The sequence below is a fragment of the Fictibacillus iocasae genome, assembly GCF_042665465.1.
Classification (GTDB): Bacteria; Bacillota; Bacilli; order Bacillales; family Fictibacillaceae; genus Fictibacillus; species Fictibacillus iocasae.
The window spans coordinates 57,672-113,001 of sequence record NZ_JBHTCP010000052.1 but is presented as its reverse complement, the minus strand read 5'-3'; the positions used below and the strand labels follow the sequence as shown (position 1 = coordinate 113,001).

The 55,330-nt window shown below is 44.9% G+C and carries 64 protein-coding genes and 1 other annotated feature (2 of these 65 only partly in view); of the genes, 17 read left to right on the top strand and 47 right to left on the bottom strand.

Annotation, left to right across the window (positions count from 1 at the left end):
* From ACFQPF_RS17910 to ACFQPF_RS17860, 11 genes are all read right to left on the bottom strand, one after another.
* Window positions 1-146 carry the 5' end (the start) of a DUF6792 domain-containing protein gene (locus ACFQPF_RS17910; protein WP_379751540.1) on the bottom strand. It extends 1,732 nt beyond the left edge of the window, so 146 of the gene's 1,878 nt are visible here — the first part of the coding sequence; its start codon is at window positions 144-146; its stop codon lies off the left edge, out of view.
* Window positions 147-163: 17 nt separating this feature from the next.
* On the bottom strand, window positions 164-820 hold the full coding sequence (locus ACFQPF_RS17905; RefSeq protein ID WP_379751538.1) for a hypothetical protein: 657 nt from the start codon (window positions 818-820) through the stop codon (window positions 164-166).
* Window positions 821-1,343: 523 nt separating this feature from the next.
* Window positions 1,344-1,901, bottom strand: coding sequence for a hypothetical protein (locus ACFQPF_RS17900; protein ID WP_379751536.1), 558 nt, complete (start codon window positions 1,899-1,901; stop codon window positions 1,344-1,346).
* 206 nt (window positions 1,902-2,107) lie between these two features.
* Window positions 2,108-2,710, bottom strand: coding sequence for a hypothetical protein (locus tag ACFQPF_RS17895; RefSeq protein ID WP_379751534.1), 603 nt, complete (start codon window positions 2,708-2,710; stop codon window positions 2,108-2,110).
* A gap of 431 nt (window positions 2,711-3,141) precedes the next feature.
* Window positions 3,142-3,813: a hypothetical protein gene (locus ACFQPF_RS17890; protein ID WP_379751532.1), complete on the bottom strand. Its 672-nt coding sequence runs from the start codon at window positions 3,811-3,813 to the stop codon at window positions 3,142-3,144.
* A gap of 103 nt (window positions 3,814-3,916) precedes the next feature.
* Window positions 3,917-4,339, bottom strand: a complete 423-nt coding sequence (locus tag ACFQPF_RS17885; protein ID WP_379751530.1) for a DUF6526 family protein — start codon at window positions 4,337-4,339, stop codon at window positions 3,917-3,919.
* Between the two features lie 20 nt (window positions 4,340-4,359).
* The gene (locus tag ACFQPF_RS17880) at window positions 4,360-5,454 is read right to left on the bottom strand and encodes an ABC transporter permease (RefSeq protein ID WP_379751528.1); all 1,095 of its coding nucleotides are present in this window, start codon (window positions 5,452-5,454) and stop codon (window positions 4,360-4,362) included.
* A complete protein-coding gene (locus tag ACFQPF_RS17875; RefSeq protein ID WP_379751526.1) occupies window positions 5,451-6,377 on the bottom strand; it encodes an ABC transporter ATP-binding protein in 927 nt (308 codons plus the stop codon). Before ACFQPF_RS17875 ends, ACFQPF_RS17880 begins: the two co-directional genes overlap by 4 nt.
* Window positions 6,367-6,675 (bottom strand): ArsR/SmtB family transcription factor, encoded by a 309-nt coding sequence (locus ACFQPF_RS17870; RefSeq protein WP_379751524.1) that lies wholly within the window; start codon window positions 6,673-6,675, stop codon window positions 6,367-6,369. Before ACFQPF_RS17870 ends, ACFQPF_RS17875 begins: the two co-directional genes overlap by 11 nt.
* Window positions 6,676-7,169: 494 nt before the next feature.
* Window positions 7,170-7,973 carry an alpha/beta fold hydrolase gene (locus ACFQPF_RS17865; protein ID WP_379751522.1) on the bottom strand — a complete coding sequence of 268 codons (804 nt, stop codon included), beginning with the start codon at window positions 7,971-7,973 and terminating at the stop codon, window positions 7,170-7,172.
* A gap of 50 nt (window positions 7,974-8,023) precedes the next feature.
* Window positions 8,024-9,130, bottom strand: a complete 1,107-nt coding sequence (locus ACFQPF_RS17860; RefSeq protein WP_379751520.1) for a GGDEF domain-containing protein — start codon at window positions 9,128-9,130, stop codon at window positions 8,024-8,026.
* 205 nt (window positions 9,131-9,335) lie between these two features.
* Here ACFQPF_RS17860 and ACFQPF_RS17855 point away from each other — a divergent pair, with 205 nt between their 5' ends.
* A complete protein-coding gene (locus tag ACFQPF_RS17855; protein WP_379751518.1) occupies window positions 9,336-11,003 on the top strand; it encodes a glutamine--tRNA ligase/YqeY domain fusion protein in 1,668 nt (555 codons plus the stop codon).
* Window positions 11,004-11,051: 48 nt separating this feature from the next.
* On the opposite strand, the gene ACFQPF_RS17850 is transcribed toward ACFQPF_RS17855, so the two are convergent.
* Window positions 11,052-11,894, bottom strand: a complete 843-nt coding sequence (locus ACFQPF_RS17850; RefSeq protein WP_379751516.1) for a VOC family protein — start codon at window positions 11,892-11,894, stop codon at window positions 11,052-11,054.
* Between the two features lie 160 nt (window positions 11,895-12,054).
* Between ACFQPF_RS17850 and ACFQPF_RS17845 the strand changes: the two genes are divergently transcribed.
* On the top strand, window positions 12,055-12,969 hold the full coding sequence (locus ACFQPF_RS17845; RefSeq protein WP_379751514.1) for a DUF2268 domain-containing putative Zn-dependent protease: 915 nt from the start codon (window positions 12,055-12,057) through the stop codon (window positions 12,967-12,969).
* Window positions 12,970-13,059: 90 nt separating this feature from the next.
* Window positions 13,060-13,662, top strand: a complete 603-nt coding sequence (locus ACFQPF_RS17840) for a DUF2628 domain-containing protein (protein ID WP_379751512.1) — start codon at window positions 13,060-13,062, stop codon at window positions 13,660-13,662.
* A 454-nt stretch (window positions 13,663-14,116) separates the two neighbouring features.
* Here ACFQPF_RS17840 and ACFQPF_RS17835 read toward each other — a convergent pair whose 3' ends face one another.
* A complete protein-coding gene (locus tag ACFQPF_RS17835; protein ID WP_379751510.1) occupies window positions 14,117-14,386 on the bottom strand; it encodes a YwqI/YxiC family protein in 270 nt (89 codons plus the stop codon).
* On the bottom strand, window positions 14,386-14,814 hold the full coding sequence (locus ACFQPF_RS17830) for a YwqH-like family protein (protein WP_379751508.1): 429 nt from the start codon (window positions 14,812-14,814) through the stop codon (window positions 14,386-14,388). The genes ACFQPF_RS17835 and ACFQPF_RS17830 overlap by 1 nt, the downstream gene beginning before the upstream one ends.
* Window positions 14,815-15,019: 205 nt before the next feature.
* Between ACFQPF_RS17830 and ACFQPF_RS17825 the strand changes: the two genes are divergently transcribed.
* The gene (locus tag ACFQPF_RS17825; protein WP_379751506.1) at window positions 15,020-15,637 is read left to right on the top strand and encodes a DUF4440 domain-containing protein; all 618 of its coding nucleotides are present in this window, start codon (window positions 15,020-15,022) and stop codon (window positions 15,635-15,637) included.
* Window positions 15,638-15,694: 57 nt separating this feature from the next.
* Here ACFQPF_RS17825 and ACFQPF_RS17820 read toward each other — a convergent pair whose 3' ends face one another.
* From ACFQPF_RS17820 to ACFQPF_RS17800, 5 genes are all read right to left on the bottom strand, one after another.
* Entirely contained in the window at window positions 15,695-16,759 is a 1,065-nt protein-coding gene (locus tag ACFQPF_RS17820) for a hypothetical protein (protein WP_379751504.1), read from the bottom strand.
* A 214-nt stretch (window positions 16,760-16,973) separates the two neighbouring features.
* Window positions 16,974-17,111 carry a hypothetical protein gene (locus ACFQPF_RS17815; protein ID WP_379751502.1) on the bottom strand — a complete coding sequence of 46 codons (138 nt, stop codon included), beginning with the start codon at window positions 17,109-17,111 and terminating at the stop codon, window positions 16,974-16,976.
* 156 nt (window positions 17,112-17,267) lie between these two features.
* Window positions 17,268-17,834, bottom strand: a complete 567-nt coding sequence (locus ACFQPF_RS17810; RefSeq protein ID WP_379751500.1) for a M15 family metallopeptidase — start codon at window positions 17,832-17,834, stop codon at window positions 17,268-17,270.
* A gap of 67 nt (window positions 17,835-17,901) precedes the next feature.
* Window positions 17,902-19,248 (bottom strand): FAD-binding oxidoreductase, encoded by a 1,347-nt coding sequence (locus ACFQPF_RS17805; RefSeq protein ID WP_379751498.1) that lies wholly within the window; start codon window positions 19,246-19,248, stop codon window positions 17,902-17,904.
* Between the two features lie 102 nt (window positions 19,249-19,350).
* Window positions 19,351-20,451, bottom strand: coding sequence for a plasmid pRiA4b ORF-3 family protein (locus ACFQPF_RS17800; protein WP_379751496.1), 1,101 nt, complete (start codon window positions 20,449-20,451; stop codon window positions 19,351-19,353).
* A gap of 124 nt (window positions 20,452-20,575) precedes the next feature.
* Between ACFQPF_RS17800 and ACFQPF_RS17795 the strand changes: the two genes are divergently transcribed.
* Window positions 20,576-21,220: an SDR family oxidoreductase gene (locus tag ACFQPF_RS17795; RefSeq protein ID WP_379751494.1), complete on the top strand. Its 645-nt coding sequence runs from the start codon at window positions 20,576-20,578 to the stop codon at window positions 21,218-21,220.
* A gap of 53 nt (window positions 21,221-21,273) precedes the next feature.
* Here the strand turns inward: ACFQPF_RS17795 and ACFQPF_RS17790 are convergent, their stop codons facing one another.
* From ACFQPF_RS17790 to ACFQPF_RS17765, 6 genes are all read right to left on the bottom strand, one after another.
* On the bottom strand, window positions 21,274-21,660 hold the full coding sequence (locus ACFQPF_RS17790) for a PepSY domain-containing protein (protein WP_379751492.1): 387 nt from the start codon (window positions 21,658-21,660) through the stop codon (window positions 21,274-21,276).
* A gap of 242 nt (window positions 21,661-21,902) precedes the next feature.
* Window positions 21,903-22,133: an excisionase family DNA-binding protein gene (locus ACFQPF_RS17785; RefSeq protein ID WP_379751763.1), complete on the bottom strand. Its 231-nt coding sequence runs from the start codon at window positions 22,131-22,133 to the stop codon at window positions 21,903-21,905.
* Between the two features lie 50 nt (window positions 22,134-22,183).
* Window positions 22,184-23,125: a PDR/VanB family oxidoreductase gene (locus ACFQPF_RS17780; protein ID WP_379751490.1), complete on the bottom strand. Its 942-nt coding sequence runs from the start codon at window positions 23,123-23,125 to the stop codon at window positions 22,184-22,186.
* Window positions 23,109-23,642, bottom strand: coding sequence for a histidine phosphatase family protein (locus ACFQPF_RS17775; protein WP_379751488.1), 534 nt, complete (start codon window positions 23,640-23,642; stop codon window positions 23,109-23,111). The genes ACFQPF_RS17780 and ACFQPF_RS17775 overlap by 17 nt, the downstream gene beginning before the upstream one ends.
* 12 nt (window positions 23,643-23,654) lie before the next feature.
* The gene (locus tag ACFQPF_RS17770) at window positions 23,655-24,038 is read right to left on the bottom strand and encodes a hypothetical protein (protein WP_379751486.1); all 384 of its coding nucleotides are present in this window, start codon (window positions 24,036-24,038) and stop codon (window positions 23,655-23,657) included.
* Window positions 24,038-24,973, bottom strand: a complete 936-nt coding sequence (locus ACFQPF_RS17765; RefSeq protein ID WP_379751484.1) for a heme-dependent oxidative N-demethylase family protein — start codon at window positions 24,971-24,973, stop codon at window positions 24,038-24,040. Before ACFQPF_RS17765 ends, ACFQPF_RS17770 begins: the two co-directional genes overlap by 1 nt.
* A gap of 119 nt (window positions 24,974-25,092) precedes the next feature.
* Between ACFQPF_RS17765 and ACFQPF_RS17760 the strand changes: the two genes are divergently transcribed.
* Window positions 25,093-25,905: a DUF2785 domain-containing protein gene (locus ACFQPF_RS17760; protein WP_379751482.1), complete on the top strand. Its 813-nt coding sequence runs from the start codon at window positions 25,093-25,095 to the stop codon at window positions 25,903-25,905.
* On the top strand, window positions 25,905-26,735 hold the full coding sequence (locus tag ACFQPF_RS17755) for an alpha/beta fold hydrolase (protein WP_379751480.1): 831 nt from the start codon (window positions 25,905-25,907) through the stop codon (window positions 26,733-26,735). Before ACFQPF_RS17760 ends, ACFQPF_RS17755 begins: the two co-directional genes overlap by 1 nt.
* 325 nt (window positions 26,736-27,060) lie before the next feature.
* On the opposite strand, the gene ACFQPF_RS17750 is transcribed toward ACFQPF_RS17755, so the two are convergent.
* The 10 genes from ACFQPF_RS17750 to ACFQPF_RS17705 form a co-directional block, all read right to left on the bottom strand.
* Window positions 27,061-27,474 (bottom strand): VOC family protein, encoded by a 414-nt coding sequence (locus tag ACFQPF_RS17750; protein ID WP_379751478.1) that lies wholly within the window; start codon window positions 27,472-27,474, stop codon window positions 27,061-27,063.
* 123 nt (window positions 27,475-27,597) lie between these two features.
* Complete coding sequence (locus ACFQPF_RS17745; protein ID WP_379751475.1) at window positions 27,598-27,867, bottom strand: YiaA/YiaB family inner membrane protein; 270 nt, start codon at window positions 27,865-27,867, stop codon at window positions 27,598-27,600.
* Between the two features lie 248 nt (window positions 27,868-28,115).
* On the bottom strand, window positions 28,116-28,598 hold the full coding sequence (locus ACFQPF_RS17740; RefSeq protein WP_379751473.1) for an NUDIX domain-containing protein: 483 nt from the start codon (window positions 28,596-28,598) through the stop codon (window positions 28,116-28,118).
* Window positions 28,599-28,626: 28 nt separating this feature from the next.
* Entirely contained in the window at window positions 28,627-29,187 is a 561-nt protein-coding gene (locus ACFQPF_RS17735) for a hypothetical protein (protein WP_379751471.1), read from the bottom strand.
* 247 nt (window positions 29,188-29,434) lie between these two features.
* Window positions 29,435-30,334: an AraC family transcriptional regulator gene (locus tag ACFQPF_RS17730; RefSeq protein WP_379751469.1), complete on the bottom strand. Its 900-nt coding sequence runs from the start codon at window positions 30,332-30,334 to the stop codon at window positions 29,435-29,437.
* Window positions 30,335-30,398: 64 nt separating this feature from the next.
* Entirely contained in the window at window positions 30,399-30,965 is a 567-nt protein-coding gene (locus tag ACFQPF_RS17725; RefSeq protein WP_379751467.1) for a GNAT family N-acetyltransferase, read from the bottom strand.
* Between the two features lie 12 nt (window positions 30,966-30,977).
* On the bottom strand, window positions 30,978-31,598 hold the full coding sequence (locus ACFQPF_RS17720) for a pyridoxamine 5'-phosphate oxidase family protein (protein WP_379751465.1): 621 nt from the start codon (window positions 31,596-31,598) through the stop codon (window positions 30,978-30,980).
* 47 nt (window positions 31,599-31,645) lie between these two features.
* Window positions 31,646-31,901, bottom strand: a binding site (T-box leader).
* A gap of 310 nt (window positions 31,902-32,211) precedes the next feature.
* Window positions 32,212-33,111 (bottom strand): DUF6843 domain-containing protein, encoded by a 900-nt coding sequence (locus ACFQPF_RS17715; RefSeq protein ID WP_379751463.1) that lies wholly within the window; start codon window positions 33,109-33,111, stop codon window positions 32,212-32,214.
* Between the two features lie 120 nt (window positions 33,112-33,231).
* Entirely contained in the window at window positions 33,232-33,774 is a 543-nt protein-coding gene (locus tag ACFQPF_RS17710; protein ID WP_379751461.1) for a GNAT family N-acetyltransferase, read from the bottom strand.
* Between the two features lie 12 nt (window positions 33,775-33,786).
* A complete protein-coding gene (locus ACFQPF_RS17705; RefSeq protein WP_379751459.1) occupies window positions 33,787-34,239 on the bottom strand; it encodes a hypothetical protein in 453 nt (150 codons plus the stop codon).
* A gap of 402 nt (window positions 34,240-34,641) precedes the next feature.
* On the opposite strand from ACFQPF_RS17705, the gene ACFQPF_RS17700 reads away from it, so the two are divergent.
* Window positions 34,642-35,088: an SRPBCC family protein gene (locus tag ACFQPF_RS17700; protein WP_379751458.1), complete on the top strand. Its 447-nt coding sequence runs from the start codon at window positions 34,642-34,644 to the stop codon at window positions 35,086-35,088.
* A 23-nt stretch (window positions 35,089-35,111) separates the two neighbouring features.
* Here the strand turns inward: ACFQPF_RS17700 and ACFQPF_RS17695 are convergent, their stop codons facing one another.
* Entirely contained in the window at window positions 35,112-35,774 is a 663-nt protein-coding gene (locus tag ACFQPF_RS17695) for a hypothetical protein (RefSeq protein ID WP_379751456.1), read from the bottom strand.
* A 78-nt stretch (window positions 35,775-35,852) separates the two neighbouring features.
* Between ACFQPF_RS17695 and ACFQPF_RS17690 the strand changes: the two genes are divergently transcribed.
* A complete protein-coding gene (locus tag ACFQPF_RS17690; RefSeq protein WP_379751454.1) occupies window positions 35,853-36,251 on the top strand; it encodes a (deoxy)nucleoside triphosphate pyrophosphohydrolase in 399 nt (132 codons plus the stop codon).
* An 18-nt stretch (window positions 36,252-36,269) separates the two neighbouring features.
* Here ACFQPF_RS17690 and ACFQPF_RS17685 read toward each other — a convergent pair whose 3' ends face one another.
* The 4 genes from ACFQPF_RS17685 to ACFQPF_RS17670 form a co-directional block, all read right to left on the bottom strand.
* Window positions 36,270-39,125 (bottom strand): DEAD/DEAH box helicase, encoded by a 2,856-nt coding sequence (locus ACFQPF_RS17685; protein ID WP_379751452.1) that lies wholly within the window; start codon window positions 39,123-39,125, stop codon window positions 36,270-36,272.
* 150 nt (window positions 39,126-39,275) lie between these two features.
* The gene (locus ACFQPF_RS17680; RefSeq protein WP_379751450.1) at window positions 39,276-40,025 is read right to left on the bottom strand and encodes a L,D-transpeptidase family protein; all 750 of its coding nucleotides are present in this window, start codon (window positions 40,023-40,025) and stop codon (window positions 39,276-39,278) included.
* 208 nt (window positions 40,026-40,233) lie between these two features.
* Window positions 40,234-41,010, bottom strand: a complete 777-nt coding sequence (locus ACFQPF_RS17675; RefSeq protein ID WP_379751448.1) for a serine hydrolase — start codon at window positions 41,008-41,010, stop codon at window positions 40,234-40,236.
* On the bottom strand, window positions 41,007-41,405 hold the full coding sequence (locus ACFQPF_RS17670; protein ID WP_379751446.1) for a hypothetical protein: 399 nt from the start codon (window positions 41,403-41,405) through the stop codon (window positions 41,007-41,009). Before ACFQPF_RS17670 ends, ACFQPF_RS17675 begins: the two co-directional genes overlap by 4 nt.
* Window positions 41,406-41,712: 307 nt before the next feature.
* Between ACFQPF_RS17670 and abc-f the strand changes: the two genes are divergently transcribed.
* The 3 genes from abc-f (at window position 41,713) to ACFQPF_RS17655 (ending at window position 44,891) form a co-directional block, all read left to right on the top strand.
* Complete coding sequence (abc-f, locus tag ACFQPF_RS17665; protein ID WP_379751444.1) at window positions 41,713-43,449, top strand: ribosomal protection-like ABC-F family protein; 1,737 nt, start codon at window positions 41,713-41,715, stop codon at window positions 43,447-43,449.
* Between the two features lie 63 nt (window positions 43,450-43,512).
* A complete protein-coding gene (locus ACFQPF_RS17660; RefSeq protein WP_379751442.1) occupies window positions 43,513-43,956 on the top strand; it encodes a PH domain-containing protein in 444 nt (147 codons plus the stop codon).
* Between the two features lie 14 nt (window positions 43,957-43,970).
* The gene (locus ACFQPF_RS17655) at window positions 43,971-44,891 is read left to right on the top strand and encodes a GNAT family N-acetyltransferase (RefSeq protein WP_379751440.1); all 921 of its coding nucleotides are present in this window, start codon (window positions 43,971-43,973) and stop codon (window positions 44,889-44,891) included.
* Between the two features lie 54 nt (window positions 44,892-44,945).
* Here ACFQPF_RS17655 and ACFQPF_RS17650 read toward each other — a convergent pair whose 3' ends face one another.
* From ACFQPF_RS17650 to ACFQPF_RS17640, 3 genes are all read right to left on the bottom strand, one after another.
* On the bottom strand, window positions 44,946-45,149 hold the full coding sequence (locus tag ACFQPF_RS17650; RefSeq protein ID WP_379751438.1) for a hypothetical protein: 204 nt from the start codon (window positions 45,147-45,149) through the stop codon (window positions 44,946-44,948).
* 182 nt (window positions 45,150-45,331) lie between these two features.
* A complete protein-coding gene (locus ACFQPF_RS17645) occupies window positions 45,332-46,495 on the bottom strand; it encodes a toxic anion resistance protein (protein WP_379751436.1) in 1,164 nt (387 codons plus the stop codon).
* Window positions 46,495-47,148, bottom strand: coding sequence for a 5-bromo-4-chloroindolyl phosphate hydrolysis family protein (locus ACFQPF_RS17640; RefSeq protein ID WP_379751434.1), 654 nt, complete (start codon window positions 47,146-47,148; stop codon window positions 46,495-46,497). The genes ACFQPF_RS17645 and ACFQPF_RS17640 overlap by 1 nt, the downstream gene beginning before the upstream one ends.
* Window positions 47,149-47,444: 296 nt before the next feature.
* Between ACFQPF_RS17640 and ACFQPF_RS17635 the strand changes: the two genes are divergently transcribed.
* Window positions 47,445-47,693, top strand: a complete 249-nt coding sequence (locus ACFQPF_RS17635; protein WP_379751432.1) for a hypothetical protein — start codon at window positions 47,445-47,447, stop codon at window positions 47,691-47,693.
* Between the two features lie 82 nt (window positions 47,694-47,775).
* On the opposite strand, the gene ACFQPF_RS17630 is transcribed toward ACFQPF_RS17635, so the two are convergent.
* Window positions 47,776-48,558, bottom strand: a complete 783-nt coding sequence (locus ACFQPF_RS17630) for a class I SAM-dependent methyltransferase (protein WP_379751430.1) — start codon at window positions 48,556-48,558, stop codon at window positions 47,776-47,778.
* A gap of 184 nt (window positions 48,559-48,742) precedes the next feature.
* Window positions 48,743-50,668, bottom strand: a complete 1,926-nt coding sequence (locus tag ACFQPF_RS17625; RefSeq protein ID WP_379751428.1) for an acyltransferase family protein — start codon at window positions 50,666-50,668, stop codon at window positions 48,743-48,745.
* A gap of 192 nt (window positions 50,669-50,860) precedes the next feature.
* Between ACFQPF_RS17625 and ACFQPF_RS17620 the strand changes: the two genes are divergently transcribed.
* Window positions 50,861-51,298 (top strand): hotdog fold thioesterase, encoded by a 438-nt coding sequence (locus tag ACFQPF_RS17620; protein WP_379751426.1) that lies wholly within the window; start codon window positions 50,861-50,863, stop codon window positions 51,296-51,298.
* A 46-nt stretch (window positions 51,299-51,344) separates the two neighbouring features.
* Here ACFQPF_RS17620 and ACFQPF_RS17615 read toward each other — a convergent pair whose 3' ends face one another.
* The gene (locus tag ACFQPF_RS17615) at window positions 51,345-51,989 is read right to left on the bottom strand and encodes a C40 family peptidase (protein ID WP_379751424.1); all 645 of its coding nucleotides are present in this window, start codon (window positions 51,987-51,989) and stop codon (window positions 51,345-51,347) included.
* A gap of 229 nt (window positions 51,990-52,218) precedes the next feature.
* Here ACFQPF_RS17615 and ACFQPF_RS17610 point away from each other — a divergent pair, with 229 nt between their 5' ends.
* Window positions 52,219-53,322, top strand: coding sequence for an MBL fold metallo-hydrolase (locus ACFQPF_RS17610; RefSeq protein WP_379751422.1), 1,104 nt, complete (start codon window positions 52,219-52,221; stop codon window positions 53,320-53,322).
* A gap of 77 nt (window positions 53,323-53,399) precedes the next feature.
* Here the strand turns inward: ACFQPF_RS17610 and ACFQPF_RS17605 are convergent, their stop codons facing one another.
* A complete protein-coding gene (locus ACFQPF_RS17605; RefSeq protein ID WP_379751420.1) occupies window positions 53,400-54,536 on the bottom strand; it encodes an acyl-CoA dehydrogenase family protein in 1,137 nt (378 codons plus the stop codon).
* Window positions 54,537-54,627: 91 nt separating this feature from the next.
* Here ACFQPF_RS17605 and ACFQPF_RS17600 point away from each other — a divergent pair, with 91 nt between their 5' ends.
* Window positions 54,628-55,134, top strand: coding sequence for a GNAT family N-acetyltransferase (locus ACFQPF_RS17600; RefSeq protein ID WP_379751418.1), 507 nt, complete (start codon window positions 54,628-54,630; stop codon window positions 55,132-55,134).
* Window positions 55,131-55,330, top strand: partial view of a YnfA family protein gene (locus ACFQPF_RS17595; protein ID WP_379751415.1) — the 5' portion only. 124 nt of this gene lie beyond the right edge of the window; 200 of the gene's 324 nt are visible here — the first part of the coding sequence; it begins with the start codon at window positions 55,131-55,133; its stop codon lies beyond the right edge, outside the window. Before ACFQPF_RS17600 ends, ACFQPF_RS17595 begins: the two co-directional genes overlap by 4 nt.

The window sequence follows — 55,330 nt, the reverse complement described above, 5'->3', positions numbered from 1 at the left end:
GATTTATAAACTGTAATTTTTCCGGGAGGTGCCTTTCCTGTTTCTTCAATATATATTTTACGGATTTGATCCACGGTAATATTCTTATATTCTAATTCGGCTATTCTTGTTCTTATCACATTTGTGTTTAATATATTGGAGTTCACTTAAAAGCACCTCCCTGTCACTTAGTAAATTCAATAGATTTCATAAGTTTTATTGCTTTATTTTCCTCTTTTACTTGGTCAATCTCACATTTCTGCTTCTCATTAGGGCATGATGCGACATAAACCATACTTATACCTTTTTCTTTGTTTTTTTCAGAGTGTATAAACCCAAAAGTTATATACGCATTATCTTTTTCTGAGGCCTTTAAAATTCTTGTTGCATATTTAATCAATGTGTCTTTACCCCTAGTTTCCTTATAGGTTCCCTTATATTTTTGTTCATCAGAAAGTACCGATAAATTCAATTCCAGATCAGTCATAGAAGGTTTATTTTCGTAAAACAACCTGACGAAATATGTGAAATTATCTTCAGTGTTTTCCCCAAAGTTTATTCTTTCAAATGATTCTTTTACTCTTTCATAAAACATTTCATCGAGATTTGCGTTAACTGGAAATAACATAGAATATCCACCTGTTTTAGACTCGTATGTATAAAAGCCTTCTTCCGTTTCTTTGGTGGATTTCATAAAATATCTTGTGTATTCATCTTGAAATGCTTTCGTAACAGGCATTTTAGATTTTTCATCTGTACTATTTGCTCCCTGCTCATTTGCCATACCGCATCCCCCTAGTATAAGTCCGAATACAACTGCTAAAGTCATTATGATCTTCATTGGACTTGACCTCTTCTCTTGCTTTCTAAATTTGTAGAGCCATTAAATGTTATTTTAATATTAAAGGGTGATGTATTGCCCCTTCAATTACTACCACAAATTCCCACGATTCTTCAATATCAAACACGAAATTACATTTTTTTAATTCCTATATACCATTTCTTTTTTACTACTAATATTCCAAGAACGTAAAAACAAAGTACATTTTTTACTACACTTTATTATTATTTTAGAAACTAAACTTTTTTCGTATGAAGCAGATCCATTACAATAATTTAATTTAGATAATCTTCGAGACAGACCAGTTTTTCTGCATAATAAAACAAAGCAACGTCACGGTCACAACAAAACCAGAGTCTTATTAACCGTAATCTTCTCGGGAGGTGCCTTTCCTGTTTCTTCTATATATATTTTTCGGATTTGATCTGCGGTAATATTCTTGTATTCTAATTCAGCAATTCTTGTTCTTATTACATTGGTATTCAATATGTTAGAGCTCACTTAAAGGACACCTCCCTGTCAATTAATTAAATTTAATAGATTTCATGAGTCTTATAGCCTTTTCTTCTTCTAATTGATTTATCTCACATTTTTGCTTTTCATTTGGACATGTTGCGGTATAAACCATTTTTATACCTTGTTCATTGTTTTTTCCTGATTGTATAAATCCAAAAGTAAAGTAAGCCACATCTCCATTTGAAGTTTTAAAAATTTCTGATGCATATTTAATCAATGTTTTCCTACCGTTCGTTTCTTTATAGCGCCCCTTATAGTCTTGTTCATCAGAAAGTATCGATAATTGCACCTCCAAGTCATTCATAGAGGGCTTATTTTGGTAAGTTAACCTAACATAGTATGAAAAATTTTCTGCGGTATTCTCACCGAAGTTTATACGTTCAAAATAATCTTTTTCTTTAACATAAAGCATATCATCGAGTTTTGCGTTAACTGGAAATAACATAGAATATCCACCTGTTTTAGACTCGTATGTATAAAAGCCTTCCTCCGTTTCTTTGGTGGATTTCATAAAATCTCTTGTGTATTCGTCTTGAAATGCTTTTGTTCCATGCTCATATGACATGCCGCATCCCCCTAATATAAGTACGAATACAACTGCTAAAGTCATTATGATCTTCATTGGACTTTGCCTCTTTCTTACTACTATTATAGGTTGCTAGGTATTGTGTGTTTGCTTAGGTCTATTTTTCAAATCAATATTTAGACATATGACTTTCGACTATTTTAAAATGCTCTTAACGTTTTTCCAATATTGGTCGAACATGAACCTTAATTTTTAAATTCAATAGACTTCATAAGCCTTATTGCTTTATTCTCTTCTTTTACCTTGTCTATCTCACATTTTTGCTTTTCATTAGTGCATGTTGCGGTATAAACCATACTTATACCTTTTTCTTTGTTTTTCTCAGAGTGTATAAACCCAAAAGTGAAATATGCATTATCTCCTTTTGAGATTTCGTGAATTTCTGATGCATATTTAATCAACGTTTCGTTACCGTTCGTTTCCTTGTAATTTCCCGTATAGCCTTGCATATCAGAAAGTACTGATAAATTTACTTCTAAGTCAGTCATAGAAGGTTTATTTTCGTAAAATAAAGTAACATCATATGTAAAGTTACCTGCAGTGTTTTCCCCAAAATCTATACTCTCAAATGATTCTTTTACTCTTTCATAAAACATTTCATCGAGTTCTGCGTTTACTGGAAATAACATAGAATATCCACCTGTTTTAGACTCGTATGTATAAAAGCCTTCCTCCGTTTCTTTGGTGGATTTTATAAAATCTCTTGTGTATTCATCTTGAAATGCTTTTGTTTCAGGCAATTTTGATTCTTTTTCCCCTGCACCATTTGTTTCCTGTTCTTTCGCCATACCGCATCCCCCTAATATAAGTAACAATACAACTGCTAAAGTTATTATGATCTTCATTGGACTTGACCTCTTTTCTTGCTTTCTATATTTTTAGAGCTATAATTTATTATTAAAGAGTGATTGTATTCCCTCTTCAATTACTATCACAAATTCCCACTACCCTTCAATAACAAACACGAAATCACAAATTTCCGATTCCTATTTACCGAGTCTTTCCTACTATTAATAAAACTCTCTACATCAAACTAAGCATATTTTTTACTATGCATTTAGTATTGCAGAAGTGAAATATTTCCTTGGAGAATATAATTTGACGTTCCTATTCTCTATTCCAAGCAAAATAATGAATTTCTTGAACCGGTTTTCTTCCCTAAATAAAAATAAAGAACACAACCACTGCGGACTGTGTTCTTTACACCATTATTTAACCATCAGTTATTTCTTAGTTCATTGATTTCACTGTCGTCAATAAACTCGTTTCGATTTACCTTGCTTCTCACGGTTCGATACTCATTAAGAAGTAATACAGCGATTGGACCTACAAAATAAAAGATTACAGTTGCAGCCAACAAACTTACATAAGGCTTGTATCCAGGCAATTGCACAGCTAAATCATCCCTTAAGATTAATGGCATGATAAAAACGATCAGACCCGTCACTAGGGAAGAATAAACAAAAAACATATGTGAATTTATATGATATAAGACGATAAAAACCGCTGGTGCCAAGGTTAGAGCTGAGCCGCCTATGAACGTAAAGAAGCTGTCAAAAGAACCGTATATGGTGCAAAAAAGCAAAAAATTGGGGAATATGGTTTGCAAGAAAAGCAAGAGTACAAATATAACCGGACTATAAAATAGCATTAATCTCGATCGCGTTATATACATAATGGCAAAATAAGCCATTGTAAGCCATACGATAATTTCACTGCCATTCAATAAGTCAGTAAAAATCTGTGCCAAATGGATATCTATGTCTTTTGCGTATTCTACTAGTTTATTTTTTGAAGAGTAATAGAACAGCCATCCAATTAAGAAAAGCGGGAATGGCAAATATACAGTCATTTTAAATAATACTGAGTCTCGTTCATTTAACAAGCCCATTGAATAAGCCCCTTTCACCTTGCATTCTGTAAACTATTATACAATATATGTAAACTTGCGCATTAAAAAAGCCAGGAATCTTTTTCATTCCCGGCAGTTCACTCTATATTCTATAATAATCGCCTCTCCAGTTAACGACTGCCTGCTTGATCTCTTTCGGCTTCAACCCCTCAGCTGCTGCTTTTTCAGCGAGTGATGGAAACTCTTCGTCAGGCGCGAAACGCAGCGCGACGATTTGGCCCGGTGTAAGCCTATCATCTAGCAATTTCCCCGTCAGTACAAAGTGCCTGAGGTTCTCTTCTGCCCGAATGGCCCGGTCCTGTGCTTTTAACGGATACAAGCGCAATAGCGTAAACGTGACGAGCAGTGCTGAAGCCAGCAGAAGCAGCGTTACCGCCCCAAGTGTATGATCCGACTGGAACACGTTAGTGACAGCGGTGATGAAGCCTCCCAGCACGAGCAGTGACAATACAAAATGATAGATCGGATGCATCCTTGCATGGTTTTTGTAATTCTGTTCGTTCATTTCTCTTCCCCCAGTCGTTTTTATTCCCATTTAAACGTGTAGCTTGCCACAATAAACGCGCCGATCAGCCAGCCGCCTAGTATGAGTGCTTCCATACCGAGACTCGCAAACGTGGCACCGACATTCATCGTTTCTCGCAGTGCATGGCTCAAATGAGCGATCGGCAGAACATGGACGATTGGCTGCAGAAATTCTGGCATGTTCTTGATCGGGAAGAACACACCTCCTAAGAACAGCATCGGAAATGACAGGAATCCTGCAATCGGTCCTGCACTCTCTGGCGTTTTTGCAATACCGGCAATAATGAAGCCGACTGCCATGAAGGCGAGCGTACCGAGCGCCACAAATGTAATAAGTGTAAACCAGGAACCTCGTACTTCAATTCCGAACACTGCCCACGCCACACCGAGTACAACTAGTGCCTGCAAGCCGTTTAATAAAAAGCGTGCTGTGATTTGGGCCGCGATAAAGGTGGAGGCTTTCAGCGTGGTTCCCTGCATGCGGCGCAAGATGCCGCGCTCGCGCCATGAAGCGATCTGGCCAGCCACACCGTTCATGTTGTTGCTCATGATCATCATCGCCACAATTCCCGGTACGAGGAAGTCGATGTAACGGAGGTTGAGTGCTTCGACCCCTTTTGAATCGGTCACCACAACAGGCTTGTAGCCCGTCTTCTCTTTTGAAATAGCATCCACTGCACTGTTGACGAGCTGAAGTCCAACCTGTGAGACAGCAAAGTTTGTTTCGTTATAATAGACCGGCATCTGAAACGGCTGAGCTCCCGGCTCTGCCGAAACCGTTGTACCGTACCCCTTTGGGATGATCACGACAAGCTGAAGGTCTCCTTTTTTCAGCTGCTTCAAGGCGGTTTTCTCTTTGCTCTTTTCAATTGAGATGGCTTCGTTTTTCTTCAATTCTGCTATGAAGCTTTGTGATTGATCAGACTGATCCTGGTCGACAAGCCCTATTGTTATAGAGATGCCATTTCCATTCCCTAAGAACGAACCGAGCATAATCATTAAGAAGATCGGAAACGCCAGCGTCCAGAAAAGCACCTGCCGATTCCGAAGAAATATACGGATTTGTGATAAGGTCAGCTGCCAGTATGCTCTCATTCTTCTCGCAGCCTCCTTCCTGTCATATGTATGAACACGTCTTCTAATGTCGCCGTTCGAGTCTGCAAATCTCCCAGTTTCAACTGTTTTTCTGAAGCGGTCTGTATGAGGCTCGTCAGTGTGGTTTGCAGATCATCTGTGTATAAAATGTGGACATCCTTCTGGCTGCCAACCTGTTTTACCCCTGAAATCTCAGACAGCTCTACATCACTATTTTCATCTTCAAACCGAAACTCTACGGCACTGTCAGACTGCAGGTTCTTCACGAGCTCACCAGGCGTATCGAGTGCGATCAGCTCTCCTTGATCCATGATCGCGATCCGGTCACAGAGCACGTGTGCTTCATCCATATAATGCGTCGTCAGGACGATCGTTTTACCGCGTTCCTTCAGCTTCAGGATAATATCCCACAACGTGCGGCGCGCCTGCGGATCCAGGCCGGTCGTCGGTTCGTCGAGAAAAATGACGGACGGATCGTGTACTAAAGCAAGCGCAATTGCGAGACGCTGCTTCTGTCCGCCTGAGAGACCTTTTATTCGGCTATTCTTTTTTTCTGAGAGCAGCATGTCATCAATCAGCTGCGGTATCGATATATTTTTTTTATAAAAACTGGCATACAGATGAAGAATCTCTTCTACTTTCAAGAGCTCAAACAATGTGGTCGACTGTAGCTGAACACCGATGACCTCTTTCACTTTATCCATATCACGAGTGATATCATAGCCGCCAATTAGAGCCGTCCCGCCATCCGGCTTACGAAGGCCGACAAGCATTTCGAGCGTCGTCGTCTTGCCAGCTCCATTTGGTCCGAGAAGGCCGAAAATCTCTCCTTCATAGACCTGAAACTCGCTTCCCTTTACGGCCGTGAAATCTCCGTATCGCTTTACGAGCCCTTGCACTTGTATGATTTCATTAAGCGCCATTCTTTGGCCCTCCTTTTTTACGGCAGCAAAACAGCACTGCCCACACTTGTTTCAGGCTGTCCATCCATTCACATGCCCCGTCAATTGCATCCGGTTTTATAGAATAATAACGGTAACGCCCTTCTTTCCGCTGCGATACCAATCCGGCTTTCTCTAGCACCTTAAGATGCTTTGAAATAGCCGGAAGCGACATGTCAAAAGGCTGTGCCAGCTCCTGGACACTCCTTTCCCCCTCTGACAGCTGCTCTATAATTCCTCGTCTCGTCGGATCCGACAGGACTGAAAATACATCATTCAAATGCTCATTTTGATAGTTTACCATTTGGTTAAATATAATGTGCTAGTAGCTTGTCTGTCAAACGTGAACACTAGTCGGGGTCCGGTACGAAAAAAAGATCACATTAACAGGATTCAAATTGCGCGCTAATAATTAGGCTATTTGGAGAGATACCCGCCAATTTCAACTGGATGCGAGCGGGTTTCTAATGCATTCGCGCCAAGTGAACTTGCTGACAGATTTAAATCAAGTTATAGGCCCTCTCCCTACCCCTATCGCGCCAACTTTTTGATTTCCTCGCCACATTCTAATATTGAGCGCGGCTGCAGAGTGTTGTGCGCCGGTTGACTCTTATTTCGCGCCGTTAAGCTGATGCGCGCGGATTTAATCAGGTTGCAGGCGGGTTATAGTGTTGCCTCTGGACTTGCGCGCCACTTTTAACAGCTTGTGCACCGGACTATGCCCCTCCCAAAAAGAAAAAACTGCTCCGTTGAATTCGGAACAGTTCACAATACTTATAAGGATTGTATAAATCGATCCACTCTCTCATTAAAAAGATCGGTTTCTTCTAAAAACGGGCAGTGGCAGCTGTTTTCAAAGATTTCCAGTCTGGCGTTCGGCAATAAATCACGGATGTGCTCACCCGCGGCAACCGGAATGAGTTTCTCCTCGCGGCCAAAGCAGAGCAAGCTTGGATTGTTTATATCAGGAAAATCTTCTCTGTAATCAACAACAGACTGATCGAACAAGATAGCGCTTGCGATCGATTCCGGCATGCGGGTGACTTCCTCCATGATCCACGACTTATCCTCATCAGAAAGCTCCTTTTTAAACATGAGAGGGACGAACCCTTCCAGCGTGGCTCTGCGATCGTGCTGCACACCGCGCATGAAATGGATGAGTGTCGGAAAATCGAATGCGCCGATCGGGAAGTCCGGCCATTTAAAATCAGAAGCCATCTCGTCGACAATCACATTTCCCTTCACGTTATCATCACCAAATTGCTTCAAATACTCCCATACAACGAAAGCACCCATTGACCAGCCGACTAACACAACATCCTTTAAATCACGTCCTAAAATAAATTCATGAAGGTCGCGTGCGTACGTTTCGATCGTATGTCCGTGATGAGGGTGACCGGACTGGCCATGGCCTCTAAAGTCCAACAAAATCGTACGATATTTATCTTTGAAATAAGGCACCTGTTTCTGAAAAAATCGGCTGCTCATCCATACACCGTGCAAGAAAATGACAGGTGTACCGGACCCCGTCTCCTCAAAGTGCAGCTGGGTGTTGTCGCTTAACGTATAATACGGCATCGCTATCCCCCCTATTCAACTTCTATTGCTATACATATGCAGCTGCCGGTTTAGGCATTCAGCCGCGAGGTTTCAAGATGCCGCTCGCCGCTGATGACTTTATTTCGCCCGCTTTTTTTCGCAGCGTAGAGCGCATCGTCAGCTTGCTTGACAAGCTCGTCCACCGTACCGACCGTCTCTGGGTAGCTCGCTACACCGATAGATACAGTGATATAAAGAGGACCGCCAGCTGGCAAGCGGAACGGAAATCGTTCTACAGCCTGTCTGATTCGCTCTCCGACTTCGACCGCTCTTTCATTTTGGCAGTCTGGCATAAGCACAGAGAACTCCTCACCGCCGTTTCGTGAAACGATATCGAACGACCTGGCGTTCTGCCGTAGAACAGATGCCAGCTGTTTGAGCACTTCATCACCCGCATCATGGCCGTGCGTGTCATTTACTCTTTTAAAGAAATCAATATCTATAAACAAGATGGATAAGAACTCGCCCCTTACCCCTTGTTCTTTCTTATAATTGTTTAATACTTCATCAAACGTTCTCACATTGTTCAAGCCTGTCAAATAATCAACACGTGCTTCCTGCCTCATCTTCCACATCATCTCATTTGTTTTGTAAAGATAAATATTAAGGAAGACAGCCAGGAATCCTAACGGAATCGATACTACGGATAAGTATGCCGCATTCAAGCCGGCAAAGGCTGGATCAATTAAAAAAGCTAACGTCACATAGATCGAGGCTAACGATACGATGTTCATAAGTAAGCCTTTCGCATAAATCCGGATTCTTAGCTTAGAAAGAGCACCTGACATACAGCCGATCAGCATCATCAATAATCCAGCGGAAATGGAGGCTTCACTTAGCCCGTACAGCAGCATTCTAGCTGTTCCGATAATCACTCCGCTTAAGACAGCCGCCACAGGACCGCCGAACAGCGCCGCGATGATGATGAACACATGTCTTAAATCGATGATAACGCCTGATGAAACGTTTACTGAAAAGTACATAAGCACAATCCCCATCAAACCTGTCGCCGTTCCAAGAATGAGCTTCTGCACAAATGGAGAGTACAAGCTTTTCATCTCTCTGCTTATGACAAACCCGATAATAAAGAGATAAGACAATATAAGAGTGGAGTGAAAAATTAAATCCTTAATCATGACCCTCACTCCTCCAATCCGTTTTCTTAATTTAAATTATAACAAATATTGAAATAATAGGTAATACTTCTTATGTCTTCTTTACTACTTCCTCTTTTAAAATCCTCTTATTTTTCATAGAATAGATGGATACACTGACAATTAGATTTATTTGTTATAATTACCCTTAGCATTCACTTTTGAAAAATAGAAAGGCTGATACAAATTGGATAACAACGCTTCTAATTTTATTCGAAGTATTATAAAGGAAGATTTGGAGAACGGAAAGCATGACAAAGTGATTACACGCTTTCCTCCTGAACCGAACGGATACCTTCATATCGGGCATGCTAAATCGATCGTCATCAACTTCGGACTTGCCGATGACTTTGGCGGCGAAACGAACCTTCGTTTTGATGACACAAACCCGCTGAAGGAAGATCAGGAGTACGTCGACGCAATTAAGGAAGATGTGGCATGGCTCGGGTATGAGTGGGAAAACCTCCGCTTTGCTTCGGACTATTTTGAAGAAATGTACGAGCGCGCTGTTCTTCTGATCAATAAAGGCAAAGCATACGTGGACGATCTATCGGCTGATGAGATCCGCGAGTACCGCGGTACGCTCACTGAGCCAGGAAAAGAAAGCCCGTACCGTAACCGCTCTATCGAGGAGAACCTTGATCTGTTCGACCGCATGCGTAAAGGTGAGTTCGAGAACGGACAAAAAGTGCTGCGCGCAAAAATTGATATGAGTTCACCGAACATTAACCTGCGTGACCCGGTCATCTACCGCGTATCGCACGCGACACACCATAACACGGGCGATACATGGTGCATCTACCCGATGTATGCGTTCGCTCATCCGCTTGAAGATGCGATTGAAGGCGTGACACACTCGCTTTGTACGACTGAGTTTGAAGATCAGCGCCCGTTGTACGACTGGGTTGTAGCAGAATGCGAGATGAAGAACACGCCGCGCCAGATCGAGTTCGGCCGACTTGGCCTGATCAACACGGTCATGAGTAAACGCAAGCTGAAGCAGCTCGTTGACGAAGGCTATGTGGATGGATGGGACGATCCGCGCATGCCGACGATTTCCGGACTGCGCCGCAAAGGCTATACTCCTGAAGCAATCGTTGCTTTTGTTAAAGAAACAGGAGTATCAAAGGGTGGCGCGAGTGCTGTTGACACGGCGATGCTTGAGCACTTTGTACGCGAAGATTTAAAGATGAAAGCACCGCGCACGATGGGTATCCTTGATCCGCTTAAAGTTGTGATCACGAACTATCCGGAAGGCCAGGTTGAGATGCTCGATGCGGAAGTGAATCCGGAAAACCCTGAAATGGGGATGAGACAAATTCCGTTCTCACGCGAAATTTATGTAGAGCGCGATGATTTCATGGAAGAACCGCCAAGCAAGTATTTCCGCCTCTTCCCTGGTAACGAAGTCCGCTTGAAGCACGCGTATTTCATTAAATGTGAAAAAGTAATCAAGGACGCTGACGGAAACGTAGTCGAGCTGCATTGCACGTATGATCCGGAAACAAAGTCTGGGACTGGCTTCACCGGCCGCAAAGTGAAGGGCACACTGCACTGGGTCGATGCGACGCAAGGCGTTCCAGCAGAGTTCCGCCTATACGAGCCCCTCATTAGAGATGCGGATATGGCGAGTGACGAGGAAAGCGAAGGCAAGACATTCCTTGATTACGTGAACCAGGATTCATTAGTCGTGAAGCGCGGCTACATCGAGCCGAACATGAAAGACGCCCAGCCTCAGGACAAGTTCCAGTTCTTCCGCCACGGCTATTTCAATGTCGATACAAAGCATACGACAGAAGAGAACATCGTATTCAACGAAATCGTTTCGTTAAAGAGCTCGTTTAAACTTAAATAATCAAACAAAAGGCTGAACCGCTATATAGGGTTCAGCCTTTTCTATTTCCTACTCACTCACAGCAAGCTCGATTACATTTCCTGCAGGATCAACGGCGCGATATCCTCCTGCTTTAAACCCATGTGATTCAAGTCGCGTGATCGCCTCACTTCTTGCTGCTTCATCTGCAAACACCATGGTATAGTGCTTCATTCCAACTGTGTTAAGCTCAGGGGCAGGCGCACCCTCGCCGTTCCATGTATTCAAACCAATATGGTGATGATAGTTTTCCGTTGAAACAAACAGCGCCTGGCTGCCATAACGGCTGACCGGCTGAAATCCGAGCGCTCCATAAAATTCCTGAGACTTCTCGATGTTAGCTACATGCAAATGAATATGACCCATCATCGTATCTTTTGATAGACCTTTGAACGACTCTCCCACCGCTTCTTCCAAAAGCCCGCGAACATCGAGCGCTTCCGTTGCCATCATAATTTGTTCACCGTTCCATGGCCATTCTGATGCATCGCGGTCACGGTAAATCTCGATGCCATGTCCGTCCGGATCCGCCAGATACAGCGCCTCGCTCACTAAATGATCCGACGCTCCCTGCAGAGGATACTGCACGTTGATCAAATGCTGAACGGTCTTTGCCAGCTCTTTGCGGCTCGGCACGAGTAGGGCAAAATGATAAAGTCCCGTTGTCCGTTTTTGCCTCGGCTTCACCCCTTCTGGCTGCTCAAGCGTGAGAATGGGCTTATTTCCATCTAAAGTAAGAACTGCTTCCCCTCCCTTCTTTTCCAGCACAGCAAACCCTAGAATGTCTTCATAAAAGGAAAGCGATTGTTCTACATTTTCAACAAGCAAATGCACATGGCTGACGTACGTGGCGGGTTTTTGATGAAATATCATGATATACCACCTTCTCAATTTTATAGTTAGTTACTTTAAGTAAGTTTATATACCTCCATATTACAGCGGCTTCCATCATTATGCAAGAAGTAAACCTTGACCCTCACGCGGCGTGACCGTTTATCGTGTAAATAGACGAATTAAAAAGGAGAGGATATTGATGAAACGAACGGAAATACTCATTCATCGATCTGATGAATCTTATCTAAAAATGCAAGGTGAACCCCTTGATCAACAGCAAAACATCTTTCGACATGAATTGATGGGCCCATTCAAAAAAATGTGGGAGACGATTAACGTCCCGATTACCGCTGCCCATCCAGGTGGATATGATGTGCTCATGGCATCCAGCATGCTCGGCCTCTGGGTTCCAGGCGAATCGTCACACGCAATAGACGAAGACCTCTTACAATTAAACAAAGCGAATGCGTTTGACACAGCACATGCCGTTCTTAACGATTGTCTTCAAACGTTCGAATCGGCAGGCCAAACCCTTCCGCTTGAAAATATTCAGTTTTCCATCCTTCTTGGTAATCGAAATAGCCAGGAGATGAAGATGGTCGGCGGCTACTCAGGATTCGCTGGTATTCCTGGGTATATTCAAATTTATATATGTCCTAATTCCTATACATTGTCGAGACTGAAACATACCATCGCACATGAATGTAACCATCAGATCCGCTTTTGCTATGAACCATTCCGCCATGGTGATGTGAGTGTCGGCGATTATATCGTTATAGAAGGATTGGCCGAATCGTTCGCAGGCCACATGTACGGTTCAGAGCTAATTGGACCTTGGGTGGCGGATGTAACCCCAGCTGATGTGGCGTTTTCTAAAAACATTATTAAAGAAGCACTACATGTAAAAGGCTTTAATGAAGTGCGTGGCTACCTGTTTGGTGACGGTATGGCAGACGCACACGGCTACGAAAAAATAGGGCTAACGAACTTTGCAGGATATGCGGTGGGCTATCATGTCGTTCAAAGTTACTTAAAAAAGACCGGAAAAACCATAATGGAAGCAACCGTTACGCCCGCAGAAGAAATCTTTATAGATTCTCGCTTCTTTATTTAACATTTTTTCCAAATATTACGTTTTCTCTTCTAGAAATAGTGGAATGAAATACCTAGGTATTCATCACTATTTTTAAGGAGGAGTAGCAAGATGGTTTGCAGGCAATGCGGGGTGAAAAGGGAAACGGGCAGTGCATTAAGCTGCCAGCAGTGCGGCGGCGTTTTTTTTCAGAGAAATTATAAGACAGAAATGATGGGCGGTGCATTCAGCGCTAACACCGCGCCTTTGGAAAGCACAGAAAAATTGGCACTCTTTGTCGGCGAAGAGAAGAAAGAGTTTTATTTCAAAAAATGGGAAAAAGAGCGAAATAAAAGGAAGATTACCTGGAACTGGGCAGCGTTTTTCTTAGGTATATTCTGGCTCGGCTATCGAAAGATGTACACCGTTATGGCCATCTTTTTTGCTGTACTCATCGTTTTAGATACGATTGCCTTATTCGTAGGCACGGGAGCTCTCGCGGTGGATCGCGCGATCGCCTCTTCGAGCGCCGCTTTCTTTGGACTGATGGGGAACCGTTTATACAAACAGCATGCAGAGAAAAAAATTAGCGAGATCACAGCTACCTATTCCGACGCCGAACAGCAGCACATCGCCATCAAAAAAGCAGGAGGCACCAGCTGGGCAGGAGTCGGTCTCACCTTTCTGTTTTTAGTCGCATACATCGTTATTTTCACGCTCATGTTTATGATGTAATAGAGTGAGAATCGCCCTGAAACAAGCGTTTCAGGGCGACTTCATTTTACTCTATCGTTTTGTTTCTTACGATTAACGCGATCTCTTACACTCTATTATCTTGAATAAAGATACTTGTTCGTTCTTTCGAAATGAAACGTTTTTGCCAGGTTTGAGTTTGCCCCCAATACTATTGTTTTGTAGTCATAATTTTTTTAGAAGAGTCATAAATGTAGCCTCTTTTTCTCAAGTAATAATATTATTTACCACATCCTGAGTTTGCGCTTTGTAAAATCCTTTGATTGCCTCTGCACCAAGGCCTTGAAAGCCGGAATTGTCTACGATGCTGCTAAACTCTTTTTCAACGCTTTTAACTGTTCTTTCAAAGACTTGTACTGTGATGCCCGATCTTCAACCGCTGCCTGCCATGTAGGTGCTTCATACACTTTGTTTGCCATGTCATGAATGCCTTCTCTTATTTATTCCGAAAAATCGCTTGATCTTGTTTCTTCAGTATTTCAACGTTTGCTTTCGTGTCCTCGATGTTCTTGGTGACAGCCTTTATGTAATCAAGGACCATTTTATGAAGGTTGTTCTCTCGTTCAAGATACTGAGTCGTGAATTGCAGTTGGTTGCGGCCTAACGACGATTCTGACGGCGCGGGCAGACTGACCGCGTCCAATGTCCGCTGTGTTTTCGACAGTTGCTGCGTCACCTCATCAAATTGAAGCTTAATCGTCTGCATTAAAACACCCTCTTTCGTAAATCGTCCAGTTTGCTGCTCAGCTCATCAACGGCATCTTCGCCTTTATCCATCAGCTGGCTCGCCTCATGCGCCAGTCCGCTCGCGATGTTAAGTGCCCCTTTTTGAATGTTTAGGCCTTTGATGATGTTTTCGATCTGCCATTTATAATCATCGTAATCTTCGTTCACAATATCCTTCATCGTGCGGTGCGCTTCTTCACGCAAATCATCAAATTGCGTGGCACGGCTGCCTTTCCAAAATTCATCTAACTCTGGCTCTACTATCTTTCGTATTTCGTTCAAGCTCCTATTCTGTTCCGTGCTGATCTCAGATTTCGCCCGCTGCAGACGTGCAATTTTCTCATCAATATCTGCCGACTGGCTCGAGATGGAACGCACAATATCATTCAATGAATCTGAAAATCCCATGCTATGCCACTCCTTATTTAGACACTTAGATTACCCCAACTATGATAATAGTAAAAAAATGTCATACTAACCATACCCTTTCTTACTAACAATAAAGCCTTTTATAGCCTATTGAAGGAGGACTTTATACCCGAACATTCAAACGTTTTTAATTCGTTATGTGGGGTATCTACTAACCAACATGAATGGGAGAGGATGTGCGCCAATGAGCAGCACGAAATACGGAGCATTGTCAGCAGTGTTTATCGCCAGTATCCTTTTAACAGGGTGCGGAGTGTCTGGCCTGGCCGTTTCAGAAGAAAGAAAGATGATGAATGAAGCTGCAGGAGCTGAAGAAAGTCCTGAGACGGAAACAGAGGAAAAAGTAGCAGCCATTGAAGCGTCTAGTAATGTGGAAGCAGAAAGTGAAGCGGTACCGGACCCCGACCCGTCTTCTAGTGAAGATGCTATTTCGGGTGCAGTGCCTGAAGAGGTGCAGCGCGAAGTAATCGCTGTTTTGCAGGAGCAGATATCCGCTTATAACCGCAGTGATCTCGAAGGCTATATGAGTACACTGAGCAGGGATGCCGTTGGATTTGATTATGAAAAAGAAAAGCAGCACATGCAGGCTGCATTCGAACAGCTCGACAGCACGATGACGCTAACCGAGTTCACGTTTGATCAATATGATGAACAAGGCTTCGTAACTGTTGTGACCTTGGTGGAAGTAGAAACCACTGTGAAGGCAACAGGAAAACGTGTGAAGAACGTGATGCAAAACGCCAACATGTTTCAAAAAGAGCCGGACGGATGGAAGATGTCTGCATCGCTTGTAATGGAATAACCATAGATTAGAAGCCGGTCCCTCTGCTCAGGACCGGCTTCTCATGTTTGTATGCAATCACATATCTCCGCCAAAGATCACAGCGTTTTGCCGGTCTCCGGTAAACGCACGCCCGTTCCACTTCATCGCCGTCTGCATATACCCTATTCCATCTGCATTATACCGCCCGGATATGCTCTGAACCGCCTGCAGCTCGAACGTGCCGTTCCGGTCAAAATCAATCGGGTACAGCCCCGAAACGGGCGACACCCAGCCAACAACCGGCTGCTTTAATGTGCCGTTCGGATTGTATACTTCAGAAAGATATTCCTTCCCTTTATACTGCAGATCAATCACGTATTTCTGCCTAAAGTTCAAGCTCAGCACTTGCGCTTTATAGTTGTTCACATACCGCACATCATATTGATACTGTGCGTTAAAGTCATCCGAATCAAATATTTGCATCAAGCGTCCGTTCAAATCGGAGAAAACATACGCATAAATCATCCCCCCGCTGCCGCCGGAGTCAATCGTCACGAGGATATCGTTCACCCGGTTGCCGGTAAAATCACCAAGAAACAATGTCGGGTTATATCCGCTGTTCTCTTTTAATGCCACACTCTGATACTGCGCTGTCTTGCCATTTTGTATGTTAAGCGTAATGTTCTGCAAATACGGACTGTCCGGCGTCTGATCGGCGGTAATAAACACATTATCCGGATACCCGTCCCCCGACACATCCCCCTCTTTCGCCGTGATGACCGCCCGCCTCATGTTGTTACCATAACTGGGGTACGGTACGCGGCTTCCATCATTGAAGCCAAAAGCCGCTGCAGAAGAAGGCCATGGATGAGTGTAGTTATAGTTGTAGCCGTAGTTAACATAACTGGGGTACGGTACAGAATGCCCATTGTGCAACCAGCTTGACGTGTTAGTGGCTGCTGGCTGCGGTTCATAGTTACTTGCTTTTTTTGCTGTCTCTTTAGCGTACGAAGATGGTGCTGGATAAGGCACCACACGCGGCATGACGAGATACGCTGCGTCAAACGCGGCTGTGTCAGCATTCGGTTCACTTTGATAGGTACTATAGGAGGGATCATGCATCTGGCGGGGCATAATCGTGCCGTAATAGTTAAACATCATCGTTAAGTCACCTGCCTAGTTCGGTTGCAACCAGTATATGCAGGGCGATTGTCCAATGACTGCGGGGATTGATGAGGATCAGGCACTAGCCGTAACAGGGGTACGGTACTTTTTCATATGAAGACCTTGTGAGTTGACGGCGGCATAAGGATTCAAGCCATTTCGCTCGATTTTTTCAAGCTTGCGCGCGGTTCTTGTTGCAATGCGAGCGGGTTCAAACCATTTTCGCGCTAAGCGAGTTAAACCATGACTTCACATAAGGTGCGGCATAGATCATTTTCAGCTTGCGCGCCAATGCAACGGATCTGCGCGCCGTACGATGAAAATGCGCGCGGCTATCTATGGCTTTCACACCGTCTCACCCATCATTCGCGCCGTTCCACAGTTGCGCGCCAGACGAATAAGCTTGCGCGCGGGTTTCCCTTCAATTCGAGCGGCTTCACAACGTCATTTCAGCTGTGCGCGCCAATCCAGCCTCACCCTCCTACAGAATTAGTGAACACTACACCTATTCACTCACCTTCGGACGCCTCCCAAGCTGCAGCTCATAAATGCTCAAGCCAAAGTCCATCTGAAAGTGAGGATAATCTTTAAAGTCGCCGAAGATTTCGCCGCCGCCCCATTCAAATCCAAGATCTTTTCCGATATCGGCCACTTCCATCCAGTCGGACTTTCCGTTTTTGTTGCCATCGCGCTCAAGATCCCATACGGCTTCTCCCGCTTCATTTTGCAGGGCAAAATCAAAGGCCAGTCCGTAATTATGATACGACTCGCCGGCATCGGCATGTGTCACGATGCTTCCCGGCTTTGTCCTTCCTTTTGCATACAATTCCTCCTGCTCGGCAGCTGATCGGAAATCGCTTGTAATCATGATCGGAATGCCCTTTTTCGCGGCCTCCCTCACAAGCTGATCTCGTTTTTCTGCTACGACCGGGTGCATTCCTTTTGGCATTGAACGGTCCCAATATTTCAGCTCAAAATGATACAGCAAGGCGAATGCCGCACCGAAAAACAAGAGTACATACAGCCATGTTTTCTTCTTCTTTTTTCGCGTTCTCATTCGTGATGAAGCCATTTCTCTCCTCCATATACCTAGACAAGCCTAAGACGGCCCGGATTGAGCCGCCTTATGTCTTCTCTGTTTACCCGTTAATTCCCTGCGGAAACGTGAATACTTGGAAAGGGTCGTATTTTTCGTTCACTTCTCGTAGCCGTTCGGCATTTCGGCCATAATAGGCTTTTTCATAATTTTTCAGCTTGTTGTATGGGAAATTAACGAAAGACCCTTTTGTCATCGAGCGGATATATTGAAACCGCGGCTCTAGCCATTCCTTGTTTTCACGGGCGAAGGCATCCTCCTCCCAAACGGTCTGTATCCCCATGATGTATCGTGCTTCGCGGTAGTAGAATGCCGTTTCTTTTTTGCCGATATCCCGTATTCTTCCGCCTAGAGCGTACACGGTGACGGCTGCGAAAACGGACCCTTGTGGCGGTTTTTGAATCGTGCCCGCGATGCGGCTGATCTCTTTTGCATCATAATCGCGGTACACGAAGCGCCCGGTCGATTTAAACTTTTCATACGGCGGATAAGAGTCCATCACGATCGTGACCGCCTCAAGGAACGAGACGTATTGTGCGGTCACATCGATCCCTATGTCTGAAAAAGCTTTGAGCAGCTGCTTCGCGTTTTCTGAATCACCGTAAAAGATGCCGCGGCCGAAAATCGCCAGCCCTTCTTCTGCCGAGTTGTAGATCGATACATTCAGCGTCATCCGGATATCGAGCTTCTTCAGCCATTCTTGCCATACTGCTAAAAACTGTTCCTGCAGCTGTTTCGTAGCATTAGGAGCATAAAGCTGCACTAGCGTCACGTTCCCTGTTTTCGGCGGCAGCCGGTACGTCAAGGAAACCACAACACCGAAGTTCCCACCCCCCGCACCTCTAAACGCCCAGAACAAGTCTTCATTTTCATTCGCACTCGCTTTAACCAGCTTGCCTTCATAATTGATCATCGCGACTTCCAGCAATTGATCGCTGCCGAGACCAAAAAGGCGGCTCGACATGCCCCATCCGGCTCCGAGCGTGAATCCCGCCACGCCGACAGTTGGACACGTCCCGCCCGGAAACGGATAGCCAAGCTTGCCGACCGCGTTATATAGCTCTCGGTTGCGCACACCCGATTGTATGCGCACCAAGCGCTCATTTTCGTTAATATAAATGTTCGTTAAACGGCTGATATCAATTACAAGCACACCGTTTCCGACCGAATAGCCTTCATAATGATGCCCGCCAGAACGAATGCGGATCTTTGCCTCGTTCTTTCGCGCCCAAAGAATCGCGTTCTGCACGTCCCTTACGGATTCACAATAAACAATTACGCAAGGAAACTTCTGAATCGCACGGTTCCATTCCTGCCGTGCCTCTTCATATTGCGGATCATCAGGCGTGACGACCTCGCCTGTCAGCCCTCTTACATCCTTCATCATCATCACCTCTATGATTATGTATGAGGATGAGGGATTGGCCTATGCCTGTTTGAGGGCGTGTTGAACCGCCTTTTTTAAGAAGTACCGGACCCGGCTAGTGGTTGCTCAGCACTTCACTTTGTTCATTCTGCGCTGGATCTCTTTTACATCAAAGTGTGCGGGATCAAACACACGGCCTTTTTTATCTTTTCCAATCCATGTGGTGATGTGTTCATAATCTTCATGGTTAGGATTAGATAGAACGTCGAGGATATAGCTGTATCCCGGTACACCTCCCGAGTCTTCGGGTGGTCCGTTCCGCTCGCCATCCAGCAGCTTTGCCGTTTTCAAGTCTTCGGTTAACGTAATTTTATCTTCCACCTTGATTTCATGGCGCCAAGAGTCACCGAAATCATATTCGTACATCAATTGCTTTTCTTCTTGAAAATACACGTCAATTTTCTCCGCTATAGGATGCTTGACCGGCACATCAGAGTGAGGGTAGGGGTCCGGTACGCGGATAAGACAATTTTTCATCTCAAACTGAAACAGGTGATACTCTTCCCATCCAAAGGCAGCTTGAATGATTTTGTGCAGCCTCTGAAACGTGATGCCGCTCGGTACGAGAATTCTTCTCCATATCACACGCTCCGTCATTTCGAGCGTGATTTTCAGCTGAAAAAAGTCTCGTTCCTCTTTTTTAAAATCACCCTCAGCAGGAAGCTCGCTGCTGTATAGAGCATCCTCCATATGATCACGAGAATATAGCTTCGGCAGCTTCATAATAAATTCGTTTAATCTATAATTGATGACGGAAAGGTCCGGTTCTGCTCCACGCAGCAAATAATGATCAAGCAGCCGCTCTGCAAAATCGAGGTTTTGAATCATCTGGCTAGTCACACTGCGGTCACTCGTTTGGGCAAACGCGACATCTCCAAGGTTTTCCATATATCGCCTAACAGCGTCCGGTTTAATTTTATTATCCAATAGTGACTGCTCGATTCCTTGTGTGACAGTCTCTCCAAAATTCTTGAAATCCTTGCTTTTCAATCCGTATAGCAAAAAATTAAAACGTGTGAAGTTGTTCATCACAAGCACGCATTTTCGCCTGTTATACAAAAACACATTCGCATGCCAGCAAAAGAGCGGATGCACACGGGATACATCCTCTTTTGAAACATCTATTTTCATTTCTTGTGAAAGTTTTTTGGTGACTTGTATAAACAAATGAATCTCTCCTTTAAAGTAGCTCCTGCCTGCTTTGTACCTTAAGCATAACATTTGCGGTGCCATTTTATGTTTGAAATACTATGGTCCTGGTGAATCCTTTAAGTAAAGGAGTGTTGATAGCATGAATGTATTGTTAGTAGGCGCAAACGGCCAGATCGGACGTCAGCTGGCTGAACTGCTGGCATCCAGTGAAAAACATGATGTGACGGCGATGATCCGGAAACCCGAGCAAGCTGAAGAGTTGGAGAGTTTTGGAGCGAAAACCGTACTCGCTGATTTAGAAGGAAGCGTGTCTGATCTCGCACAAGCGGCAAAAGGCTGTGACGCGATTGTGTTCAGCGCAGGTTCAGGTGGCAGCACGGGCCATGATAAAACGCTGCTGATCGACCTGGACGGGGCGGCCAAAATGGTGGAGGCTGCACAGCAGGCCGGAATCAAGCGCTTTGTGATGGTCAGCGCACTGCAGGCACATAAACGCGAGAACTGGAATGCCGAGTTACGCCCGTACTATGTGGCGAAGCATTATGCCGACAAAATTCTGGAGCAGAGCGGGCTGACGTACACGATTATCCGTCCTGGCGGGTTGCTGAACGAGCCTGGGACAGGTAAGGTCAAGGCTGGCAGCGATTTAGAACGCGGAACCATTCCGCGTGAAGACGTCGCTCAAACCATCTTTGCAGTACTTGATCAAGAGAACACCTTTAACCGCGGATTTGATTTGTTATCCGGCGAAACATCCATTGATGAAGCATTGAAAAACCTATAAAAAAAATAAGATGACATCACAAACGGTGAATCCGTCTCTGTGGTGTCATCTTTTTATGGCTTTAGCCATTCCGCCTTCTTTTCAGCCTCTTCATCCTCTGCGACGTTTACGATCTTTCCGTCGCTCGCTTTTAAGGTGACTTCTTTAAACGTTTGTCCGTCATAAATGACCACGTCGTACACGATGCTGGATTCAGTCTGATCAAGCTCCGTTTGTACGACTTGTCCTGAAACCATCTTACAAGCAATTTTTTGCGCTTCCTCTTTTGTTACCTGTACTTTCTGTTCCCATTCTTTTTGCAAATCTTTTTCAATATCCTCTTTGTTCCCATGAAGGGTGTCCACTTTAATAAAATTCAATGGACTATATGAAGAAGCTGCCGTGATGCCAGCTCCTGTAATGACCAAAGCGGCACTTACAGCCATCCAAGACTTTTTCATACATTCCCTTCCCCCCGTCCGAAAGAAACTACTCGAGCTAATTATATCGATATAATGTAATAAACATATTTTAGTTAGATTAGAGTTATGTGACAAAAAGATTGCAGGGGATTTTGGAGTATCCTCTTTTGGGGTCCGGTACGTTCTTTCTAAAGGAGCCTGAAAATCGGATAATCCTTTAAAAAGTACCGGACCCCAGAACTTATATCCAATAAAAGAAGACTAAGCCGCCGATTGGAGGGTTAGTCTTCGTCTTTCGCGTCCCAGTCCTCGGGGATGGGTTCGCTCAAGTATTCTTCTACTTCTTTTTTGTATTTTTCCATCTGGTCAAGATGGCCGTTAAACTGCTCTTTGTAGATTAAATATTGCACGCCGTCGTGGATCGCACGAATCTTTTTGTTCTGCACTTGGCTTTCAATGTACGATTCTGGCAGTGACAGGTATTCGGCTGTTTCTTTTATCGTTAAATACATCATCATCTCTCCTGTTGAACGTTCCTGCCTCCACGTTACCGCATTTCGCCCTATATCTCAATCCCGAGGATAGGTGTTTTGGCACGCGACACACAAGTGAGGATAACATTTTGCGCCGTGCGTTCTTCCTCTGATAGAAATTCGTCACGATGGTCAACGATTCCAAACGACACGCGCACCTCACATGTACCGCAGCGTCCGGCGCGGCACGAGTGCGGTGCCTTCACCCCTGCATCCAGCAGCATATCAAGCAAAGATCGATCAGCCGGCACTGAAATTTGTCTGCCATCGCTCAATTCTGACGTAAAAGGTGTGCTATCGTGTGAAATTGGAGGTGAAAACCGTTCGCTGTGAACGTTATGCGATGGAAATCCAACATTACTAGCACCATATGTAAACTCCGTGATAAACCTGTCAGGACCGCACAGATACACATTCGTGCCGACTAAGTGCTGCCTCAACACTTCACTGTTCATGCGGCACCCTTCATTGGAAAAATAAAACGTACATTTCTCAGGATAGTCTCGCAGCAGTCTTTTGTAAAACGCACACTGTTCGCGCGAGCGTGCCGCATAATGCAGCTCAAACGGCTTAGCACTCTTTTCAGCTTCTTTCATCAATGAAAGCACCGGCGTAATGCCAATGCCTGCTGCATAAAAGACGTGGCGTTTTGCTCGGTGACTCAGCTGAAAATAATTTTTCGGACTGCTGATGTTCAGGGTATCACCAGTTTTTACATGATGGTGAAAGTAGTGCGAACCACCTTTAGACTGAGGGTGCAGCTGGACCGCGATCTCATATTCGCCTTTCTCATACGAAGTCAGCGAATAGCGGCGCTGCAGGCCGTTGTTTAAGTATGTCACCACATGTGATCCGCCGCAAAAAGGCGGCAGGGCATCACCGCTGCATGACTGCAGTGTGAACCGCTTCACCATCGGTGTCTCGTCAACAATAGCCGCCACTCTGACCGGAATGTTATCGCTCAAAAACATACACTTCACCATTTTTCGGTTTGCCGATTCTTGGCCCCGCAAACCCAAGCTTCAATAATTCTTTTCGCATGAACATCATAATTCCACCATGGCCGACGATCAGCACATCTTCATCGCTTTTAAGGATTTTCTCTAACGCGCGGCGGATTCGTACCATCACTTGGATTCGGCTTTCGGGCTGTGAAGGATGGTTAAAGTACCAGGCGCCGCGTATGAAAAACAGATGCAGTGCGAAAGGAAGCTTTTGTTTTGTTTCGAACAAAGGAAGCATGCGGATCTCCCGCAGCTCCTCCATTAACACCACATCACCTTGGAACACTTTGTTCGCCGTGTATTCTGCACGCGAAAGGTCGCTTGCAAAACACCGCTTCCAATTCACGCCACGCAGATGCACCTCGTTTTCAATCACACAGGACGCGTCGTACTCATCCACCCATCGCAGTAATTCATCCGACGAAACCCTCTGAGCAGGATAACCGCGTTTTACCTCGAAATGCCGTACTAAGCCAATCTTCATCGATTCTGCCTCCTATTTAAAAACCGGATAAGCCAAATAAGCGTCATGAAGTGTTGAGTAATGATCAGACAAATCAAGGATCAGGCCGCAGCTGGCGCATTGCACATCACTCGTTCCAATAGCATGACAGCGGCAACAGAAGACGCGCTGCTCTTTTTCGCCATACCCGATATATTCTGAATGTTCGTCTGAAAATCCAGCAGCCTCCGCCGCTTTTCGCACTTTTTTAAGCTGTTTCCACGGTAAAGCAACGTGCAGGGTAGTTCCCATTTTTTGCTGTGACAAGGTTTCGCCAAGACTGTCATCGAGCGGCAGCCATTCGACCGACATACTGTGCTGGAAGATATGGCGCAATACCGTTATTCCTTGTTCATCTGTGATCACGATTTTTTTCATCACTCTTTCTCCAAATATGCCAGCACAGCCTGTCTGTATTTTCCGATGCCTTTATAGTTCGCGATATGATGTGGCAGCTCTTTTATCATCTCGTAAAATTGCCTCTTCCACTCCAGATTTTCGCAAAACCTTTCAAGCGAGAGGATGTGTGTGTGAATGGTGAAAAGGATACTGTGAGTTTGTGGCAATCGGAACAGCTTCTGTACTTCAACTCGCAAGTGGACGAGTTTGCCGGCATTATTGCTGGTTACCGTTTTTCTGAGCTTTCCCCACTCATCAAACGTCTCAAGCGAAGTATCGAGCCTGTCTCCGGCCATGAGCGACCAGTTTTTCCGCTCCCACGGACTTCCTGCCTCCATCCGCAGAAGAAATTTTAACATGCGGCTGTCCATCTTTTCTTCCTTAAATCTAGGAATTGGATGATGAATTTGGCTGAACTTCATGCCTATGTTAAAAGCGAGTGACCAATTCGCCGGAAAACAAAGCTGGCCTGCATCCAAATACAGATCGCCATCACGCTGCATCATGAGCAAGAGATCTTCCTGCACCTGACGGCCGACGAAATCAAGCGGTTCTACACTCAGGCTTTCGTTATCGCCGTATGTAAAGGTGTGCGTCTCGTTTAGCAGCGTGTTGCGGAATGTCCACACCTCCCCCTTTTTAGTGAGTGAAAAGTGGGTCGGTTCTGCGGATGCTAAATGCTCTAACACGATGGCCGCCGCCTCCCACTGTGCTTCGACAGAATGCGGAAGTGATTGAAAACAGCGAGATGGATATTGTCTTAACAGCTTTCGTTTTAACGCCATTTCTTCATGGTAATTGTCTGTAATCTCCACACTTACCGGCTTATTCATCTGCACGGAATTATTCGAATAACGGTACACATCCTCTTTAAACGGATACGGAAAACGTTCCAGTGTTCCCGTCCACACCATGTAGTTTCCTCCAATTAAACAGACTGAATATTCTTATTATTTTATTGTACCCCTTCTGTTATTACTCTGAAAAGGAATTCTGCCATTTTTATGGAATTCAGTTAGAGAGGTGAAAGTGAATGTTAACAGAAGCAACTAGGTTAAAAGAAAGATTGCAAGACTTGGGCGGTAATCTTGTTCAGAAGGAAGAAGCCTTTGAACTCGCTTTAGAGATGATGCAGCATATCGGAGATACAGATCCTGATCTCCGCGACAAACTCATCTATACAAAGATGTTTCATATGATAAAAGCTCAGTTGTTTACAAACAGCGAGCTGGAACACTTATTAATCTTGAGTGTAGACGATCAGCATCTTTTTTTCAGACTGGGTGAAGAGGGTACCGATTCTGTATTTACCCGCACGTTCTCTGTTCTGATCACAGCGCTTGTGCTGAACCGTCATAATGAAAATCCGTTTTTGTCTGACGCTGTTTTTCAGGAAGTGAAGAGCAGGGTGTTTCAGTATGCGCGCCGCGAGCGCGATATACGCGGATATGTGGAGCACCAAGGATGGGCGCACTCAGTCGCGCATATGGCGGATTGTTTGGACGAGCTGGCGCTTAATGAGGCAGCGGGTAAAGATGATTTGACGGAGATCCTTCACATCGCTCAGCAAAAAATGATGGAATCGAGGCTGGTTTTTGATACAGAAGAGGACGAGCGTATGGCCACTGCTGTCGTGATGGTGTTGAAGCGCGGCCTTCATTCATACGAAGAGCTTATTGCATGGCTTGAGAGCTGGAGCGACTACAAGAAAACCGAAGACTACAACGAGAATTTCACTGTTAAAATTAATGCTAAGCACTTTTTGCGGTGCTTGTATTTCAGACTGAATGGCGTTTCATCTGGAGTCACCCGTGAGGACATCGAGAACGTGCTGGTGAAGCTGTAATGGAATTTCGCGTCGGAGAAGATACGCTTTTTTATGAGATAGAAGGCAGCGGACATCCGGTAGTTTTTTTGCACTCTATGGGTACAGACCACCGCTCCATGAAGTCATGGATGGAGCCAGTTTTGGATGAGAGCAGCGGTGTTCAACGAATTTATGTGGACATTCCGGCACATGGACGGAGCAATTGTCACAGTGTGCGGTCAACACAAGACATAGTGAATTTGTTTGTGAGGTTTGTTGATGAGGTCATCCCGGACGGCCGCTTTTCACTTGCAGGCCATTCGTTTGGTGGATATCTTGCGCAAGGGGTATTCAGCGCGCGTGTTGAACGCGCAGCTGGAATCTGCCTGATTGCTCCTGTTCTTCATCTGCGTGAGAGGACTTTGCCGGAAAAAGTAGTGAAAATTAAAGATGAAGCGTGTTTGCGTGAAGTGGATGCTGATATCCGGCAGGCGTTTGAAACACTGATGGTATATCAGACTAGAGAAAATTTAGAGACCTTTTTTAATGAAGTTCAGCCAGGGCGGGCGCTTTTAGACCGTAGCTTCATCGCATCCAACTGGCGGGAGGACGGCTACTTTTTACGTGAAGATCCGTTGGGTGACGGCGTTTATGAACACCCTGCCCTCTTTATCGCTGGCAAGCTCGATGCAATCACAGGCTTTGAAGACTGCTCGTTTTTAACTAACAAGTTCTCGAACAGCACATTCGCTGTCCTGGAGGACGCCGGCCATCTGATGACGATTGAGAAGCGAGCTGAAGTTCAGTCACTCGTTAAGGATTGGGCTATGAAATGTATGAGCGCTACAGGAATGAAGGTACAATTGTAACGTTACAAACTCCACCGGTTGATTGGTGGAATTTTTTGTTTGCATGCAGCCATATTTACGTTAATCATGACAATATCGGCCGCTCGACTCTTTACAGTCCTTATAATTAGCCGTCTTTTGTTGAAAAAATGTATGGTTAATTAGCCAATACAACACTTTTTACAATTCTTACAACACTTTTGGGTTTTTTCACAACAAGATTTAAAATGGTTAAAGCAACATTTAGATTTGTTACATCATTTCAGCCAATTGTTGCAACAATTGGCTGATCAAACATAAATGGGGTCCGGTACCTAGGTACCGGACCCCCATTTAATTAAAAATGTTATTTTTCAACATCCACATAATCACAAAGCTCAATAATCGTCCCTTGCGTATGCACAGGGTTAATGTAGATCAACCGTCTGCCATATGGGTTGATGCGATACGTGTCCTTCAAGAACGTCAGTCCGCGCGACTCCATTTCTTCCATCGTGGCGTGCAAATCATCGACTGCATAAGCGATATGATGGACGCCCTTGCCTTTTTGCCGGATGAACCGTTCGATCGGTGACGTTTTGCTCGTCGGCTCAAGCAGCTCGATCACCTGGTTCTCCAGCTCAATGACCGCAATATGCGTCTCAACGCCAGGTTTCTCGCTCGTGTAGCGGTGAGCGAGCTTTCCGCCAAGTACGTTCGTGTAAAATTCAATCGCTTCATCTATTCGCCTCACGGCAATGCCGGTGTGGTCCAGCTTCATAAGATGCACCTCGTTCCCTATCTTAAGTGGTTTTCTTATTATAGAGTGTTGGTCAGGATATAGCAAAAACATAGTAGGGGTCCGGTACTCTGAGTACCGGACCCCCTGCTTAAAAAGTCTTATCTATTCCGCTTTGCTGATGTTTCCTCTATTGCTGTTGCGCTCTTGTTCAGCGATGATCTCATCGTCTTCAGCATTATCTCGTGTCACCTTTTGTGTAAGGATCGCGCCGACCGCCACAAGAATCATGACCGCAATGTAGTAGCCTTTTTCGTTCAGCTGCAGGCTGTCTGCGTTATACAGCCCGATACAGAACAAGGCAACTCCTGCGAAGAACGTGAAATAAGCAAGAAACGTAAATGCCTGCGTGTTTCTGCGTCTGTACTTTTGCATACGTTTTACCTCCAAAAATTTAATTCTTATTTAATTTACGAAGTACTGGAGAGAAAAAGAACGCTCTGTCTGTTATATGAAGAATGTAAAAGTTCGCTTTCGACAGAAACTAGCAATTTATCCTTTTTTAATTATATTCGATAGTTATAGAAAATACCTTACTTATTTCAAGAAGAAATGTGTCTAAGCAGCTTGTCCGTCCTGTATAGACATTTTGAACAAAATGTCCATATGGCGTACCGGACCCCTTATTGTTCCATTAAATGCTGTTCTTGGATGAGCGTCATGCTTCGGCTTCGTCCTTCACTCATGTACCGGCGAATCTCACCCTTAATGTTTGGGTACAATACAATGCTGTCGAGCTCTTGGAACGGCACCCATTTGACACCTGTCTGATGTAGGTCAGGCAACTCCGGCATACGCGGTTCTGATCCTTCTTTTATCTCGCATTCAAACATCAGGCTGATGCCGTGATGCCCTGCGACGGCTTTTCTTCCTTCCACCAAATGCGGCGCAGTCTCGTACACGAACGCGAGCTCGCCGACCTCGACATCCACTCCGGCTTCTTCCATCGCCTCGCGTCTTACAGCTTCAATGACCGATTCGCCCGGCTCAACGCCTCCGGCCGGAAGGTTATAGTGCAAACCATGATGATTATTAAATTCAATAAGCAATACCGCATCGTCTTTTACAATGAACGCACAAGCACGTACTCGTATGTGAAAATTCATGCAGACACCTCAATTATTCTTTATGTATTCATGCTCTTCTTTTTAAATAACGTAAAAACAGGAAGACAGCACCTGCGAAAAAAGCAATCAACCACCAATTATAGGCAGTGAAATCATCCTTAATGGTCCGGTTCTCTGCTTCTTTATACTCTTTCTTTAATATTTCTTCGTATAGCTGTGCGCCGTCCATCCCTTCGTATTCCACAACTTTATTGTTCTTTAATTCTACCATTCCGTTCTGCCCTGCAACCGGAACGAGAAAATCTACTTCTCCCTCTTCTAAAAACAACAGGTACTTGCCTCCACTCCCCTGAACTTCCTTCACAATTCCGATGTCGTAAGCATCCATACCGGCAATCACCGGCGTCTTTACTTCGCCTTTATAAACTCTTTCAATATTAAAAGGAAAGCCGGCGAATATGTCATCTTGATTCGGGGCGGCTGAAATATCATACGTACCCATCACGATTACATCAGCTCGCTCGATCACTTTTTCTGGCTCTAACTGCACCCATTTTGTCGCCGCCGCTTCATTCACACTCGTTAGAAAAAGAATGACAACGAAAAGAACGGTTTTAACATATCTCATTTTATCCCCCCTTATTCTGTATTCGTTGCATCACCCATTAATATCCTTCTCAAATGTCGAAATGCAGCTGTTCCACTTTCCTAAAATAATTTCCCGTCAAATAATGTCGTTATTTTCCCCATTATGTATGAACTCTTGGTACGGATCTCCTCTAATTTAAACTCTATGCAGATAGCATGCTAAGCACCGCATAATGCTTCTTAAAAATAAGTTAAGGCCCGGCTGAGTACCGGACCCCTACTACTTTTTATTTAGCTGCTGTCACACTGCTTTTCTTTACTGGAATATAAATATCAATCTGCTTATTTACACTGCCGTGGCAGCGTGTATCATACAATTCGAACTCCACACCACCTGAGTGCTCGTATCCAGAATCTTGGAACCAGCTTGTAAAAATGTAATTCCAAGTCGATTGAATGGACGATACAAACTCGCTTTCCGACGCTTTTGGCGTGGTGAACACCGCGTACTCGGTTTCAGGAAAACGGTGATACGCCATTCCGGCTGGTGCCGCACTTCCTTCTGCCACTTCCATCCCGATCAAGTAGGTGAACTCGTCTGTTTCGGGATTATGTTCGACACACATGCCAAACTCTGTATCGCTGTCCAATGGATGCGGTATAGCAGCACCCTTTTTGTTCACAATATAATCCTGCCAAAATGCGGGGATGTCGGTGTTGTTCTGTCCGTCTGTGTTGGTTGTTTTTAGTTCATAGCCAATTACACTGAATGCCGGTTTTACAACAAATGTTGGTTTCATGAAAATTCCTCCTGTTATCGTATAATGTTTCAGGCAGGCTTTCTTACGCAATACAACTGGAACAGTACCGCTTTCCCGCACCTGTTTCGGCGACAAACCAAACATTCTCTTGAACGCCCTGTTGAACGATTCCTGGTAGTGGAACCCAACGTCCAGCGCGATCGTGATCACCTTTTCATCAGACGAGATCAGGCGCAACGCTGCGGCCGACAGCCTGCGCTTTCTCACATAATCCATGACGGGTTCACCGACCATCACAGAAAAAACGCGGTGAAAATGATAAGGCGAAAAGCACGCCGTCTCTGCAATGTCTGCTAATGTGAGCCGCTCATCCAGATGATTCTCGATATACTCAATGCTGCGCTCTATAGACTGAACATAATCCATTGGTGTTCACCTGCCTTTAAAACTACAATACCAGCGCCGGTCATTCGCTTCTTAACATTCTTTGCTAACCTTGAAACACCTTCGCAAAAATGTGCGTATCGCGCAATTCGTCCGTACCGACGGCAAACGAATCGCTGCGCAGCGTACCTTCGAGTGTGTAGCCTAGCTTTTCGGGTATCGCGATGCTTCGTGCATTGCGCGTATCGCATCGAACCTCCAGACGTCGCGCTTTCAGTTCATGGACTGCAAACTGCTCGAGCCCTTTTACCGCCTCCACCATATAGCCTTTCCCGCTATGCCTCGTGTCCTGCCAATACCCAATCTCGAACTTTCTGACGTCCCAGTCCATCCTGTGCAAACCGGTTGAAGCGACAAACTCCCCAGTCTCTTTTAAAAAGACGAGCATCCGCAAATCTTCACGCTGCAAAAATTTCACGTGCGCACCCCGGATGTTCGCTTCCACATCGTCCGCACTCTGATCAATATGGGCAAACGGCAGCCACGGCTTTAATTCAGGCAATGAAGACAGTATTGCTTCATAAACAGCCTTGCCGTCACCAGGCTGCGGACATCGCACCAGCAATCTTTCAGTCTCAAACTCGGTAGGAAAATCTAGTAATATCGGATTCATCTTTCGTTCCCCCTAATACAGTCTATTTTTGTACCCGTCCTGCAGCCGTGCTTCTGTCTGCTCAGCGGTCACGCCAGGAATTTTCATATGATCGGTCAGCATTTTAGCGGCTGAGGGTAAATTGGCTGCAAAATTGCCGCTCCACAGTCCTGACCGTTTAATGGACTTGGCGCAATGAATGAAGATCTCCTCCACCTCTACCGCAATCGCAACAAGCGGAAGTTTATTGTTAACCGCCATCATTTCAAGCAAATGTTCATCTTTTACTATGCACGCCTTACCATTGATCCTGAGCGTCTCTCCCATGCCGGGAATTAGAAAAAGCAAACCGACATGCGGATTGGATAAAATATTGCTCAGTGAGTCTACGCGTTTGTTGCCGGGACGCTCTGGAATCAACAGCGTCTTCTCATCGAGCACCTGTACGAATCCAGCATGATCTCCTCTCGGCGAGGCATCACACCGCCCCTCGCTGTCAGACGTTGATAATACGAGAAAAGGAGAAAGCGAAAGCAGCGTACGGCAGTGCTCATCTAATCTCGTAATCACTTTTTTCTGAGCGAACTCCGACGGCTCGCCCATGAAAGAGCGCAGTTCCGCCTTGTCCGTTATCCTATGCTGAAAGTTCTGCATTATAAATCCTCCCCAATATAAAAACTCCCACCTCCAAGATGATTCATCTTGAGGGCGAGAGTTAACTCTTCGCGGTACCACCTCAGTTTGCTGATATGTCGCCACACCAGCCTCTTCGGGTACGAGAAAGCACACTTATACCCTATCTCTGTAACGGGAGATCCCGCTGCGCCATCCCTCTTTTGTACTCGATCCACGCAGAGCTCCAAGCCTTTTTTCATTCAGCGCTCTATACCCGTTTCCACCAACTTAGGGCTCTCTGAAATACAGCTGCTAAACTACTTCTCTTTTCATTGCCATATTATGTATTTCAACTAGTATAGCGGCATCTCACTGTAACCGTCAAGATATTACAATTAAGGAATTTATTATGTTTTTTCAAGTGAGTAGAATCAAATTAGCGATAAAATGATGAAGCGCGGCCGCGTTCTACACAAACGCGGCTGTATTCTTCACATTTGCGGCTGCGAATCGCCAATGCGCGGCTGCGAAACCGAAAAACGCGGGCGCAATTGACCAATCCGCGGTCGTAATTCCATTTTTCCCCATGTCCAACTCACAAAAAGAGAGGCAAACCGACAGCACCATCCTGCCAGATCGCCTCTCCACCCTTTTAATACTCGTCCTCACTTACAATACCTTCATGATACAGTACTTCAGTCAGTGACATTTCTTCCGGATAAAAGGTTTCTCCTTGTCCTTCTTGAAAGCTCTTCCCACAAAACGATTTGGTCACATAAAATACCGTGCTATCGTAATGATAACCATCCCCTTGTGTACCTTCTGAGCCGTCTATATTAATGCACGTTTCGTCTATCCTTGTTTTCTTCCCGTCCTGTGCCACATAATAATACTTATCTTCAATAAAGCCTTCACTCATAGGACCAGGCGTGGTACCGTACCCCAGAGCATTTATTTCCACGACCGTATAGCCGTCCATGATTTTGGGGTCCGGTACTCCCTTCATTTCATGAACAATTAGCACCTTTCCTTCATACCCTTCAGGAATCATATAGGTTTGATGTGTTTTCTCTTCCAATACTTCACTGTCAACAATTGCATACACTCCGTAATAGCTTAGCGCAGACACACCAAGAATTATTATTGTGTTCACAATCGCAGCTCGATTAATCTGACGCCATCTCGCCCCATTCTTTCGTGTTCTCCATTCATCAACAAGGAAGAATAACACGCCGCAGGCAAGTGAATAGAATGCCATCCACTGAAGGAAGAAAACCGTTGCCGCTGCTAGCACTATATGTAGAACACCGGCAAGGATAAACCGGTATCGATTGGCTCTTTTCGTTAACACATCAGACAGCAAAGATACAGGAGCACCGACGATCATATTTCCAACAAGGGCATACATTCCAATAATAATAGACATTCCAAAATAGTAGCTTTCACTCTTACCAAGCACTAATGCAGCGAGCTCAAATACAAAAAAGATGCCTGCTAAAAGGAGTGAAACATATACAGCTGTAATGGATTTTTGAAAGACTTTGGAGATCATGGCATATAGCTCCGTTTCTATTTGTGAATGTTTTCACAAGTTATTATAGCATGTAATATACGTTAGTAATAGCATATTTTGTCATTCCAAACATTCTATATAAAAAAAAGAACGAGCGTTTCAGTCCTCGTTCCTCATCTCCCACTCTTCTCTCAGCAGGCCCATACGGATGGAGTCGTAATATACGCCGTTGTACAGCCTGCATTTGCGCAGCCGCGCCTCCATCGTCATTCCAAGCTTTTCTCCCGCCTTGATCATCCGCTCATTGCCAGACCAGGTGGTGAAGCCTACACGAACAAGTGGCATCGTTGTAAAAAGGTAGCGTATCCACATCTTCAATGCTCGCGTACCGTCCCCCCCGCTCCAATACGCTGGATCATAAATCGTGATTCCCATCTCCAGCCAGTTAGACGGCTTATGCTCCCAATAATAGCCGACCGTGCCAACAACGATTCCCTCTACTACAATCGCCCAGTAATCATCCCGGTCCACAACCTGATGTGTTTCTATATATTCCTGAAACAAAAGGGCTTTATGCTCAAAATATGGCGCATCCCACTTTTTCCATTCTGGATTTTCTTCTTTATACGCCAGCTCCCAAAGCCTCGGCAAATCTTCCTCTTGTATCGGACGCAGTAAGACTGCTCCATCCTTATGCACCATGTTTTCACCAGCTTATTTTTTAATCGGTTCGATATAATAAAACATTCCATTCTTTACAGTCGGTGTAACCGTACCGCCGTTGTCGATCGTAATCGTCTCTTTCTGTTCCTCTGCAACACCCAAGTAAACCTTGAAAATTTTCTTTGAAAACGTGTTTGTTTCAAAAGCAGCTTGAGGCACGTTGATCACAGTGATACCTGGATTTGCCCGATACCACGCATGACTTCCACCTTTTTCAGCAATGTTCGCAACAAACACACTATCATCCATTGTATAAAGGACGAACGTTTCTCCCTCTACCGTGACTTCATCCAAAATATGATCTGTTGACCGGTCCTCTTCTTTTAGCCCTGCCTCAATGGCTGCTTGTTTCGTGCTGTGCCACTTTAGCTCATTTTCTTCTTCTGATGAACACCCAAATGCACTCGTCATCAACAGAACGATGATTAACAATATTCTCCTCATTATTTAACCTCACCTTTGCTTCGTCTTAAATTCTAAATTGATTGGCGCACAGCCTTATAATAAGTAGCTAATTCAATCCCAATTCTTCACTTTGTTAACATGAATTTCTTTTCTAAGCACCATTTGCTCTCCATATTTTACAGTATAATACAATTAGAAAGCATTATGGGTAAGGGGGAACATGCGATTAACTATTTCTTGAAACGATATGCACATTGGCTAGCGTTCATTATCTTAGCCGTCAGCTTTTTTTCGATGTTTATTGAATTTAAACAAAACACCCTAGAATTAATTGCAGCCATATTTGGCGATGTCGCGTTTGTGAGCGTGAGTGTTCTTGTATTTGCTACGGAAAAGCATATTAGGAAGAATGGAATAAAAAAATAGAATAGGAGCGGTAACATGAGGGGGATCGAGCATTCACTATACATAAAAGCACGTGCTGATGAGATCTATTCCATTCTTACAACGACAGACGGCTGGAACGCATGGTTTACGGATGAAACGACACTTGAGCTTAGTGATGACGGAAGTGGAGAAATACGATTGCAATGGACAAACGTTGGAAGCGAAAAGAAGAGAATGGAAGACGGCGGAAAGATTTTAAAAGCTGTTTATAATAAAGCCTTTGTTTTTCAATGGTCGCCAGGAGACAGCATAACTACCGTTAGTATGGAGCTTACCCCACATGTAGACGGCACGACCGTTACAGTGAAAGACACCGGCTACACCAGTTCAGAAAAAGACACGGCTGCCTGTATTCATTGTGCCGCAGGCTGGGGCGAGGCACTACTGCTGCTTAAGATTTATGTGGAGCATGGAATAGTTTACAAGCACGATCTAAGATAAGGAATAGCCCTCAGACTAGAGGGCTATTTCAATTCAATTACACTGACGCCGTTTGGATCGGTTCTTCCTGTTATTTTTATCCCGTCAATGACCGCTTCTCTTATTGTGACCGACTGCCCTAAAACAGTTTTCAAAAAATTCTCCTTACCTAGAAGTACAGCCAAATCACCCTCAGCGCCTTCTTTCTTAACGGTAACTAACAATTCCTTTAGCTCCGCCTCTTCTGCCGTACCGTCTATAACCTCCCTGTACTTCTGCAGTTCAAATCGAAACCCGTATGGCGTGGCGATAAAGGTTCTGCGCTCGCCAGCATCCACTTTCCAGTTTAATTTCGCTGCATTATCGCATATTTCTTGATAAGCGAACTCCGAAACAAGATAGCCGATATGATCGAATATAACTTTCTTGCCATACCCAAACGTAATATTCACCGCACCTTTGCGTGCCTCGATAATACGAAACGTAATGTCCTTATTTCGAAAATCATCCCACGTTAGCGGCGGATTAAATGTTTGAAACTCGCCGTTATATTTTCCGTTACGCAGAGAGATCCTGAATCCTTGATCCACGTAAAATTTTTCAGTTTCCTCGACGTATGGGGTCCAGAAGTGGTAGTGGAAGAGAATGATAATCACCTTTTTTCTGTTTTTTCTAGAGTAACTCTTTAAGCCTAATTCGCTATTCATTCCCCTAGTCCTTGTATCAAATCGACAACTTCCATTAGAATGAAAAGATACGAGAATAAGATCATCTGGAGGAAACCATTGAAAAAGCTAGTAAAAGTCGTTGCTGCCATTATTGAAAACGAAAACGAAGAGATTCTATGTGCCTTGCGTTCACCTCAAATGCTGCTTCCTAACATGTGGGAGTTTCCTGGCGGTAAAGTCGAATCCGGGGAGGATCTGAACACCGCATTAAAACGGGAAATTGAAGAAGAACTTGGGTGTTCCATTGAAACGTATAAACTTTTCAACGATCATACACATGAATACGACACGTTCATCATTAATCTTCTTTGTATCAAATGCAAAATTATCAACGGAACGCCTGAGCCGAGTGAACATTCCAAGTTAATCTGGATGAAACGAGAAAATCTAGCATCCCTCCTCTGGGCGCCAGCAGACATTCCGGCTGTAGAACAACTGATAAACGAAAAGAAATAGCCTTCTCAATCGAGAAGGCTACACTTTTATCGTGAACTCTTTATATAAACTTGCCGGCACTTCATGCTCCAATCGAATGGTGACGGTTATCGGCTTTTCTCCCTCATAACCGACCGTATCTCCTTTGCCAATATAAATATATGGCTCGGTCTTGCCATCCAATTCTTTATATTTTCGTACGAACAAATGAAGGTTTACTCCACGTTCCTTGTTTCTGATGATGTTTTGTCCTCGCTCTGATGCTTGAGTTGTATTGTTCACAGACTGCCACTGAAAATGCTGTTCATCCAAGAACACATCTTGATAGTTAATACTTTCTTTAATGGTTTCCTCTTTATGCAGATCAATATATAAGAAGAATTCTTTACCGTTCGTCAGCAACCCAGATCCTCGGAACGAGCTATGAATCTTCCGGAAGTTTGAGAGTAATGCAGCATCTGCCATCTGATATTGCTCATACAGCTTGAAGTGCGGCACGCCATAATATTCTTCACGGTACTCTTTTTCGTAGCGAAAAATGCCATACGTAAGGATGTCCTCGATATACGCTCGGTAGTCTTCTTGTGAGAGCACACTGCTAAATTCCGCTGTTTTCGTCAACACCCATCCATCAAGTACACACAGTCTCAGTTTTCTGCTTCTTTCACCACTATCATAATAGTTCTGGTTAAGCGTCTCAAAGGCATGAAGAATACTATCGTCATCCACATTTTTTAGTAGTTTTAAGATTTCATTTTTGGCCGTTTCAAGGTCTATATAATCATGATCTAGTAGATAACGTAATATAACAAACTCGTACACTCGCTTAAGCGGCAGCTTACTTGAAAGCTCTTTAAGCACATTCTCAAAAGTCTCATCTACTAATAATTTCTTCACGTTCTCTTCTTTTTCAACCTTGGCAACAAATTGAGGATAGCTCTTTTCTCGGTTAATAAATTTAACAGGATTAGGCGCACCATCATACTTCAAGTAATCGACAAGAAAATACGGAATACGACCTTGGTTCATTTTCTTAAATTCAAAGTACTCTTCCTTCAAATACCTTAAGGATTTGAAATTCTCTCGATCAATCTGCTCAAGAATTCGTTCTTGCGAGATCTTGTCCATCTGAATGTGCGTGCAGCCTGGAATATTAGCAAACCCTGTAACGATTGCGACCTTCAAGCTTTCTTTGTCATAATAACGGCTGCCGTTCAGCGCAAGTGCAATTAAAAACGTTTTATTATGGTTTCCAATAAAATCAAGCACGGTTAAGAAACTCTTATTGGCATGCTTTCTAAGTCCTCGACCTAGCTGCTGTATAAAAATGATCGGTGAGTTAGTCGGTCTGAGCATCAGCACCGAATTAACAGACGGAATATCGACACCTTCATTAAAGATATCTACAGTAAAAATAAACTTTAGCTCATCGTCATCGTTCTCGAGGCGGTTAATATACAGTTCACGCAGTGCCGGTGAATGGTCACCGAATAAACAAATGCTGTTATAGCCACGTTTATTAAACTCGTCTGCCATGAACTGTGCGTGTTCAATACTCGCACAGAACCCGAGACACTTTCTTTTTTCCCCGTCGTGTCCGTAAAAGTCCATCTTTTCAATAATAAAATCGACGCGCTCATTCACCTTTAATCGCTTCGTCACTTCCGCAATATCATCGATTGACACATCGCTCAAATCGACCGATTCAATATCTGTGATTCCAAAATAATGAAACGGAATAACAAGCTCGTCCTCTAATGCTTCATGCAGCCGAACTTCAAGCGCCACGTTGTTATCAAACAGCTCGAATACATTTCCGTTGTCGCTGCGCTCTGGCGTTGCGGTCATTCCTAGCGTAAATTGTGGCTCGAAATAGTCGAGCACACCCTGATAAGTCGGACTTGTCGCATGATGTGCCTCGTCAATAATAACGTATTGAAATTCATCTCTTGCAAACTCTTGATAACATTTTGATAGTGTTTGAATCGTTGCGAATACATAATCGACGTTCTTTTCTTTGGTATTCCCCGTTAAGAGGCCAAACGTCAGACCATCATTTGGCAGCAGCTTTTCAAACGTTTCTTTCGCTTTCCTTAAGATTTCTTCTCTATGTACCACAAACAGGAGCTTTTTCGGAGCTACTTTCTTCACGTCGAACGCAGACATATACGTTTTTCCCGTTCCAGTCGCAGCAATGACCAATGCTTTTTTCTCACCAAAATGACGGATGCGCTCCAAATTCTCAGTCGCCCGCTTTTGCATTCGGTTTGGAACGATGTATTCTTTTCGTTCATAGATCGATTGTGTGCTCGGAGTTGTTCTTTTTAACGTTTTCAAGAACTCTTCATAGTCTTTTATAAACTCTTCGTTCACGTCAGAGCTGTACTCCCAAAGTGAATCATATTCTTTCAACACTTTTTGGATAAAGGAGGCATCCTCTTTCGCGACGACTTCCACATTCCATTCCACATTGCTTTTCAATGCACTTTGGGTGATATTTGACGAACCAATAATGACTTTATAGCTGTCACGGTACTCAAAGATATACGCTTTTGTGTGGAATCCAACCTCTTTATCTGTCACGAAAACTTTCAGCTCAACATTCTCAAACTCTCTTATCTTTTCTAAAGCCTTAGGATCCGTGAAGTTAAGATAAGTCGAGGTGATAATCCTGCCTTTCGTCCCCTTCTCCCCTGCCTCCTTTAACGGATCAAGAAGAAGCTGAAGCCCACTGTAATTCACAAACGCCACACTAAAATAAAAGCTGACACACTCATTCATCGATTTAACCAGCTCAGAAAGTAGGTTTTCTTTATCTGAATTGACGATTAGTTTCTTTTCAAAGTCGAATTCTTCTTTATTTATGAGTGATTGTTTAACATAATCAATTTTCATAACGGGGCTCCTGTAAATAAGTTATTGGTAAACTTTTCATATGAGACCAGGGTACTACAAATAAGAAAAGATATGAAGATCATTGGTAGAAAAAAGAAGTTTTAATACAACAGAAAAAGGCAACAGATTTCTCTGTTACCTTGCATGTATTTAATATTTCCCCAACGCCCTCCAAGTAGCCGCTCCAACAACCCCATCCACCTGCAGTTTCTTGGCTCTTTGAAAATTTTTAACAGCGGTTTCTGTATTAACTCCAAACACGCCGTCGATGCCTTTTGTGCTGTAGCCGAGTTCGGTTAGGCGGCGCTGCAGTGTTTTAACGGCTTCTCCTTTGCTTCCTTTTTTCAGCACTGGTTGTGGTGAGGTGACGGGTGCACTCGGGGATCCACTGGCGTTGAATCCGTAAGCGGTAGCGAGTGCCGGAAAGGTTTTGCCCGATGTGGTGATAATGACGGGTGTGTTCACAGCCACACGGCTGTACAGCCAGATGATGTCGTTGTTATACATGCGGATGCAGCCTGCGCTGACGTATTTGCCGATCGAGCTGGCGTTATTGTTGCCGTGAATGGCGTATGTTGTTCCCCATGTTTCTCGGGCGTTCAGTCCGAGCCAGCGGTTACCGAGCGGATTGCGAGGATCGCCGCCAGGAATGTTGCCGGAATAGTACGGCCGGTTCGTAATTTTGTTAACGATTTTGAAGCGGCCCTCTGGCGTATAGGTAGGCTGGCGCCCCGTTGCCACAAGAAACACCTTATACAGCTGATTGTTCACAAAATAAGCAAGCTGGTTGTTCGACTTGTTGATGATGATATAGGTGGATGGAGCAGCCGCTGCAGACGCCGGCTTCACGAACACAAACATAAAACTGATACACAGCAGTAAGATTACTAATTTCCTCATTTTCATCTCTCGTCCCGTCCGTTTCTATAGTGGTATAAGATTAAACACACTATCCTATGCGGGACGGGATGGCAGTCATTCCACTTTAGCCCGAGAAATTTAATGCAAATAACACGAATAATCTCTTGATGTCTGGCATACCTATAGCAGGTTTACAGCTTATTCAATCGGGTATGGAAATGCGAAAGACGCTAAAGCCGGTTTGGCTCTAGCGTCTTTCGATAAGGTGTTGGTCGTTATATTCCATATAAAGCCGCTTCATTACTTCATGAAATGCAATGTCTGAGTCGAGACTGCTATACCGGCTAGGCAGCTGTTTTGCACCAAATGTGAAAATAAAAGGATGGTGAGTTAAATCCCCTAACATACCGATATCCACGATGATGTTCTCTAGTCCGCCTGTCATGTGGTTTAAATGGTGTGCAGGAATACCTTCTACATCCCCTTTTTGTCTGACTAATCCATTCATGATCGGAGTCCATAGCAGCGGGTTAACTTTGTGACCGTTAAAGATGCTTAGCATGATCTGAAAGACTTGGTCCAGCTGCCCCTTGTTCTCAAGATCGGTTGGATCATTCGTGACAGTGATGGTCGGATAATGTGACTGAATTTTCTTGTTTACGTTGTCCCAGCCTCCGCAGAATTGAACAACTCGATCAGCTACCATACTATCGTGGCAAGTGATCATGACTTCAACCGCTTCTCTTAACAGAAGAGAGGTTCTATATTGAAAATGCGGATAAATTTCTTTGCTATCTTCCTCGGGGTTATAGCTGATGTTTTCCACGATATCTTCCCATGAAAGGATGCCTTCCTGAACCCATAATGTGATGGCATAACCGATGGCGACTTTTGCTGATGAAGCAAGCGGAACGGTTAGATCGCCTTGTAACGAGCATACGTATTCCTGTTTTTCAGTAGAATAGACGATCAAACCTACCTGTTCACTATCTATCTCACTTAATTTTTGTACTACGTGTTTCATTCTTCTTCCTCCATCCAGTCCTTCACATATTCTGTAAGCTCTTCTTTCACCTCGTCCGGCGTCTCGTCCAGGAGTTCTCCGGTTACTTTGCTGCCTGGTAAATGAAATGATATTTGTAAGCCGGCAAAATGCCTGGTGCATTCCCAAATTCGTATGGTGTGTAAGTCGATTAGTTCTCCCTCTTCATCCATTACCCCAACGGAAATTTCTGACTGACAGCCTGGCGTAAAAGGATCTTCTGCCTTGCTCAGCTTGGCCTCTAACGTGAATCCTTTTTCCAATAGCAATGGTTTGTATCTGTCTAAAAAAACCGAAACATAATCTTCTAAAGTATTTTCTATTTCCGCTATCCTCCTGCCTAACTCGGCTGTGAATTCCTTCTGTTTAAACTTCATTACTGCCGCCACCTTCAAAAATGTATATCGTTATTTATTCTAAACCCCTTTGACAATTCCCTTCCAAATCCCATATACTGTTATTAATTCTAGGAATCGAAAGGGTGAATGTTGGGCCGATGTGGAATTAATCTTATTTTCTAACGCTGATTTGAATAGAAATCAACGCCTGGAGAATAGGATTGGTCTGCCCATTTTTTGCCGATACTGTATTTGAAGAACTCATACACTGCTGTATGTCTTTTTCTGTACGTTTATTTTGGCTTGAAACATGCAGCCTCTCCGGGCAATCGGGAGGTTATTTTTTATGTCTTTGCCTTTTATTAGAGTGAAAAATATGAAGAAAGTATACGGCGACAAAGTGGTTTTGAGCGATGTGTCGTTTGAACTGAATGAAGGGGCGCGTGCCGGACTGGTTGGCTTTAACGGCACGGGCAAGTCGACGCTCGCTGAGATTTTATCAGGTGTTATGGATTACGACGCCGGATCGATCGATACATTCGGCCGAAACCTGAAGATTGGCTATTTGCGCCAGTCGGTGAATTATACAGCAGTAGATTTTGACCAGATGATGAATGGTGAGGGCTTGTATGAACATACGAGCCAGCTTGGTTTAGTAAAAGCACAGGAATGGAAAGATAAAAAACTGCCACATTTGAGCGGCGGTGAACGGTTGAAGCTGGCGCTTGCGGATGTGTGGGCGTCGAACCCTGATCTGCTGATTTTAGATGAGCCGACAAATCATTTGGATTTGGATGGCGTGAAGTGGCTCGTGAATCAGCTTGAAGCCTTCCGCGGCACAGCGATTATTATTTCGCATGACCGCTACTTCCTGGACCGCACCGTTACCACTATTCTTGAGCTGGAGGACGGAAAAGTGAAAACGTACAGCGGCCACTACAGCGATTATCGTGACGAAAAGAAGCGTCAGCACGAGCATCAGCTGAAGCAATACGAGGCACAGCAGCGTGAAAAGCAGCGCATCGAAAACCAGATGACGCAGTACAAGGAATGGGCCGCAAAGGGCCATCGCGATTCGACTAAGCAAGGATCAGCTTCTGAACGGAAGCAGATAGGGCTCAAAGAGTTTCACCGCGTAAAGGCAAAGAAAACCGAGGCGCGTGTGAAGTCGAAGCTGAAACGCCTGACGCTTGAGTTGAACAAGAATGGTGTGGAAAAGCCAAAAGATGAGGCTTCGGTGTTTTTTCAGTTTCAGCATGCCGACAAGCGCGGCAAGCGGATGGTTGAGGCGAAGCAGGTGTCTAAATCGTTTGATGGACGATCCTTATTTAGCGGGGCTGACTTTTATGTGAAGCATGGCGAGCGTATAGGCTTGCTCGGCCCCAACGGCTGCGGCAAGACAACACTGATCCGGATGATTCTTGGGTCCGAGTCCGCAAGCAGCGGCGAGCTGTGGCGCAGCCCAACGCTAAAAATCGCTTATTTAAGCCAGGATGTCGGGGACTTAAACGGTGAACTGACGCCTGTGGAAGCGCTCGGTTTCGCAGAGCACCGCGATATTCACCGCGCACGGACCATGCTTGCCAATCTGGGGCTGAATGAGGAGAAACTAAGGCAAAAGGTTGGATCCTTGAGCCTTGGTGATCGTGTGCGAGTGAAGCTGGCAGGCATGCTGCTGCGAAATTATGACATGCTCATTTTAGATGAGCCGACGAATCACCTCGATCTGCCAAGCCGCGAACAGCTGGAGGATACGTTGAGCCAGTATTCCGGTACGCTGCTTGTCGTTTCCCACGATACGTATTTCATGGAAAAGCTTTGTGATAAGCTGCTCGTTTTTGAAAAGGGCAGTGTTCAGCGGCAAGAGATGGGGCTTAGCGAGTACAAGAAATACAATTCTCGCGACAGCGTGGATGATATCGCGCAGCAGATCCTTTTGCTAGATACACAGCTTAACGCGGTTCTCGGAGAATTGTGCACCATCGAGAAAAATGATCCAAGGTACCCGGTGCTAGACGAAGAGTTTTTAAAGTTGTCGCGGGAAAAGCGACAGCTTATGGCGCTTCAGTCTAAAGCGAAGTAATTGAATACTTTTTCATGAAAAAACGTATGTAAAAGAAGGAGAAAGGAAAAGGAGGCTGGCAGCATGACCTTTCGTGCTGAACGAGATCGTTTTTTCATTCTAACAACACTGCTTATAGTGCTGGTTACTGCAACCGTAATTTTTATTCCACTTCTGTTTGATAAGAGTGCGACACAGGAGGATTGGATTATTGTTTCATGTATTTTTTTAGGTACGAATGCTTTTGTTTTGTGGCCGTTCCTTTTCATCACGTATACGTTTCATGAAGAGTATTTACAGGTAGCTGGCGGGCCGGTCAGGAGCAAAATTAAGTATCGCGATATCACGAAGGTCGCCCGCACTACGGATATTTTAACAGGTTACCGCATGCATTCTTCACTTAACAGCATCGAGATCTTTTATAACACCGGCTGGACGGGAAGTGTGAAGATTTCACCCCAGCAGCAGGAATGGTTTATGGAAGAGCTGAAGAAGCGGTGTCCAAATATGATACTAGATTTGAAATAAATGGAGAAAAACATATGACGACAATCACGATACAAAAAGCAGAATTGAACGACGCAGCCCAACTAACCACATTAAAAAAAGCCGCTTTCGATGAGGAAGCAAGAAAGTGGCTGACGCCAGGATTGATCGATTACAACATTCAGCCCCCAGGCTATGCTTCGGTTGAAGTGGCCGAATACATGATTCAAGAGCTTAACTATTTTAAAGTGATCTATGATGGCTTGTTGTCAGGAGGCATAATCGTAACGGTTACAGGGCGATCGTATGGAAGAATTGACCGCATTTTTATTGCTCCTGACTTTCAAGGAAAAGGCATAGGGTCGAGGGCCATGGAGTTGATCGAACAAGAATTTCCTGAAGTTCTTGTTTGGGACTTGGAAACATCCAGCCGGCAAAAGAACAATCATCATTTTTATGAGAAGATGGGATTCCGCACCACATTTGAGACGGACGATGAATTTTATTATATAAAGAAAAAGAAGAATGCAGAGAGTCGCAGCGATTTAATTGAACATACAGACCTTTCTTCTAAACAATATGAGAACTGCAATATGACAAGAAGTGAGGGTTACCAGATCACGATGGAGAACAGTTCGTTCAGCAACAGCAATTTAAGCCGTCTTCACGTGACGAACTGCAACCTTAGCCAATCTGCGTTTCAAAATATAAATTTTAGAAATAACCTTTTTGCAGATCTGAACCTTTCGTCTAGCCGTTTTCTGCACGTAACACTTGGCGGAGTGACATTCTTCGGTACAAATCTTGGTGATCAGGAGAATCCTGTTTCTTTTGAAAAATGTGATTTAAAAGGAAGCAAGATCGTGAACTGTAATCTTCAAAACGTGGAGCTTGAGAGCTGTCAGATGGACGGGATGAAAATTAACAACGTTCCCGTTGAGGAATTGCTTGAAGCTTATAACAAGGTGACTAAATAAAAAAGAAAGAACGAGTCGGTGATGGCTCGTTCTCTCTTTTTCAATCGGTTCTGCTTACATCTTCTTATTAACAAAATAGGATACCGTCTTGTAAAAAGCAAACACAAATAGCGGCATAGCGATGCAAAATATCAATGTCAGAATCCATTTTTCATCATTCTTCACACTCGCCCCAAGCCAGATGCTTGCTAGGTTAATGGGGATGGCAACCGCACAAAAGACAAGCAGGATTTTTCGAAAAACATTTAAAGAAAACATGCTGGAGCTCCTTTACTCTTTTTTCATTTACATCTCTCGGACCCGTTTATTTCAATTTCGACCCGCAAATTTTATTATTGACCCGATTCTCAGCACATTTAACCCGAGAAACTTCTATTTCGACTTGAATACAGCGACTGCACACGAAAACCCAGCCGATGCGGCTGGATTTCCCATTACAATTACTCTCCTTTGATCTCCAGCAGCTTCTGCCTCAATCCAATTTCCATATCGGCAAGCTCATTTTCAGCTAGACGACGCTTGATTCGGCCTTCTTCCTGGATTTTCAGCGTCTCTTCTAAAGTAGAAAGCAAGTTCGCTTGTGTTTTCTTTAAAGTCTCGATATCAATCAGGCCTCGTTCGTTTTCCTTGGCGGTCTCAATCGTGTTGGTTTTGAGCATTTCTGCGTTTTTCAATAATAGCTCGTTCGTCGTTTTGCTCACTTGCTTTTGCGCTTCCACTGCAGCGCGCTGGCGCATGAGCGTGAGTGCGATCGCCACTTGGTTTTTCCATAATGGAATGGCGGTCATGATGGACGATTGAATTTTTTCGACGAGCGCTTGGTTCGTATTTTGAATCAAACGGATTTGCGGCGCGCTCTGGATCGTGATCTCGCGGCTCAGCTTCAGATCGTGGAGGCGTTTATCTAGGCGGTCAGCGAACTGGACCATGTCGTTTACTTCCTGGAATTTCATCTGATCGCCGGACTTCTCGGCCTCCTGGCGCAATGCCGGGATTGTCTTCTGGTTCAGCTCGTCCAGCTTCACTTCACCGGCAGCGATATAGACGTTGAGCGCCTGGAAGTACTCTTTGTTATGTTCGTACAATTTTTCCATCATGATGATGTCAGATAATAGGACATTTTTGCTGCTGTCGAGCTTAACGGCGATACGGTCGATTTGCGCACCCGTTTTCTGGTACTTGCTCAGCACTTCTTGAACCGAGCCGCTGATTTTGCCAAACATACGGCCGATCAGACCGGGCTTCTCGCTTTTCAGCTCTTCAGGGTTCACGTCCTGCAGCCTTTTCATCAAGTCCGTGATGATTTCGCCGATCTCACCGGCATCCTTCTTTTTCACCTGATCGAGCATGGTGTTGGAGAACGACAACAGCTTAGACTGTGCCGGTGCACCGTATGTGATCATGGATTGGTGATTTTTCGGGTCAATGCGCTCGGCGAGCTCTAGCGCTTTGGCGCGGTTTTCTTCTGGTATTACATCGATTAGGCGGACAGGCTCGCTGCTCTTTCGCACTTCTTTCTTATCTGTACTGTCTCCGAACGGGTCGGATAGAAGATCGTTAATCAGATCGCTGTCATCAAACGTGCGCGCATTGTTTTCAGTCATTATAATCGCCTTCCTTCGTCTTGAATGGGTGATTCTTTTATTGATTGTATGGAATGCTTGGCCACATCCAGTTCATATTGCAGATCGCTCATGTCATCAGACAAAACATGATACAAATCCTTCTCTATCGTTTCCGTCAATTCCTCCAGGGTGCGGCTTGTTTCCAGCAATGACTGGTTCATGTCACGGTTTTTCTTTGGGCTGCTGGAGAGAAACACATATTTTTCCGCCAGTTCAACGGCAGAGTCCAAATGTGCGAAATAAAATTTTTCCGCCTTGTAAAACCGCTTAGGCTCTTTCTTTGTAAGGCTGTGAATTTTACGTACGACTCGCATCAGTTCAATTCGCCGCTTTAGTGACCAAATATCTTTGATGGAGAATAACGCTTTTTGCAGGCGAAAAATTTTGGAGCGTGCTTCCCGCAAATTTTTCTGTATATACACATGCTCACTTCTTGATAGGTGATGCTTCTTTAAGAAACGGTGCTTCATGACCGCGGATGCGCCGGTATAGGTGAGGACTCCGCCGCCAGTGGCGATCGCGGATGATAAAAGGAACGTCTGATCAAACGCGAAAAAGCTAAGCAGCCACACGGTGACCGCACTCGGGCCAGCGAGACTTGCTCTTATGATAAATGCCAGAAATCCATTCATTGCTATCGACTCCTGTCTTTTACTCTTCTTCTTTATACGAATGATACGGCTCATAGTTTCGCCATCATACGAAAGAGCTTATTATTTTACTAGTTTTACCATAACTCATTCCTGCCATAACTTCCATTGACCTTCATTTGTAATGTGCTCTAAGACTTGAGGCTTAGTTAAGGAATAAATCCGCATATGCTCCGGGGCATCTACTCCTGTCTAAAGCAAAGATTCAGCATAAGATATAAAGTAACCAAATAGATTATTTGTGTTACAGCATTATATGTTCCTAAGGAGTGCCACAAATGTCTATTAAAAAGAAAAAGCAGCAGGAAAGCTCTTCTTGTTCCTCTTCATCTGAGCAATACAACTGGAAAAAGTCTAAGAAAGAAAATAAGAAAGAGAACAAAAAGAAGGAAGAAAGCTCGTGTAAGAAGGAGAGTTCGTCAAAGAAAGAGAGCTCTCATAAAAAAGAAAGCTCTGCCAAAAAAGGATCTATGACCAACTATTGCTGCAAGAAAATGCCGAAGCCGGAAAGCTCCAGCTGGTGCTAATGCAAAGACCCCTTTTCAATTATGATAAGGGGTCTTACACATTCTCGGACATATTTTCTTCAATTGTTGGAAATTCGTCTGTTCATTTTGAAGCAAATAGTCCAGTGGATTTGGTGATTTTAATAGATCCCCCATTTTCATCCATTTTGGACCTTAAAAAATGTTCAAATGCTTTCAACGTAGTTCCTGTCAGCTTGGCTTTCGCCTCTGTCTGTGTGGAACGCAGATAATCCACTACCGCTGAAACGGTGGTAATGTTTAAATCGCCAGGAAATGGTTTCAGCTCAATGTGATGAAAATGAGGCGCTAGCTGACTTCTTCCATTTTCTAAGCCGAACGTTCTTGCCTGATCATATGCGGCTGAGAAGTTGATGGCTTCATCAAATTCTTGAAGCAGCATGCCGAATTCCTGCATATGCTCATTGCCAATCGTAGAGCTGTAAAATACTCCGCCGTCCTTTAAAACACGGCGAACTTCTGCTAAGCCTCTTTCGCGATTCGGCACATGATACAGCATATGGTTGGCGATGACCACGTCAAAGGTGTTTGTTTCAAATGGAATGTCTTCTATGTTGATCTGTTTGTACTGAAAGTTGGAGAGAGGCTGAAGGGCAGACTGAGTGTCGGAAAGCATGCCTTCTGATAAATCGGACAAAGTGATGGACCAGTGCTTCGGAACACGATCGCGGTTCTTCTGCCAGAACACACCGTTTCCGCAGCCAAGCTCCAAAATGCGGCTGCCCGGCTTGATGTCGTATTGATCAAACAGCCACATATGCCAATCTTCTGGATTCGTGCTGTAATTCTGGTGAATCTGTATCCGGATGTCGAGGTTTTCACTGTTTTGATACTGCTCGTTCATCATTAGAATTCCCCTTTTTCCCCTAAGCTTTTAAGTATGGTTTAGAAGACATCGCATAGGATTTTTTCTATATTTTAACATATAATGTGTGCCTTTTTGCTGATGATACAAAAATAGCCAGAACGCAGGATGCATTCTGGCTTCGTTTCGTTGTTGCCTGTCTTTTTTTAAAAATGAACAGAAAAAGCTAGTTCGTCACATTAATCAGCTCTTCTGTTATGAGAGCCGAGTATGCTTTTGCACCGGTCTGGGTGAGATGGACACCGTCGCCTGCAAAGTATTCAGCATGTGCGGCGCTCGCGTTGTACCAGTCCACGAGTGTGACATTATCACGCTCGGCAGCAGACTCGCTCAGCACGTCATTGACGACAGTCTGCCAAGGACGGGGTACACGGACGTTCACAAGCAAAATCTCTTTGTCCTCTCCGATCAAGTCGAGTACTTCGTCAAGCTGCTCTTTATCAAACGGCCCATTCGTCCCAAGCTCCACTACCACATACGGATGCAGCTGTCCGGAGCTTTTGAGCTGATTGAAAATAGCGTACGCCTCTTCCATCTGCCTGCCGACCTTACCGTCCGCTTTCAGATGAGGATATTCGACTTCTAAATATGGCTTGGCCGCAATCATGACCGAGTCTCCTACCATAGTGATCTTGGCGTCTTTGTTCACCGGCTTCTCTGGCTTTGGTGGAGGTGGCGGCGTAGATGATGGTGCCCGTTCCTCGGGACGCTCTTTCTCACGCGGAGGCTCGGGCTTTATTTCTTGAACAGGCTTTTCTGGTTTTTCAGGCTCTGACGGCTTCATGGCCGGCACTTCTTTATCTTCAATGGTGCCGATCAGCGGCAATGTCATCGGATCCGATGCTTTAACGATTCGGTCTGATACGACACCGAGTGTAGAGATGACGCACAGCATGAGGATGATTCCGCTAACGGTCACGAACTTCGTGTAAACCCCTAGCTTGCCGCGCCACTCTCCACGGCGCATCATATCCCACGTTCTCGTAATGGCGCCGTTTCGTATCGGCATTTCAACGAACGTGTATGATAATGCCGATAGAAATAGAATGAGAGTCACCTGAAAAATAATGCGGACCGGCTCGATTCCCCCGACATTAACAGTTGGCGTGGAAAGCGCGATAACAGGAAAGTGCCAAAGATAAATGCCGTATGAACGGAGTCCAATCCATTTTAGCGGCTGCAGACTGAGCACTTTATTAAGCGTGCTGGACGGGTGCGCGACGGCTCCAACAAGAACAGCTGAAGCGATGGAAAGAATGACCATCCCGCCCTGATACAAGAAGTCCTGGTACTGGTTCGTCTGCCAGATCATGTACAGGATGACGGCGAGTGCGGCAGTTCCGATCACATCCATCGATAGGCGTGCTGATAACGGCGTGTGCTGTGACAATTTCCGGCTCGGCCAGATCATGGCGAGCGCCGCTCCGATCAGAAGCGAGAACGCCCGTGTGTCTGTCCCGTAATAGATTCGGCTCGGGTCTGCTCCAGGTTCATAAAGCGCCGCCATGGCCAATGCAGATATAGTGGCAAGCATGACGGTATACAGAAATACGAGGCGTTTTGGCAATTTTAACAATAAGCCGATAAACAGCGGCCATATAATATAAAATTGTTCTTCCACTGCTAGTGACCAGAAATGCGTCAGCAAAGAGGTGATGCCAAAGCTTTCAAAATAAGAGAGTTCCTGAAACACGTAATACCAGTTGCTGATATAAAATATTGCGGCGAGCGAATCTTCCCAAAGCTTCGTTAAAAGCGAAGGCCTGAAGAGTGTGACAAACGACATGACGACAAGCAGCATTGTAAACATGCCTGGCAGCAGCCTGCGCGCCCTTCGAATCCAAAACCGTTTTAAATCAATTGTCCCATTATTGTTATATTCCGATATTAATAAATCTGTAATTAAATAGCCTGAGAGTACGAAGAAAACCGTTACTCCGAGTAGTCCGCCGGATGCCCATTGAAAGTTCAAGTGGTAGGCGATGACTGCGAGTACAGCTATGGCTCTTATACCATCTAGTCCAGTTATGTATCGGGGCTTTTCTGCCGTGCTTTGCAGGCTTACCATCTTTCTAGCCCGTTTATCTTTCATAGCTGCATTCCTTTCTTAATATCATTCTCTTATGTTACCAAAATTTCAAGGGAAAATGCAGTACCGTATCTACTATTTTGTCTACATATTGTCCATTTTTTTGTTCCCGTTTAATGGTAGGCGTACACCTTGGAAAAGGTTTCTTTTTTTTAACCGAGAATACTACATACATCAAAGCTGCTGGAGGACAAAATGGACAATAAAGATTTGGAAATGCACGAAAAGCATGTGGAAGAAATCACTTCTTTGTTTGAAAACGAACCGTACGCTTCTTTCCTTGGCATAAAACTCGTTTCTCTCGGCCCCGGTACGGCGGTTGCCGAAGTCGCTGTGCAAAAGCATATGCTGAACTCGCACGGAACCGCTCATGGCGCGGTTATATTCGCACTCGCCGATTATGCGTTTGCCGCAGCATGCAACTCGTACGGCCGCACATCTGTCGGCCTGAACACGGTCGTGAACTTCATGTCACCAGGAAAATGCGGTGCGGTATTGCGCGCTGTTGCAGAAGAAGAGAAGCGCAATCACCGGACAGCCTGGTATCGGATCCGGGTAGAGAGCGAGGGCGAGCTCATCGCGTCAATGGAAGCGATGAGCTACCGCAAGAGCGAGTATTTTGTCGGCCTGTAAAATCAGAAAAAAAGAGCATCCTTTTTCGATGCTCTTTTCCTATTGTCTAGCGATATCGTTTTGCGCCCACATACCTCTCAGACCAGTATGAGCTGTCCATCTCGGCGGTTGTGACGCCGTTTGATGATCCACTGTGCATGAACTGCCCGTTGCCGATATATACACCGGCATGGCTCGGTCCGCCGCCGTCAATATCATAAAATACAATATCACCAACCGCTGGTGTACTCACCTTCGTTCCTGTTCCGTACATGTCCTTCACCGTTCGCGGCAGATCAATTCCTGCCGCTTCATCAAATATGTAATTCAAGTACCCGCTGCAATCAAAGCCATCCGGCGACTCGCCGCCCCATTCGTACGGGGTGCCTTCGTATTTCTTGGCTGTCTTCACGATCGCTTCTTTACTGAACACCCCAAGTGCCTTATATGTCTGCATGCCTGTCACACCGTCCACCGCGAGTCCTTTGTCGCGCTGAAACTCCTTAACAGCTTTCGTTGTGTATGTACCGTAATACTCTGTTGTGCTGCTATATGTAAAATAACCTTTTTTCTTTAATATCTCCTGCAGATCTTGAACGTCAGCGTGCTCCATCTCCTGCTTCAGCGTCTGATCCCCAAGCGCTGCATAGCCTATCTGTGGCGTCATCGCGATAAACCCTGCTGCAATCAATCCAGCTGTAAACTTCTTCAAAACATCCTCTCCTGTTCCCATTAGATTTACCCGCTCATTCTAACAGCCCCACATAACAAAACCGTATTAAAAAAGTTACAGCAGGATAACATTTTAAAGAAAACCAAAGATGGGGGTCCGGTACTATTTCCGAATACCTACACAATGACAACCGAAGCACGTAAATAGTACCGGACCCCTAAAAAGGTGTATGATATTGTCAAATACGTTCGTGAAAGAGGATGCATGTATGGCAAGTATAGTTATTTCAGCAGCTGTCATCATTTTGGCAGTGTTTCTGTTTTTTCGTTATTTTCCTGCCTTTGGAGGAAGACCATCTGAAGCGGTGCTGAAGCGTATGCACGCTTCGACACACTTTGACGGTAAGGTTTTTCAGAATACGATCCCGACCTCCATGGATATGAACGGAAAGGATATTCTCTCCATGCTGCAGGATTATGCAAAAGGCAATCCGAGGCGCAAACCAGTGGTACCTGTTCCTGTCGTTCCTTTCCGATTTGGACAGCCTCTCGGCACTGATGAGGCACGTGTGACGTGGCTCGGGCATTCTGCTTTCATATTAGAGATGGAGGGCAAGACGCTGCTCGTTGATCCGATGCTCGGCAGTGCGCCCACTCCCTTTCCATGGTTCGGCAACAAACGCTTCAGCAAACAGCTGCCTTTTGAAATGGAACAGCTGCCTGAGGTCGATGCGATTGTTTTTTCACACGATCATTACGATCACCTCGATTATCATTCGTTTCAGAAATTAAAACACAAGGCGCGGCGGTTTATTGTGCCGCTCGGTGTCGGCAGCCACCTCGAACGGTGGGGCGCAGACCCGTCATTGATATCAGAGCATGATTGGCATAACACCGTGGAGTTTAACGGCATAAAACTAATTTGTGCACCTGCGCGCCACTTTTCCGGGCGCAGTCTGACAGACCGCAACACGACGTTATGGTGCTCCTGGGCGTTTATTGGCCAGCATAACAAAATCTTCTATAGCGGTGACAGCGGTTACGGTCCTCATTTTAAAGAAATTGGCGACTCATACGGTCCGTTCGACTTGACGCTCATGGAATGCGGACAGTACGACACACGCTGGGCGTCCATTCATATGATGCCTGAAGAAACGGTGCAGGCGCATATGGATGTGAAAGGTCGTACCTTGATTCCCGTGCATTGGGGAGCATTCATCCTGTCGTTTCATGACTGGAACGATCCCGTTAAGCGGGCGTGGAAGGCTTCGAAAGAAAACGGGGTTCACATCACTGTTCCTAAAATCGGGGAAACGGTCACTGTTGGCGAGACAGCTCATCACTCTCATTCAGAGGAATGGTGGAGAGAATAAGCAATCGGGGTCCGGTACTTTTTCCCGCCATGTCAGTGTTTACACTGGTTGAGCGGAAAACGTACCGGACCCCTCTATTATTCTAGTGCTTCTTTCGCGTACATCGCTATGACGGAGTCGTCCATCGGCGGGTTGTGCAGCCCTGCACGGACGTCACGATAATAGCGCTGCAGCGGATTATCGCGCTGCAAGCTCCTCGCCCCCACTACCCTCATCGCCTTATCAACGATCGAGATCGCGGCGTTCGTTACGCAATATTTTACAGCGCCCATCTCTTTTAATAGACCATGGTCACCAGTCTTCTCCCATTTCTCTGCGACAGAATAAAGAAAATGACGTGCTTGTGACAGCTCAATGTCCATTTCACCGATCAGCCGCTTTACATTTGGCAGCTGTCCGATTGGTCCTTCTAAGCTGTTAGGGGAGTACGATTTAGCAAATTGCACCGCTTCGTTTCGTGCTGCACCTGCCATTCCAATGTATGTGGCGGGAATATGCAGCAGCCAGCCAGACTTTTTCGTCCTGCTCTCGGAATATTCCACAAGATCGTCTGCCGCCAGCAAGACGTCTTTTAGCACAAGATCATGGCTCCCCGTACCTTGCATCGCGATCATATCCCACGTTTCATCAATGAAAACTCCCGGCGTATCACGTTTTACATAGAACCAGCCAACTTTTTCTTCTTTTTCTATCCACGCACTTACGAGAAAAATATCGAGAACAGGGGCGAGTGTCGTAAACGTTTTCCGTCCGTTCAGCACCCATCCGCCGTTTTTATGGGCGGCCGTTGTCCCAGGCCTGCCGCCACGTGTCGGACTTCCCGTCTGCGGTTCGGTTGCCGCGCGGTTGACGAGCGCGCCTTGCGCAACCGCCTCAAATAACGTGTGCAGCTTCCTTTTTTCCCATTGCTGCTTTTCTGCTATTTCAAGTACAATGCCGACATGCCAGCCAATTGACAGCGCAGTCGCTCCGCAATAACGCGCGATCGTTTCCTGACAAAGCAAGTAATCCATCAGCGTGCCGCCGCCTCCGCCATATTCCTTTGGCAGCGTCCGTTTTGTATAACCCAACTTTTTTAGTTTTTCTATATTTTGAAAAGGAAAGCTTCCCGTTTCATCCAGCTCGGCTGCACGGTCTGCAAAATGCTGCACCGCTTTTTCGAGCTGCTGGATATACTCTTTTTGTTGATCAGATGTAAAAAAAGACAAGTGCATCAGCTCCTTAAACCATTTATGCTGTTATTAGAACATCATACCCTAATTTCAGGCATTGCCTGTCATATGGAGCCTTTTGGAGGAGCGTTATATGGACTATATCGTACGTGAAGCACAAAAAGATGATGCAGAGAGAATCATCAATTTTTATAATATTGTCGGGGGTGAAAGTGATTATCTATCGTTTGGCAAAAACGAGTTTCAGCGCGACGCAGTCGAATATGGAGACTACTTAGAAACGGTGCGCGGCGAGGACAACTCGATTATTCTGCTTGCTCTTGTTGGTGAAAAGATTATCAGCATTGCAACGATAACCTCAAGCCAAAGAGCACGGTCGAAGCATGTTGGCACCCTCGGCATCGTCGTTTCCAAAGAGTATAAAGGGAAAGGCATCGGCAAGAGATTGATGAAGGAACTGATTCAGTGGGCTTCACAGAACGGTATCACGAAAAAAATCTCACTCGTCACGCGTCAGGATAACGAAAACGCGATCGCGCTGTATAAACAGCTCGGCTTTAAGAAAGAAGGCTTGTCTGAGCGGGATACATTTATTGATGGAATCTATTATCATACCCTTTCTATGGCGCTGTTCTTATGATGACGTTTCTTCTGTTCCTGCTGGCAGGTCTTGCCGAGATCGGCGGAGGCTATTTGATCTGGCTTTGGCTTCGAGAAGGAAAGCCCTCAATATATGGATTGCTGGGCGGTGTGATACTCGCTTTATATGGCGTGATCGCGACGCTGCAAGCTTTTCCGACATTCGGCCGTGTTTATGCGGCATACGGTGGTGTGTT

Excerpts from the sequence above, each read along its gene's own strand:
- ACFQPF_RS17875 (WP_379751526.1), bottom strand. The coding sequence starts at position 6,377 with ATGGCGCTTAATGAAATCATACAAGTGCAAGGGCTCGTAAAGCGATAC.
- ACFQPF_RS17670 (WP_379751446.1), bottom strand. The coding sequence starts at position 41,405 with ATGAAGTTTAAACAGAAGGAATTCACAGCCGAGTTAGGCAGGAGGATA.
- ACFQPF_RS17625 (WP_379751428.1), bottom strand. The coding sequence starts at position 50,668 with ATGAAAGATAAACGGGCTAGAAAGATGGTAAGCCTGCAAAGCACGGCA.
- ACFQPF_RS17760 (WP_379751482.1), top strand. The coding sequence starts at position 25,093 with ATGTTAACAGAAGCAACTAGGTTAAAAGAAAGATTGCAAGACTTGGGC.
- ACFQPF_RS17780 (WP_379751490.1), bottom strand. The coding sequence starts at position 23,125 with ATGTTTTTGAGCGATAACATTCCGGTCAGAGTGGCGGCTATTGTTGAC.
- ACFQPF_RS17785 (WP_379751763.1), bottom strand. The coding sequence starts at position 22,133 with ATGTATTTAACGATAAAAGAAACAGCCGAATACCTGTCACTGCCAGAA.
- ACFQPF_RS17900 (WP_379751536.1), bottom strand. The coding sequence starts at position 1,901 with ATGTCATATGAGCATGGAACAAAAGCATTTCAAGACGAATACACAAGA.
- ACFQPF_RS17850 (WP_379751516.1), bottom strand. The coding sequence starts at position 11,894 with ATGATATTTCATCAAAAACCCGCCACGTACGTCAGCCATGTGCATTTG.
- ACFQPF_RS17795 (WP_379751494.1), top strand. The coding sequence starts at position 20,576 with ATGAATGTATTGTTAGTAGGCGCAAACGGCCAGATCGGACGTCAGCTG.
- ACFQPF_RS17860 (WP_379751520.1), bottom strand. The coding sequence starts at position 9,130 with ATGATTAAGGATTTAATTTTTCACTCCACTCTTATATTGTCTTATCTC.
- abc-f (WP_379751444.1), top strand. The coding sequence starts at position 41,713 with ATGTCTTTGCCTTTTATTAGAGTGAAAAATATGAAGAAAGTATACGGC.
- ACFQPF_RS17810 (WP_379751500.1), bottom strand. The coding sequence starts at position 17,834 with ATGGCTTCATCACGAATGAGAACGCGAAAAAAGAAGAAGAAAACATGG.
- ACFQPF_RS17885 (WP_379751530.1), bottom strand. The coding sequence starts at position 4,339 with ATGAACGAACAGAATTACAAAAACCATGCAAGGATGCATCCGATCTAT.
- ACFQPF_RS17685 (WP_379751452.1), bottom strand. The coding sequence starts at position 39,125 with ATGAAAATTGATTATGTTAAACAATCACTCATAAATAAAGAAGAATTC.
- ACFQPF_RS17820 (WP_379751504.1), bottom strand. The coding sequence starts at position 16,759 with ATGATGTTTAACTATTACGGCACGATTATGCCCCGCCAGATGCATGAT.
- ACFQPF_RS17770 (WP_379751486.1), bottom strand. The coding sequence starts at position 24,038 with ATGAAAAAAATCGTGATCACAGATGAACAAGGAATAACGGTATTGCGC.
- ACFQPF_RS17735 (WP_379751471.1), bottom strand. The coding sequence starts at position 29,187 with ATGAGATATGTTAAAACCGTTCTTTTCGTTGTCATTCTTTTTCTAACG.
- ACFQPF_RS17620 (WP_379751426.1), top strand. The coding sequence starts at position 50,861 with ATGGACAATAAAGATTTGGAAATGCACGAAAAGCATGTGGAAGAAATC.
- ACFQPF_RS17715 (WP_379751463.1), bottom strand. The coding sequence starts at position 33,111 with ATGATCTCCAAAGTCTTTCAAAAATCCATTACAGCTGTATATGTTTCA.
- ACFQPF_RS17700 (WP_379751458.1), top strand. The coding sequence starts at position 34,642 with ATGAGGGGGATCGAGCATTCACTATACATAAAAGCACGTGCTGATGAG.
- ACFQPF_RS17705 (WP_379751459.1), bottom strand. The coding sequence starts at position 34,239 with ATGAGGAGAATATTGTTAATCATCGTTCTGTTGATGACGAGTGCATTT.
- ACFQPF_RS17645 (WP_379751436.1), bottom strand. The coding sequence starts at position 46,495 with ATGACTGAAAACAATGCGCGCACGTTTGATGACAGCGATCTGATTAAC.
- ACFQPF_RS17840 (WP_379751512.1), top strand. The coding sequence starts at position 13,060 with ATGGTTTGCAGGCAATGCGGGGTGAAAAGGGAAACGGGCAGTGCATTA.
- ACFQPF_RS17630 (WP_379751430.1), bottom strand. The coding sequence starts at position 48,558 with ATGATGAACGAGCAGTATCAAAACAGTGAAAACCTCGACATCCGGATA.
- ACFQPF_RS17605 (WP_379751420.1), bottom strand. The coding sequence starts at position 54,536 with ATGCACTTGTCTTTTTTTACATCTGATCAACAAAAAGAGTATATCCAG.
- ACFQPF_RS17710 (WP_379751461.1), bottom strand. The coding sequence starts at position 33,774 with ATGGTGCATAAGGATGGAGCAGTCTTACTGCGTCCGATACAAGAGGAA.
- ACFQPF_RS17650 (WP_379751438.1), bottom strand. The coding sequence starts at position 45,149 with ATGTTTTCTTTAAATGTTTTTCGAAAAATCCTGCTTGTCTTTTGTGCG.
- ACFQPF_RS17825 (WP_379751506.1), top strand. The coding sequence starts at position 15,020 with ATGAGCAGCACGAAATACGGAGCATTGTCAGCAGTGTTTATCGCCAGT.
- ACFQPF_RS17695 (WP_379751456.1), bottom strand. The coding sequence starts at position 35,774 with ATGAATAGCGAATTAGGCTTAAAGAGTTACTCTAGAAAAAACAGAAAA.
- ACFQPF_RS17640 (WP_379751434.1), bottom strand. The coding sequence starts at position 47,148 with ATGAATGGATTTCTGGCATTTATCATAAGAGCAAGTCTCGCTGGCCCG.
- ACFQPF_RS17775 (WP_379751488.1), bottom strand. The coding sequence starts at position 23,642 with ATGAAGATTGGCTTAGTACGGCATTTCGAGGTAAAACGCGGTTATCCT.
- ACFQPF_RS17890 (WP_379751532.1), bottom strand. The coding sequence starts at position 3,813 with ATGGGCTTGTTAAATGAACGAGACTCAGTATTATTTAAAATGACTGTA.
- ACFQPF_RS17680 (WP_379751450.1), bottom strand. The coding sequence starts at position 40,025 with ATGAGGAAATTAGTAATCTTACTGCTGTGTATCAGTTTTATGTTTGTG.
- ACFQPF_RS17660 (WP_379751442.1), top strand. The coding sequence starts at position 43,513 with ATGACCTTTCGTGCTGAACGAGATCGTTTTTTCATTCTAACAACACTG.
- ACFQPF_RS17845 (WP_379751514.1), top strand. The coding sequence starts at position 12,055 with ATGAAACGAACGGAAATACTCATTCATCGATCTGATGAATCTTATCTA.
- ACFQPF_RS17750 (WP_379751478.1), bottom strand. The coding sequence starts at position 27,474 with ATGAAGCTGGACCACACCGGCATTGCCGTGAGGCGAATAGATGAAGCG.
- ACFQPF_RS17720 (WP_379751465.1), bottom strand. The coding sequence starts at position 31,598 with ATGCAGAACTTTCAGCATAGGATAACGGACAAGGCGGAACTGCGCTCT.
- ACFQPF_RS17675 (WP_379751448.1), bottom strand. The coding sequence starts at position 41,010 with ATGAAACACGTAGTACAAAAATTAAGTGAGATAGATAGTGAACAGGTA.
- ACFQPF_RS17610 (WP_379751422.1), top strand. The coding sequence starts at position 52,219 with ATGGCAAGTATAGTTATTTCAGCAGCTGTCATCATTTTGGCAGTGTTT.
- ACFQPF_RS17805 (WP_379751498.1), bottom strand. The coding sequence starts at position 19,248 with ATGATGATGAAGGATGTAAGAGGGCTGACAGGCGAGGTCGTCACGCCT.
- ACFQPF_RS17905 (WP_379751538.1), bottom strand. The coding sequence starts at position 820 with ATGAAGATCATAATGACTTTAGCAGTTGTATTCGGACTTATACTAGGG.
- ACFQPF_RS17730 (WP_379751469.1), bottom strand. The coding sequence starts at position 30,334 with ATGGATTATGTTCAGTCTATAGAGCGCAGCATTGAGTATATCGAGAAT.
- ACFQPF_RS17895 (WP_379751534.1), bottom strand. The coding sequence starts at position 2,710 with ATGGCGAAAGAACAGGAAACAAATGGTGCAGGGGAAAAAGAATCAAAA.
- ACFQPF_RS17635 (WP_379751432.1), top strand. The coding sequence starts at position 47,445 with ATGTCTATTAAAAAGAAAAAGCAGCAGGAAAGCTCTTCTTGTTCCTCT.
- ACFQPF_RS17865 (WP_379751522.1), bottom strand. The coding sequence starts at position 7,973 with ATGCCGTATTATACGTTAAGCGACAACACCCAGCTGCACTTTGAGGAG.
- ACFQPF_RS17745 (WP_379751475.1), bottom strand. The coding sequence starts at position 27,867 with ATGCAAAAGTACAGACGCAGAAACACGCAGGCATTTACGTTTCTTGCT.
- ACFQPF_RS17725 (WP_379751467.1), bottom strand. The coding sequence starts at position 30,965 with ATGAATCCGATATTACTAGATTTTCCTACCGAGTTTGAGACTGAAAGA.
- ACFQPF_RS17790 (WP_379751492.1), bottom strand. The coding sequence starts at position 21,660 with ATGAAAAAGTCTTGGATGGCTGTAAGTGCCGCTTTGGTCATTACAGGA.
- ACFQPF_RS17755 (WP_379751480.1), top strand. The coding sequence starts at position 25,905 with ATGGAATTTCGCGTCGGAGAAGATACGCTTTTTTATGAGATAGAAGGC.
- ACFQPF_RS17740 (WP_379751473.1), bottom strand. The coding sequence starts at position 28,598 with ATGAATTTTCACATACGAGTACGTGCTTGTGCGTTCATTGTAAAAGAC.
- ACFQPF_RS17600 (WP_379751418.1), top strand. The coding sequence starts at position 54,628 with ATGGACTATATCGTACGTGAAGCACAAAAAGATGATGCAGAGAGAATC.
- ACFQPF_RS17830 (WP_379751508.1), bottom strand. The coding sequence starts at position 14,814 with ATGGGATTTTCAGATTCATTGAATGATATTGTGCGTTCCATCTCGAGC.
- ACFQPF_RS17765 (WP_379751484.1), bottom strand. The coding sequence starts at position 24,973 with ATGGTGTGGACGGGAACACTGGAACGTTTTCCGTATCCGTTTAAAGAG.
- ACFQPF_RS17880 (WP_379751528.1), bottom strand. The coding sequence starts at position 5,454 with ATGAGAGCATACTGGCAGCTGACCTTATCACAAATCCGTATATTTCTT.
- ACFQPF_RS17835 (WP_379751510.1), bottom strand. The coding sequence starts at position 14,386 with ATGCAGACGATTAAGCTTCAATTTGATGAGGTGACGCAGCAACTGTCG.
- ACFQPF_RS17655 (WP_379751440.1), top strand. The coding sequence starts at position 43,971 with ATGACGACAATCACGATACAAAAAGCAGAATTGAACGACGCAGCCCAA.